The following is a 57671-nucleotide window of genomic DNA, read 5'->3' as shown; positions in this document are numbered from 1 at the left end:
CCGGGACCAGTTGCACACCGGCCCGCAGGATCTTGGTGATGTCCTTGTCCAGGACCAGCGCGCCGTCCAGCTTGCACAGCTCGCGCAGCCGGGTCGCCGAGAACTCCACGTCCAGCACGAAGCCGCCGGTGCACATCGACTCGACGGTCTTGTCGAAGCCGAGGACGATCAGACCGCCCGTGTTGCCGCGCAGGATGCGCTCCAGGCCGTCCCGCAGCGCGGTGCCGGGCGCCACGGCGCTCAGCGAGGCGCGCATCAGGCCCTCCGTGCCGCCGCTGTCGCCCGACCTCCGGGCGGGCGGCCCCCAACCGGACCTGCCACCAGACGACGATGCCCGGTCGTTGGCTGCCACTGCACTCCTCCGTCGCAAGGTCTGTCGGTGCCGCAGGCCGCCCGGCAGATGCCTTGGTCGCGCAGCTCACGGGCTGCGCGGGCCGACGGCACGACTTCATTGACAGGCGAGACCGGGGCAAAGTCTACCGGCGCCCAGGCCGGAGGCTGTCTGCAAAGTCACGCCGTCCGCCCGCGCGGCGGCCGTGTCACCGTGCGTCCGCCGCGCGCGCACGCCTGCTCAGCGGGGCAGACGGCGCGCCCGCCGCCCCGCGAGGAGCGTCGTCACCGGCGGCTATTCGGCCGCGGCCGTCTCGCGCGGCGGCTCCCGGCGCGGCCGCTTGGGCAGCACCCGCAGCGCCTCGCCGACGTCGGCCACCTCCAGCACCCGCATGCCCGCCGGGATCTTGCCCGGGTCGGCCGGGACCAGGGCGTGGGTGAAGCCGAGCCGGGCCGCCTCGGCCAGCCGGCGCTGCACCCCCGTCACCCGCCTGACCTCGCCCGCCAGGCCCACCTCGCCGATCGCGACCAGGTTCTTCGGCAGCGGGCTGTCGCTGGCGGCGCTGGCCAGCGCGAGCGCCACGGCGAGGTCGGCGGCCGGTTCGGTCAGCTTCACTCCGCCGACCGTGGCGCTGTAGATGTCGCGCTTGCCGAGGGCCGCGATGCGTCCGCGCTGCTCCAGGACGGCCAGCATCATCGAGACGCGGGAGGTCTCCAGGCCGGAGGTGGTGCGGCGGGGGGAGGGGATCTGCGTGTCGACGGTCAGCGCCTGCACCTCGGCGACCAGCGGACGGCGGCCCTCCAGGGTGACCGTCAGACACGTGCCGGGCACCGGCTCGTCGCGGCGGGTCAGGAAGAGGCCGGACGGGTCGGCGAGCCCGACGATGCCTTCGTCGTGCAGCTCGAAGCAGCCGACCTCGTCGGTGGTGCCGTAGCGGTTCTTCACACCGCGCACCAGGCGCAGCCGGGCGTGCCGGTCGCCTTCGAAGTTCAGTACGACGTCGACCAGGTGCTCCAGCAGGCGGGGGCCCGCGATGGCGCCGTCCTTGGTCACATGGCCCACCAGCAGGGTCGCCATGCCGCGCTCCTTGGACGCCCGGATCAGGGCGCCGGCGACCTCGCGGACCTGCGCCATGCCGCCGGGCGCGCCGTCGATCTCGGGCGAGGCCACGGTCTGGACGGAGTCCACGATCAGCAGCGACGGCTTGACCGAGTCCAGATGGCCCAGGACGGCGGACAGGTCGGTCTCGGCGGCGAGGTACAGGTGGTCGTCGATGGCGCCGATGCGGTCGGCGCGCAGCCGCACCTGGCTCGCGGACTCCTCACCCGTCACGTAGAGGGTGCGGTGGTCGGCATCGGCGGCCTTGGCCGCCACGTCCAGCAGCAGCGTGGACTTGCCGACGCCGGGCTCGCCGGCCAGCAGCACCACGGCGCCCGGCACCAGACCGCCGCCCAGTACGCGGTCCAGCTCGTCGACGCCGGTCGATCGGGCGGTGGCCTGGCGGCCGTCCACCTGGCCGATGGGCAGGGCCGCCGTCGTGACGCGTCCGGGCGCGGTCGTCCGGACGGCGGGCGCGCCGCCGAACTCCTCGACCGTGCCCCACGCCTGGCACTCCGGGCAGCGGCCGAGCCACTTCGCGGTGGTCCAGCCGCATTCGGTGCAGCGGTACGAGGGCCGCTCCTTGGCCGAGGATTTACGAGTCGCCATGGGGTTCACCGTAGTCGCGGGGTGTGACAGCGGCGGGCGCGCGGGCGTGCCGGGGCGGGTGCGCGGGGCCCGCGATCGGGGCAGGCAACCCCGCGACGCACGTGAAACTCGCTTCTGGTGTCCCCTTTTGAGGGAGAACGTCACCCGTATGGATTAAAAGTGTCCGTGCGGCGCGATAGGCCCTGCATCATCCGCCTACCGTCGCCGGGTGATGAGCAGCAGGTCCGATCACCCCATGCACGCCACCGGCGCACACCGGGCGCACGACGGCGCTCAGCGCCATGACCGGCCGCGGCTTCCCGAGCGGTACGAGCCCCACCTGGACGGGCTGTTCACCTACTGTCTGTCCGTCCTGTGCGAGCACGACGCGGCGACCGCCGTCCTCGGCGAGGTGCTCGCCGTCGCCGAACGGCACCACGGCCGGCGGCCGCCCGACCCCGGCCTGTACCGGTCCTGGCTGTACGCGCTGGCCCGGTGGGCCTGCCTGCGGCGGCTGACCGACCGCGTACCGGAGGGCGGCCCGGCCCCCTCCGCCACGGACACGACCCACGGCACCGGAGCGTCGTCCGCCCTGGGCGCCGCGCCCGCCGCCCCCGGCCCGTCCGGCGATGCCGCCGAAGCGGCCCGGCGGCGGCGCGAACTGGCCGGGCTGGCCTGGCCCGAAGCCGCCGGAACGACCCCCGAACAGCGCGAGGCGCTGGAGCTGTCCGTACGCCACCGCCTGTCCGGGGAGGAGGTCGCGGCGGTCCTCGGCGGCGACACCGACGCCACCCGCGGGCTCCTGGCCACCGCCGCCTGCGAGGTCGAGCGCACGCGTGCCGCGCTCACCGTCGTCGAGTTCGGCCGCTGCCCGGACGTCGCGCAGTTGGCGGCCGACACCCGGATGCTGCTCGGCGGCGCCCTGCGCCGGGAGCTGGTCCGGCACGTGGACGACTGCGCGGAGTGCCGCCGTACGGCCGAGCGGGCCACCGCGCACGGGCCCTGGCCGGGCACCGCGCCCCTCGACCACGGCGCGCTGCCGTTGGTCACCGCGCCGCGTACGGCCGTGCGGACCGCCATGGCGGCGGCGCGGGGATCGCGTTCGGGGCGTGCCGAAGGAGTGGCGGGCGCGGGCGTCTCCGTACGCTCCGGGCGCGCGGGGCGCACGGGTGGCGCAAACGGTTCTCCACGCTACGACCGGCGCGGATTCCCCGTCCGGCCCAAGGACCCGGCGGCCCGCCGGCGCCGGCTGCGCACCCGCGCCGTGACCACGACCGTCATCGCCACCGTCCTCGCGGCGCCGGTGCTCGCCCTGTGGACCGCCTACCGGAACGCGCCCCGGACCGGCGAGAGCGAGGGCCCGTCGGTGTCGGCCGGCGACCCGGGCAGCGGCCCGTACGACGGCCGTCCGTACGAGAACGCGGGCAGCGCGCGCACGCCCACCGCGCCGCACCTGCTGTCGACGAGCAACTGGCCGGCCGGCCCCGACGTCTCCGTGCAGGTCGTCGGCGCGGACGGCACGCTGCTGCGGCCCGGCGAACCGGACCGTTCCGGCACCGGCCCCGGACGGCTGACCGTCACCGCCGCACCGCGCGGCGGCGTCACGGCCGTCACCCTCACCGCGTCCGGCGGGGAGCCGGTGCACTGGTCGGCGCGTACGGGCGCGCCGTGGCTCCGGCTGAGCGCCACGGCAGGCGTGCTGCGGCCGGGGGAGTCCACCACGCTCCTGGTGTCCGTCGACCACGGCCGGGAACCGGACGGCTACTGGAACGCGCGGGTCACCCTGGCACCCGGGGGCACGACGGTGACGCTGGAGGGATGGGGCCAGGGGAACGGCGGCCACTGGCCGGGGCACCCGAGGCCGACGGGGCCCGGCCCCCGGCCCGAGCCGACGGCGCCGGCCACCCCGACGCGGGAGCCGACCGGCGAGCCGCCGACGCCCCCCACACCGACCCCGTCCCCGACGCCCACGCCCACCACCCAGGAACCGACACCGGGCCCGAGCCCGTCCCCCACCCCGCCTACGGGCTGACAGTCGGACGCGGTACGCCAACCCCGTCCGCGGGGCGGCAGCCGCAAGGGCGCGCAGCCCCTACTTCGGGTCCGCCGGGTGCGGCGCCATCGGCAGCGTCGCCGCCAGCCGCTCCTCGCACAGCTCCACGAGCCGGTCGTACCCCTCCTTGCCCATCAGCTCGGTCAGCTCGGGCCCGTAGGACACGTACACCGGCTCGCCCGCGCCGTGTGCGGACGTCGCCGACGTGCACCACCAGTGCAGGTCGTGGCCGCCGGGGCCCCAGCCGCGCCGGTCGTACTCGCCGATGGAGACCTCCAGGACGCGGGTGTCGTCGGGGCGGTCGATCCACTCGTACGTACGGCGGACCGGAAGCTGCCAGCAGACGTCCGGCTTGGTCTCCAGGGGCTCGCGGCCCTCGCGCAGCGCGAGGATGTGCAGCGAGCAGCCCGCGCCGGCCGGGAAGCCGGGGCGGTTCTGGAAGATGCACGAGCCCTTCCAGCGCCGGGTCTGGCGGTCGCCGTCCTCGTCCTCCTGGGTCCAGCCGGTGGAGGTGCCGACGTCGTGGAACTGCCACAGGTCCGGTGTGAGGCGCGCCACGTGCTCCGCGACCCGCTGCTCGTCCTCCTCGTCGGAGAAGTGCGCGCCGAGCGTGCAGCAGCCGTCGTCCGCGCGGCCCGCCTCGATGCCCTTGCAGCCGCTGCCGAAGATGCACGTCCAGCGGGAGGTGAGCCAGGTCAGGTCGCAGCGGAAGACCTGCTCGTCGTCGGCGGGGTCGGGGAAGGTGACCCAGGCGCGGGCGAAGTCCAGGCCGCCGACCTCGTCGGCCCGAGCCCCCTGCGCCTGCGCCGCCGCCCGCGCGGCGCGCTGCTTTTCCGCCTTCTTCAGGGCTTTTTCCTGCTTCGCCTTGTTCGTCTTAGCCACTACTCCAGCCTAAGGTGACCGGCCGCTGCCGAAGTCGCTCCGCGACCGGGGGCTCGCCGTCGGTTCCCGGCCGCCCGCAGTAGGTTCGACGGTATGAGACTCGGAGTCCTCGATGTGGGGTCGAACACGGTCCATCTGCTGGTGATGGACGCGCACCCGGGTGCGCGCCCGCTGCCCGCCTACTCGCACAAGGCGGAGCTGCGGCTGGCCGAACTCCTCGACGAGGACGGCGCGATCGGCGACGCGGGCGTGGACCGCCTCGTGGCGACGGTACGGGCGGCGGTCGAGGTCGCGGAGGACAAGGGCGTCGAGGACGTCCTGCCGTTCGCCACCTCCGCGGTCCGTGAGGCGTCCAACGGCGAGGAGGTGCTGCGCCGGGTCGCCCGGGAGACCGGCGTGGAGCTGCGGGTGCTGTCCGGCGAGGACGAGGCCCGGCTGACGTTCCTCGCGGCCCGCCGCTGGTTCGGCTGGTCGGCGGGCCGGCTGCTGGTGCTGGACATCGGCGGCGGCTCGCTGGAGATCGCGTACGGGCTGGACGAGGAGCCGGACGCGGCGGTGTCGCTGCCGCTGGGCGCGGGCCGGCTCACCGCGGCCGACCTGCCGGGCGATCCGCCGGAGGCGGAGGACATCCGGGCGCTGCGCAAGCGCGTACGGGCCGAAATAGCCCGGGTGGTGAGCGATTTCACGCGCTTCGGCACGCCGGACCACGTGGTCGGCACCTCCAAGACCTTCAAGCAACTGGCCCGTATCGCCGGTGCCGCCCGGTCAGCCGAGGGGCTCTACACCCAGCGTGAGCTGGACCGTAAGGCGCTGGAGGAGTGGGTGCCGCGGCTCGCGGGGATGACCGGCACGGAGCGCGCCGGGCTGCCCGGCGTGTCCGAGGGCCGCTCGCGGCAGTTGCTCGCCGGGGCGCTGGTGGCGGAGGCCGGGATGGACCTCTTCGGCGTCCGTACGCTGGAGATCTGCCCGTGGGCGCTGCGCGAGGGCGTGATCCTGCGCCACCTCGACCACCTGCCCGCGAGGTAGGGGCGCGGCCGACACCCGTCGGCGGCGGCCCGTACCCTGTCCCTCGTGACGGAGCCAGTGGTGCGCATCCCGGATGCGAAGGTCGCCCTGTCCACGGCCTCGGTGTATCCGGAGTCGACGGCGACGGCCTTCGAGATCGCCGCGCGCCTGGGCTACGACGGCGTCGAGGTCATGGTGTGGACCGACCCGGTCAGCCAGGACATCGAGGCGCTGCGGCGGCTCTCCGACTATCACGGGGTGCCGATCCTGGCCGTGCACGCACCGTGCCTGCTGATCACGCAGCGGGTGTGGTCCACGGACCCCTGGGTGAAGCTGCAGCGCGCACGGAACGCCGCGGAGAAGCTCGGGGCCTCGACGGTGGTCGTCCATCCGCCCTTCCGGTGGCAGCGCAACTACGCCCGCGAGTTCGTACGCGGAGTGTGGCGGATGGAGAGCGAGACGGACGTACGGTTCGCCGTCGAGAACATGTACCCGTGGCGCTACCGGGACCGCGAGATGCTGGCGTACGCGCCGGACTGGGACCCGACCAAGGACGACTACCGGCACTTCACCGTCGACCTCTCGCACACCGCCACCTCGCGCAGCGACGCCCTGGAGATGGTCGACCGGATGGGCGAGCGCCTCGCGCACATCCACCTCGCCGACGGCAACGGCTCCAACAAGGACGAGCACCTGGTGCCGGGCCGCGGCTCGCAGCCCTGCGCCGACCTGCTGGAGCGGCTCGCCGCCACCGGCTTCGACGGGCACGTCGTCGTGGAGGTCAACACCCGGCGCGCGATGTCCGCGGCCGAGCGGGAGGCGGACCTCGCGGAGGCGCTGGCCTTCACCCGGCTGCACCTGGCGTCGCCGACGTGGGTGCCGGGGTCGTGACGAGCGGCGGTACCGGTGCCGACGCCGGTACCGGGGGTACGGCCCCGGCCCGCAGGCGCGGCCGCCCGTCCCGTACGGACGCCGAGGACGGGCCCGGCGCCCGCGAGCGCATCCTGGCCGCGGCCCGCGCCGAGTTCGCCGCCCGCGGGTACGAGAAGACCTCGGTCCGCGGCATCGCCAAGGCGGCGGCCGTGGACCCGGCCCTGGTCCACCACTACTACGGCACCAAGGAGCAGGTCTTCGCGGCGGCCGTGGAGATGTCCTTCGCGCCCGCCCTGAACGCTCCCGAGGCCGTCCTCGAAGGCGGCCTGGACGGGGTGGGCGAGCGGCTGACCCGCTTCGTCTTCGGCGTCTGGGAGAACCCGGTCACCCGCGAGCCCCTGCTGGCGATCGTGCGCAGCGCCCTCACCAACGACGTCGCCGCCGCGGTGTTCCGCAAGCTCGTCGCCCGCCAGTTGCTGCGCCGGATCGCCGGCGAGCTGGCCGTCCCGGACGCGGACCTGCGGGCCGAGCTGGCGGCGGCGCAACTGGTCGGTACGGCCCTGCTGCGGTACGTGATCAAGCTGGAGCCGCTGGCGTCGGCGGACCCGGAGCAGATCGTCGCCCGGGTCGCGCCGGTGGTGCAGCAGCACCTGACCGGGCCCTGACCGGGGCGGACGCGCCCGCGGCCGGTGTCCGCCCAGCGGTCGCCCGTCTCACATGCCGGAGAAGCTGTCCAGATCTTGGAGCCGGGGCGTAGGCTCGACTGATTCACGTCCGTACGCGCACCGGGCGTACGGGAGATGTACACACACCCGAGGGAGTGGATCCACGTGCCCGAGCTGAGGTCCCGCACCGTCACCCATGGCCGCAACATGGCCGGCGCCCGCGCGCTCATGCAGGCGTCGGGCGTAGCGCGCGAGGACTTCGGCAAGCCCGTGATCGCCGTGGCCAACAGCTTCACCGAGTTCGTGCCGGGCCACACCCACCTCCAGCCGGTCGGCCGGATCGTCAGCGAGGCGATCAAGGAGGCCGGCGGCATCGCCCGCGAGTTCAACACCATCGCGGTGGACGACGGCATCGCCATGGGCCACGGCGGGATGCTGTACTCCCTGCCGTCCCGCGACCTGATCGCCGACTCCGTCGAGTACATGGTCGAGGCGCACTGCGCGGACGCGCTGATCTGCATCTCCAACTGCGACAAGATCACCCCGGGCATGCTGATGGCCGCGATGCGGCTGAACATCCCCACCGTCTTCGTCTCCGGCGGGCCCATGGAGGCCGGCCGCGCCACCCTCGTCGACGGCACGGTCCGCAAGCTGGACCTGATCAACGCGATCTCCGACGCGGTCGACGAGAACGTCTCGGACGAGGACATCCTCCGTATCGAGGACAACGCCTGCCCGACCTGCGGCTCCTGTTCCGGCATGTTCACCGCCAACTCGATGAACTGCCTGACCGAGGCCATCGGCCTGTCGCTGCCCGGCAACGGCTCGGTGCTGGCCACCCACACCGCCCGCAAGGCGCTGTACGAGAACGCCGGCCGTACGGTCGTGGAGATCACCAAGCGGTACTACGACCAGGACGACGCGACCGTCCTGCCGCGCAGCGTCGGCTCCCGCGCCTCCTTCGAGAACGCCATGGCCCTGGACATCGCCATGGGCGGCTCCACCAACACGATCCTGCACCTGCTGGCCGCCGCCCAGGAAGCCGGACTCGACTACGACCTGGAGGACATCAACGCCGTCTCGCGCCGGGTGCCCTGCCTGGCCAAGGTCGCGCCGAACGTCGCCCCCGGCGGCACGTACTACATGGAGGACGTGCACCGGGCCGGCGGCATCCCCGCCATCCTGGGCGAGCTGTACCGGGCCGGGCTGCTCAACGAGGACGTGCACACCGTGCACAGCTCCTCGATGGCCGACTGGCTCAAGACCTGGGACGTGCGCGGGGGTTCGCCGTCCCCGGAGGCCGTCGAGCTGTGGCACGCGGCCCCCGGCTGCAAGCGCTCCGCCACCGCCTTCTCCCAGTCCGAGCGCTGGGACACCCTCGACACGGACGCCGCGGGCGGCTGCATCCGCGACTTCGCCCACGCCTACTCCGCCGACGGCGGCCTGGCGGTCCTCAAGGGCAACCTCGCCGAGGACGGCTGCGTCGTGAAGACCGCCGGCGTCGACGAGTCGATCTGGACGTTCGAAGGCCCGGCCGTGGTCTGCGAGTCCCAGGAAGAGGCCGTCGAGAAGATCCTCGGCAAGCAGGTCAAGGAGGGCGACGTCGTCGTCATCCGCTACGAGGGCCCCAAGGGCGGCCCCGGCATGCAGGAGATGCTCTACCCGACGTCCTTCCTCAAGGGCCGCGGCCTGGGCAAGGCGTGCGCGCTGGTCACCGACGGCCGCTTCTCCGGCGGCACCTCCGGCCTGTCCATCGGCCACGCCTCGCCCGAGGCGGCCTCCGGCGGCACCATCGCCCTGGTCGAGGACGGCGACCGCATCCGTATCGACATCCCGAACCGCACCATCGAACTCCTGGTGCCGGAAGCCGAGCTGACGGCCCGCCGGGAGGCGCTGGGCGGCGTGTACGCGCCGAAGAAGCGCGAGCGCAAGGTCTCGCAGGCCCTCCGCGCGTACGCGGCGATGGCCACCAGCGCCGACAAGGGCGCGGTGCGGGACGTGACGAAGCTGGGCTGAGCCCCCGTAACGCCTCCTGAGGGCCCCGCCCGCCTCACCAGCGGGCGGGGTTCTCCGCGTTCGCGGCGAACACCGAGCCGTCCGGGGCCGCCGCGTAGATCCGGCCGCCCCTCGGGTCCGGCAGCGGCGCGGGCAGCTTCTCCAGGTAGCCGCTGCGGCCGGTGGCCAGCCGGGGCGGCGTCTGGCCGAGCAGCGCGCCGCGCCGGGTGTCCACGGCCAGCAGCCGGCCGTCGGCACCGGTGAAGTACAGCCGCTCGTCCTTCGGGTCGAGCACCGGCTCCGACCCCCGGCTCACCGAGGTCTCCACGCTCCACCGCCGGTCACCGACGGCCTGGAGTGTGCCGCCGGTGGTGGCGAGCACATACACCGTCTCGCCGCGCACCACGCCCGCCGCGTCGTCGACCGGCGCGTCCAGCGGGAGGCGCCGCACCCGGTGGGTCGCCGGGTCGTAGCGGACGACGGCCGACGTACGGGTGACGAGCAGCGGGTCGGCGGCGGTCAGGTAGAGCGAGCCGGACGCGCCCGTACCGGCCGGGGTGAGCGAGCCGGGCAGCCGGCGTTCCCAGCGCAGGGAGCCGTGCAGCGGGTCGATCGCGGTGACGACGGTGGAGGTGCCGTCGGCCGAGACGGTCGCCGCGTACGCCGTACGGCCGTCCCCGTACGCGGTGAACTGGCCCAGCGGCTGGGCCGGGAACCGGTGGTGCCAGCGCTCCCGGTGGGTGGCGCTGTCCAGGGCGGTGATCATGCCGTCCGGCGCGGTCAGCAGAATCGTCTCGCCCACGAAGCGGACCTCGGCGTCGTACCCGCTCAGATCCTTGCTCCAGCGCACCGCGCCCTGCCCCGCGGCCGACGGGTCCAGCGCCTCCAGCCGCTTGCCGTCCGGCGACCGTACGTAGAGCAGCCCGCCCGAGAACACCGGCGCACCGGGCGGAATGTCGCTCTTGCGGACCGGCCCGCCCGGCCGCCGCCACGTCACCGCGCCGTGCTCCCCGTCCACCCGCGCGGCCTTCAGCCCCCGCTCGACGCAGAACAGCGCGGAAGCGCCGTACGCACAGAACGGCATCTCGGCCGGGTGGCCGGCGGGCCGCCGCACGAGCTGGGTGTGCCACGGGCGGAAGGCCGGGGCGGCGCTGTCGGCGGTGCTGCCGGCGGTGTGCGTCTGCAGGGCCGGCGGGTCCTCGGCGCCCAGGAACCGTACGCCCGCGAAGACGCCCGCCCCGGTGAGCACGGCGGCCACGGCGGCCCAGGCGGCCCAGCGGCGGCGGCGCGGGGCGGGGGTGGATTCCGGGGGAGTGGCGTTCCCCTTCGGGGACTTGGCGGAATGCGTCGCCTTGCCCTCCGCGCGCCGCCCAGCTTCCGGTTCCGGTTCCGCTTCCGGACCCGCTCCGGCTGCCGCTCCCGCCACCGGTTCGGCTTCCGTCCGACGGGCCCGTACGTGCGTGTCCGCCGCGGCGTCAGCGGCCCGGGCATCAGCGCCCGCTCCGGCCCCGGCCGGCGCGGAGACGACGCGCGCGGGCTGCCGCTGCGCCGGAACCCGCGCCTCCTCGGGAACGGACCCGCCCGCCGGCACGCCGCCGTGAACCTCCACGGGCCCCTCGGTGTGCAGCATCCGCATCAGCACGTCCGGAGTCGGCCGGTCGGACGGCCGCTTCGCCAGACACGTACGGATCAGCGGCGCCAGGTCCTCCGGAACACCCGTCAGATCCGCCTCGTCGTGCACCACCTGGTACGCGACGATGTACGGGCTCTCCGAGTCGAACGGCCCCCGCCCGGTCGCCGCGTGCACCAGCACCGACCCCAGCGCGAACACGTCCGCCGCCGGCCCCACCTCGCGCGGTCGCTGGAACTGCTCGGGCGCCATGAACGGCGGCGTACCGATCAGCTTGCCGGTCTCGGTCCGCATCTCGCTGTCCGACGGACGCGAGATACCGAAGTCGATGACCTTGGGCCCGTCGGCGGCGAGCAGCACGTTGCCGGGCTTGAGGTCGCGGTGCACCACGCCCGCCCGGTGGATGTCGCGCAGCGCCTCGGCCAGCCCCGCGGCCAGCCTGCGGACCTCGTCGGGAGCGAGCGGACCGGTGCGTTTGACCTGGTCGCCGAGGGTCGGCCCGGGAATGTAGAGGGTGGCCATCCAGGGCCGGTCGGCGTCCGGGTCGGCGTCCACGACCGGCGCGGTGAACGCGCCGCTCACCCGCCGCGCCGCCGCCACCTCCTGCCGGAACCTGCCGCGGAACTCGGGGTCCTGGGCGAACTCGGCGTGCACCACCTTCACCGCCAGGCGCAGCCCCGACGACGACCGCGCCAGGTGCACCACACCCATCCCGCCCGCGCCCAGGCGTGCGTCCAGGCGGTACCGGCCCGCGTACAGCGGACGTTCCGCTTCCGGGTCCGCTCCGGAACCGCGCAGCGGCGGCATCTCCCCACCCCCGTGTCCATGGGCCGCGGTCGCGACGCACGGAGCCTAGTCGATGGTGCGTACGGGCCAGGTGAGGCTTGCTAGCGTGCGCGGTGAACCGGCGCCGCCGTGACCCGCGTACGGGCCGGCCGGACCGTTCGTCCACACGAAGACCGTCCAACGGGGGAGTCCGCATGACCAGCACACCGGAGAACACCGCCGGCACCGCCGCGAGCACCACGGCAGACCCGTCCGCGAGCACCGTCCCGGACGGGGCCGCGGTGGTCGCGGAGGCGGAGGCCGTCACCGAGGCCGAGGGCATCGCCGTCCAGGCGATGGCGGCGACCGCGGCCACCTACCCGGTCGCGCCGGGCTACCGCCTCAACGTCCGCAGCGGCCCCAGCAGCCGCAGCTCTCTCGTACGGCAGCTCCCGTACGGGGCGCGGGTCGCCATCCGCTGCCAGCGCAACGGCGAGCGGGTCAGCGGCCCGTACGGCACCAACGACATCTGGGACTGCATCGCCCCCGGCCAGTATGTCTCGGACACCTACGTCCGCACCGGCAGCGACGGTTTCGTGGCACCGCGCTGCGCGAACTGAACGGGCCGTACGGGGCCGGTACCGCGTCTCACCCGGCGGCCTGCCGAAGCTTCTCCGTCGCCTGGGCGGTGACCGACTCCACCAGCCCGCCGTCGTCACCGGTGACCCCGGGGAACGTGACGACGGTGACGCCGGTGCCGACCCGGATCACGATCTCGTCGAACCGGTTGCCGCCCACCCGCAGGCGCACGCCCACCGACTCGTCTCCGCGCCGCGGCGCGCTCAGCACCCCGTAGCTCACCGCGTACGGGCCCGCCGTCGCCGTCGCGCACGCCCGCCGCAACTGCCTGACCTGTTCGAGCTGCTGCCCGGCGCCCCGTACGTCCGGGTACGTCCTGACCTCGAACATCAGGGAGGGCCGGGCCATGCCGTTCTCCATCGTCCGGCTGACGACGGCGCTCGGCCGGACGGCGCGGAACGAGTCGGCGACCACCCGGTCGCACGCCGCGTCCCCCTTCAGGTCCTGCACGCCGTGGTCGTCCTTCTCCACCGCGGGTGACAGGTCCTCCTTCGCCACCGACCAGCCCACCGGCAGGTCGATGGTCGAGAGCATCGCCCGGGCCGTCTGCGCTCCGGTGAGGGGACGCGGTGCCGCGGGCGTCCCGGTGGCTGCGGGAGTGCCGGTGGTTGTCGGGCTCCCGGTGGCTGCGGGGTGGCCGCCGGCGGTCGCGGTACTGCCGCCCGAGGGCCCTGGCGCCGCGCCACCACACCCCGCGACGGCGACCACCAGCAGGGGCAGCGCCCCGATCACCGTGACCCGATGCCTCGCCGCGCCCCGTCGCCCGTATCGCCCGCGCATCCCGCACCTTCCCCCGATTGGCATGTACAGGCGGATGCTATCGCCGCTCCGCACCCGGCCCGCCGGGGATAATCGACCCCATGAGCGACGAGACACGGCCCGCCCCGGACCGGCCCGGCCCCGAGCCGGCCGAGATCCGCTTCTTCGGGACGACCTGGGTGCACCACGACGGTGGCTACGGCCTGCGCCGGGCCGGCGTCGCGATCGGCTCCCTGGCGCTCGCCGCGGCCGGCGCGGTGGTGCTGCGCTTCGCCTTCCAGGGCCTGGAGATCGCCCAGGTCGGCTCGCTCCTCAACGTCCTGATCGTGGCCTGCTTCGCGATCTGCAGCGCGGTCGCCTTCCGCCGCACCTGGGAACGCCTGACCCGCCCCGCCACCGACCCGGCCCCCGACCGCCCGGCCGACCGCTCCGCACAGAGCCTGCTGCTCATCGGTTTCATCGGCTCGCTGCTCGCCTACTTCTGCCGCAGCCTCGTCGAGGCACCGGGGGAAGGGGTACGGCGCGCCGAGTACGAGGCGGAACGCGAACGCTACGAACGCCGCCGGAACGCCCGCACGGGCAACCCGGCGGCGAAGAAGGCGCCGAAGGCGAAGAAGAAGCGCGGGTAACGACCGCCCGGCGATTCACGTCCGGGGCCGCGACCGCGACCGCCTCACTCCCCGGGCGTGCAGGCCGCGGCGATCGCCAGGCTGTCTTCGTAGACGTGGTGCCGTACGATCTCGCCGCCCTCGACGGTGAACCGCAGTGCGAACGGCGACCGGAAGGACTTGCCGGTGGCCCGCACCGTCCCCCAGAGCTGCCCGGTCAGCACGGCCTCCGGCCCCGAGATCACCAGCGCGTCGACCGACGCGCCGCCCGCGCCCGCGACGGTGTGCTTGCGCAGCTCGCGCCAGTGCGCCGCGACGTCGTCCCGCGTCGCGCGCGGCCGCAGCCACGGCACCGCCGGGTTGTCGGCACACATCCAGTCGACCCGCTCCCCGTAGTGCGCGGCGATGCGCTCGGGAGTGGCCGCAGGGTCCGCGACCGTGGCGAGATAGGTGTCGACGACTGCGGCGGTGTCAAGGGCTCCGGCGGTGTCAGGAGCTTCGGAGGCGTCAGGGGCTTCGGCGGTGGCGACGGTGGCGACGTGGGCATCAGTGCTGGTCATGCCGATGATGATGCGGGCCGCCCCGGCCACCGTCGATTACTTCCGAGGTAATGAGGCGGTGGGGCGGTGAGGTGATGCCGACCGGGCCGCCCCTCCCTCAGTACTCCCAGTCCGGCTTCCCGTCCCCGTACAGCCAGTCGTCGAACAGGTCGGTCAGATCGACCTTCGTACGGTCCTGGCAGAAGTCGATGAACTGCTGGGTGTCGGCGTTGCCGTGGCGGTGTTCGGCGGGCCAGTCCTTGAGGATCGCGAAGAAGTCCTGGTCGCCGACGGCCTTCCGGAGTTGCTGGAGGACCATGGCGCCGCGCTTGTAGACGGGCTGGCCGGTCACGTTCTCCGCGGTGCCCGGGTCGCCGGGCGGGAAGGCCCAGATGTTCTCGTCGTCCTCGTCGTCCTCGGCGGTCTTGTACAGCTCGTCGAACTGCTGCTGCGCGGTACGGCCGCCCTTGTCCTCCTCCCACAGCCACTCGGCGTACTGCGCGAATCCCTCGTTGAGCCAGATGTCCTTCCACGTCTTCGGCGTCACCGAGTCGCCGAACCACTGGTGCGCGGTCTCGTGCACGACCGTTCCCTCGTCCGGCGCCCCGGCGTAGACCGGCTTGGTCTGGGTCTCCAGCGCGCCCCAGTCGACCCGCTCGGGCGTGTGGTCCACGATCGCCCCGGCGGAGGAGAACGGATACGGGCCGAACCGTTTCACCGACCAGTCGAGGATCTCGTCCAGCTTGCCCAGCGGCCCGGCGCTCTCCTTGGCCTCCGCCGGGTCCACGGCCGTGTAGACGGGCAGTCCGCTCTTCGTGCGGGACTCCGCGACGGTGAACTTCCCGATCGTCGCGGTGGCGAGGTAGGAGGCCATCGGCTCGGCGCTGTGCCACTCGAAGGTGGTCCGGCCCTCGGCGCTCTTCCGGCCGCGCAGCTCGCCGTTGGCGACGGCGGTGTACCCGTCCGGCACGGTGATCTTGAAGTCGTACGCGGCCTTGTCGCCCGGGTGGTTGTTGCCGGGGAACCACGTCATGGACCCGGCCGGCTGCCCCGCGACGAACGCCCCGTCCTCCGTACGGACCCAGCCCTCGGTCGAGCCGTCCGCGTCCGTCATCTCCTCGGGCGCGCCGTCGTACTCGACCGTCGTACGGAACGTGGCGCCCTTCTTGACCGTCGCGGGCGGGCGGACCGTCAGCTTGTGGCCCTTGCGGGAGAACTCGGCGCTCTCGCCGTCCACCCGCACGCCGTGCACCTTCATCCCCTGGAGGTCCAGTTGGAAGGAGGCGAGGTCGGCCTGCGCGGTGGCGCTGATGTCGGCGGTGGCGTCCAGCGTGCCGCCGCGTACGTCGTAGTCGAGGGCGAGACCGTAGTGCCCGACCTGGTACCCGCCGTTGCCGAGGGCGGGGAAGAGCGGGTCGTGCACACTGCCCGCGCCCTGCGTGCCGTCCAGCCGCGTCGCGCTCGTGCAGGAGGACAGCAGCAGGGCGACGGAGAGCGCGGCGGTCGCACCGCAGGAGCGGAGAGGCCGGCGGATCACGGGGCTCCTAGGGTCGTAGGACGGTGGATCAAGCTCCCCGACCCTACGGCCCTTTGGCCCCGCAACGCCGCTCCCTTCCGTTTAATGGCGCTTATCGCCCCTTATGTCTTGAATGGAGGAGTGGGGGTGGAGGCAGGAGCAGGGGTGGCGGTGGCGGCGATCGGATCGAGTCCGGCCGGCCGCCGCCGCTCCGCCCAGTTGCCCAGCGCCGCCGCACAGGCGCGGTCGAGATGCCGCAGCCCGGAGAGGTCCAGGATCACGTCACGGTCGGGCGGCAACGCCTCCAACTGGTCCAGCAGCCTGGGCAGTCGCAGAAAGGTGGCGTTTCCCAGTGCGCGTACGCGAACGGGCCCGGCCCCGGACCCGCCGTCCTCCAGGTCCGACACCTCCAGATGCGCGTGCGAGGTCTCCCACGCGGACTTCGCGACCGCCATCAGCAACCCGATGAGCACCCCCTCGAACATGTTGGTGATCACGATCGCCACCGCCGTCCCCATAAGCACCACGGCTTCCCCCCGATGCTCACGCCACAACGGCACCATGTCCCGTACGGGAATGAGCTTGCCGCCCGCGTGCACGAGCACCCCCGCCAGCGCCGCCAGCGGCACGACATCCAGCGCCGCCGGGAACGCCGCCGCGAACAGCAGCAGCCACGCGCCGTGCAGCACCCGCGACGCCTTCGTACGGGCCCCCGCCCGCACATTCGCGGCGCTGCGCACGATCACCGCGGTCATCGGCAGCGCGCCGAGCAGCCCGCACACCGCGTTGCCCGCCCCCTGCGCCATCAGCTCCTTGTCGTAGTCCGTACGCGGTCCGTCGTGCAGCCGGTCCACAGCGGCCGCGCTGAACAGCGACTCGGCCGACGCGATCAGCGCGAACGCGAGCACGGTGCCGACCGCGCCGACCCCCGCCAACTGCCCGAAGTCCGCCCCGCCCGGCGGCTGGACGGCCGACAGCAACCCCGTGACCTCCACCCGGGCCACCGGCAGACCTAGGACGGCGACGGTGACGGTGGCCAGCGCCACGGCCGCGAGCGGCGCCGGCAGCACGCGCGCCGCGCGCTTCCACCGGGGCCACAGCACCAGTACGGCGATGCTGCCGACACCGACCGCCAAGGCCGTGAGCGCCTGGTCCGACCAGATCGTGTCGGACGCCAGCTCCGGCAGCCCGCCGAGATTGGCGAGCCCGGTACCCGGCGGCCGGGCGTCGGTGAGCGCGTACACCTGCCCGGCGATCAGGACGAGTCCGATGCCCGCCAGCATGCCCTGGACGACGGCCACGGAGATCGCCCGGAACCAGCGCCCCAGCCGCAGCGCCCCCATGGCCAGTTGCAGCACACCGGCCGCCAGCACCAGCGCACCGAGCGCGCTCAGCCCGAACTCCTGGACCGCCTCGTACACGAGGACGGTCAGTCCGGCGGCCGGCCCGCTGACCTGGAGACTGCTGCCCGGCAGCAAGCCGGTGAGCAGACCGCCGACGATGCCGGTGACGAGCCCGAGCTCGGCCGGGACGCCGGAGGCGACGGCCACGCCGACGCACAGCGGCACGGCGACCAGGAAGACGACGAGGGAAGCGGTGAAATCCGCGCGTATGTCCGATGTTTTGGAAAGGGACTTCTGCATGAGGGTGCCTCCAGGGCGTTGCGACGGACCGCACGGCGCGGATGTGCGCCGGGCGGGGAGAGTGGAGAGGACGGAGCGGTGAAATGTCCGGGCGTAGCCGGGCTCAGAGGCGTGCGTCAGGGCGCACGGGTGCAGGGATACGACTGCCGACGCCGTTCAACCGATTACCGATATCCGATTACCGAACACCGAGCGCTGAAGGCCGATCAGTGATCACCGAACACGGATTTTCGATCACCGATCGCCGAACGTCAGCCCTCGCTCAGCAACGGAACACGCGATAACTGATGGGCAACTGCCCCGAACGCGTCAGAGATGCGGCGTCACGACCGGTGACCGGGAGTGCCGGGTCCGGTCCGGTGGCCGGCGGGACCGTGGGGTCGTTCGCGCCCCTGCCCTGGTCGCCGGGGTGGAAGGCCGGTATGCCGGTCGCGGACCGCGCGGCGCGGCCGGTGGGGCAGCGTTCGCCCGCGGATTCCGCCGGGCCGCCGTCCTCGTACGTATATGCGTACGGTGCGGCCAGGCCGACGGTCTGCGTCCCCGCCCTGCCGCCGGCCCAGGCCCCGGCGCCGGCCGCCCGCCCGTACGCAATCCCCGAGCCGACCGGGAACGCCAGCAGTGCCGCCAAGAGGAACAGCAGCACGCGGCGCATGGCGTCGGCCCCCCTCCTCCGGCTGGCTGGACACTCACCTTCAGTGTGTCCAAAGCGGTGCGACTTCGATCGAGTCACTGTGTAACCGTCATGTAAACGCTGCGTTATCGAACAGGAATGGTCGATTCCGTGCACTCCGGCGGCCGCCGGGGTGCGCCTCGCCCCTTGACGCGCCGTGCCGTGGGCGCAATATTCACCGCATGATGAATTACGGTCGCGGCCGCCCTGCCCCGACCCCGACCACCCGGACCGCTCCCGCAGGGACCACCGCAGCCGGGACAGCCGCCGCCGTCCGGGCCCGCGCCCTCACGGTCGTACGCGGCCACCGCACCGTCCTGGACCACCTCGACTTCGACGTCCCGCCCGGCCGGGTCACCGGCCTCCTCGGCCCGTCCGGCTGCGGCAAGTCCACCCTGATGCGCGCCGTCGTCGGCACCCAGGCCAAGGTGACCGGCACCCTCGACGTCCTCGGCCACCCCGCCGGCCACGCCCGCCTGCGCCCCCGCATCGGCTACGTCACCCAGTCACCCGCGATCTACGACGACCTCACCGTCCGCCAGAATCTCGACTACTTCGCCGCGGTGCTGCGCCCCGGCCGCGCCGCCCGCGCCGAGCGCCGGGAAAGCGTGCGCCGCGCCGTCGAGGAGGTCGACCTCGCCCGGCACGCCGACGACCTGGCCGGCCACCTCTCCGGCGGGCAGCGCAGCCGCGTCTCCCTGGCCGTCGCCCTCCTCGGCGCCCCGGAACTCCTCGTTCTCGACGAACCGACCGTCGGCCTGGACCCCGTACTCCGCCGCGACCTGTGGCAGCTCTTCCACCGCCTCGCCGCCGACCGCGGCACCACCCTCCTCGTCTCCTCCCACGTCATGGACGAGGCCGAGCGCTGCCACCGGCTGCTCCTGATGCGCGAGGGCCGCATCCTCGCCGAGGACACCCCCGCCGCGCTGCGGACCCGTACGGGCACCGCCACCGTCGAAGAGGCCTTCCTCCACCTGGTGGACACAGCCCCGCCCGCCGACCGCCCCCACCCGCCGAGGGCCTCCCACCCACCGACCACATCCCGCCCGCCGAGGGCCTGCCGCCCGCCGACCGCACCGTGCCGGTCGAGGGCTTCCCGCCCGCCGACCACATCCCGCCCGCCGAGGGCCTGCCGCCCGCCGACCGCACCGTGCCGGTCGAGGGCTTCCCGCCCGCCGACCACATCCAGCCCGCCGACGACCTGCCGCCCACCGACCACACCCCGCCGGCCGAAGGCCTCCCACTCACCGAACGTCCCTCGGCCACCCCAGCGCCCCGCCCTCCGGAGCCCACCCCATCCGCCGCCCCGGAACCCCGCCGCCCGGAGCCCACCCCATGACCCGCACCCCGTCGCACTCCACGCGCACCCGCCCCCTCTCAGGGGCCCGGGTCCTGGCCACCGCCGCCCGGGTACTGCGCCAGCTCCGCCACGACCCGCGCACCATCGCCCTGATGCTGCTCGTCCCCTGCGTGATGATCGCGCTGCTCCGTTATGTCTTCGACGCGCACCCCCGCACGTTCGACAGCGTCGGCGCCTCGCTCCTCGGCATCTTCCCGATGATCACGATGTTCCTGGTGACCTCCATCGCCACCCTCCGCGAACGCACCTCGGGCACCCTCGAACGCCTCCTCGCCATGCCCCTGTCCAAGGCCGACCTCCTCGGCGGCTACGCCCTGGCCTTCGGCACCCTCGCCGTCGTCCAGTCCGCCCTCGCCACCGCCCTGTCCGTCTGGCTTCTGGGCCTGGACATCACCGGCTCGCCGTGGCTGCTCCTCCTGGTCGCCGTCCTGGACGCCCTCCTCGGCACCGCCCTCGGCCTCTTCGTCTCGGCCTTCGCCTCGACCGAGTTCCAGGCCGTCCAGTTCATGCCGGCCGTCCTGATGCCCCAGCTCCTGCTGTGCGGTCTCTTCGCCCCACGCGACACGATGCAGCCGGCCCTGGAAGCGGTCTCCGCCGTCCTCCCGATGTCCTACGCGGTCGACGCCATGACCGAAATCCTCACCCACCCCGCCCCCACCACCCTGTTCCTCCGCGACATCCTCCTCACCACCACCTTCACCCTCCTGACTCTCGCCCTCACCACCCCCACCCTCCCCCGCCAAACCCCCTGACCCGCCCCCAACCAGCCGCACGCACCCCCTCCCACACCTCCAACCAGCCCCACACGCCCCCTCCGCCCTACCCCTCTATCCGCCCCACACCTCTGCCTGCCCCACTCCGCCCCACCTCCCTACCCACCCCATCCCGCCCACCCTCTCGGCGCGACCTCCCACGCCGCCCACGCGCCCCGCCCCAGCGACACCGCGCCCCACCCGCCTAGCTACGCCCTCCCCACACCCAAACCGCACCCGCCCAAGCACGCCCCGCCCCCAGAGCCACATCACGCCTGCCTGCCACACCCCTCCCTCAGCAAAACCAAACCCACCCCGCCTCGCCCACCCCCACCCCGCACCGGTCCAACCCAATCCATCCCGCCCGTCTCCGGCCCCTCGCCTCACCCAACCCTTCCCGCCCCGCCCGATCCACCCCGTCCGCCTCCCGTCTCAGCCAAATCCAGCCCTTCCACCCCGCCCCGACCTCAGCCAATTTCCGCCCGTCTGATCACACCCCGCCACATTCACCCCTCCCCTTCCTGTCCCGGCTCCATCCAAATCCAGCCCAACGCCACTCCACCCACACGCGGCCCAGAACACCGCCGCCCCCGGCCTTCGCCCATTTCGACCGGTCCGGCTCGGCCCCGCCCCCGTCCACTCCGGCTCGGCCCCGCCTCGTCCATCCCGGCCCATTCGGCTTCGCCCCACCCCGCCCAATCCGGCCCGTCCAATCTCGCCCCACCCAGCCGCCTCAGGCACGTCCGTCTCTGCCCCGGCCCCGGCCAATTCCGACCCGTCCGTTTCGGCCCCGGCCCCGGCCAAATCCAGCCGGTCCGTCTCCGCCCCCACCCCGCCCCAATCCAACCGGTCCGTCTCGGCCCCGGCACCGGCCCCAGCCCAATCCGGCCGGTCCGTTTCCGCCTCCACCCCAGCCAAATCCAGCCCGTCCGGCGTTTGAGGACGAGCCCGCCGGGCGATCACGGTGTCCAACAAGAGCACCACCCGCACCCACCCCCACCGCCCGCAACGTGGACACCCCCACCCCCCACTTCCGCACGATGCGAGGATGACCAGGGCAGGGCATCGCAGCCCCCGCACACCGCCCGGCCGCCAAGGCCAAGACCAAGGCCGAGGCCGAGCTCGAAGCCAGGGCCAGGGCGGACCCCACCCCGTACCCCCATCAGCCCCACCGGCGAGGTGAACCGCAACATGACCCAGAAGGTCGCCGTACTCGGCACCGGAAAAATCGGCGAAGCCCTCCTCAGCGGCATGATCCGAGGCGGCTGGGCCCCCGCCGACCTCATGGTCACCGCCCGCCGCCCCGAACGCGCCGACCAGCTCCGCACCCGCTACGGCGTCACTCCCGTCACCAACGCGGAGGCCGCCAAGTCCGCGGACACGCTGATCCTGACCGTCAAGCCGCAGGACATGGGCACCCTCCTCACGGAGCTGGCCCCGCACACCCCCGCCGACCGTCTGGTCATCAGCGGCGCCGCCGGCATCCCCACCGCCTTCTTCGAAGAGCGGCTGCCCGCCGCCACCCCCGTCGTACGGGTCATGACGAACACCCCCGCCCTGGTCGACGAGGCGATGTCCGTCATCTCGGCCGGCACCCACGCCACCGCCGCCCACCTCACCCGCGCCGAGGACATCTTCGCCACGGTCGGCAAGACGCTGCGCGTCCCGGAGTCCCAGCAGGACGCCGCGACCGCCCTTTCCGGCTCGGGCCCGGCGTACTTCTACTTCCTCGTCGAGGCGATGACCGACGCCGGCATTCTGCTCGGTCTGCCGCGCGACAAGGCGCACGACCTGATCGTGCAGGCGGCGATCGGCGCGGCGACCATGCTCAGGGACAGCGGCGAGCACCCGGTCACCCTCCGCGAGAACGTGACCTCGCCCGCCGGCACCACCATCAACGCCATCCGCGAACTGGAGAACCACGGCGTGCGCGCGGCCTTGATCGCCGCCCTCGAAGCGGCCCGCGACCGCAGCCGCGAACTCGCCTCGGGCAACGGCTGACCCCCCGCCCCCGATACCTCCGCCCCCGGGCCCGGAACCCCGGGGGCCGTGGCCACCACCGCAAACAACACCCTCCCCCCCCAACACCCGCGCCGGTGGCCACCCCACCCCCCTCTCACACCGCCGGCATCAACCCCACCGCCCGATACGCCGCATCCACCCGCGGCCGCGCGATGGCTCGGGCCCGCTCGGCCCCGTCCCGCAGGACGGAGTCCACGTACTCCGGGTCCTTCACCAGCTCCGCGTGCCGCTCCCGCACCGGCCGCAGCAGTTCCACCACCGCCTCCGCCGTGTCCTTCTTCAGCGCGCCGTACGAGTCGTACTCACCCGCCAGCTCCGCGGGCTCACCCGCCCCGCACGCGGCCAGGATGTCCAGCAGGTTGGCCACCCCGGGCCGCTCGGCCCGGTCGTACACGACGTCCGACCCGGTGTCCGTGACGGCCCGCATCACCTTCTTGCGCACCACGTCCGGCTCGTCGAGCAGATAGACGATGCCCGAGGTGCGGGCATGCGACTTCCCCATCTTCGACGTCGGCTCCTGGAGATCCATCACCCGCGCGGCCACCTTCGGCACCGTGGCCTTCGGCACCACGAACGTCTGCCCGTACCGCTGGTTGAACCGCACCGCCAGGTCCCGCGTCAGCTCCACGTGCTGCGCCTGGTCCTCACCCACCGGCACTTCGCCGGTCCCGTACGCGAGGATGTCGGCGGCCATCAGAGCCGGATACGTCAGCAGCGACAGCCGCACACTCCCGCCCCGGACCCGCTCCCGCTCGGCCTTCTCCTTGTACTGGATCATGCGCCGCATCTCGCCGTCGGACGCCGTGCACTCCATCAGGTACGCCAGCCGCGTGTGCTCGTCGACATGGCTCTGCACGAACACCGTGCAGAGCCGCGGATCGAGCCCCACCGCCAGCAGCAGCGTGGCAGCCTGCCGACTGAGCCTTCGCACCCGCGCCGGATCGTGTTCCACGGTCAGCGCGTGCAGGTCCACCACGCAGAACAGCGCGTCCGCCCGGTGCTGGTCCTCGTCCGCCCACCCGCGCAGCGCGCCGAGGTAGTTCCCCAGGGTCAGATGCCCCGTCGGCTTCACACCACTGAAGATCCGTGTCCGCGTCATCTCTCTCGTCTCCCGAACTACTGGTCCCGGGACCGCCGCGCCCACCGGCCGGCTGCGAGGAGATACGCGAAACGGCCGCCGGGTCCGGCGGCCGTTGTCTGCATGCACTGGGGGGTGGCCGCCGTCAGGCGGGCCACCACTGCTGTACGAGTGCACGCGTCGTCATGGGGACCACGGTACGCCCGGATCCGTCTCCTGGCACGGGTTTGAAGCGCCCCAACCCCTCGTGTAGTGTTCTCCGAGTTGCCACGGAGCCGACAGGTCTCCACGGCAGCCCCTCACGCCAGATGGCGGCACAACCACTACTGCACGACTCCCACACGGGAAGAATTTCGCATGCCGAAATTCCGACCAGTGACTCGATTATGCGTCACCGGGAAAAGGCACTAAAGTAGTGATCACGCCGGAAGGCGCGAACAACCCCCTCCGACGGGGAATCGGATTCACATTCGAACCGACCAGCTTCCTTCACCGGAAGCCCGGAACGAAAAGCGGATCTGATAGAGTCGGAAAGACCGAAAAGCGAAAGCCGGACGGTCACCCCGCTCCAACAGGGGCCGGAAACGGAAAGCGGAAACGCCGAACGGATCTGGTAAGGTTGGAACCGCGAAGAAGCCGAAAGGCCGAAACGCACCGGCGGAAATCAGGACCGCGAGGATCTGATAGAGTCGGAAACGCAAGACCGAAGGGAAGCGCCCGGAGAGCCTGGTGAAACAGGCACAAAGGAAGCGTCCGTTCCTTGAGAACTCAACAGCGTGCCAAAAGTCAACGCCAGATATGTTGATACCCCGTCCACCGGCAGCAGCCGGAGGATGAGGTTCCTTTGAAAAGCCCACCAGCATCCACGCGGTGCGGGTGGCACACACAGCGAGGACGCTGTGAACGGGAAGCCTATTCCGCTTCCTGTTCCGCTCTCGTGTGTGTTACCGGGATAACCCGGAAACATTCACGGAGAGTTTGATCCTGGCTCAGGACGAACGCTGGCGGCGTGCTTAACACATGCAAGTCGAACGATGAACCTCCTTCGGGAGGGGATTAGTGGCGAACGGGTGAGTAACACGTGGGCAATCTGCCCTGCACTCTGGGACAAGCCCTGGAAACGGGGTCTAATACCGGATACGACACGGGATCGCATGATCTCCGTGTGGAAAGCTCCGGCGGTGCAGGATGAGCCCGCGGCCTATCAGCTTGTTGGTGGGGTAATGGCCTACCAAGGCGACGACGGGTAGCCGGCCTGAGAGGGCGACCGGCCACACTGGGACTGAGACACGGCCCAGACTCCTACGGGAGGCAGCAGTGGGGAATATTGCACAATGGGCGAAAGCCTGATGCAGCGACGCCGCGTGAGGGATGACGGCCTTCGGGTTGTAAACCTCTTTCAGCAGGGAAGAAGCGCAAGTGACGGTACCTGCAGAAGAAGCGCCGGCTAACTACGTGCCAGCAGCCGCGGTAATACGTAGGGCGCAAGCGTTGTCCGGAATTATTGGGCGTAAAGAGCTCGTAGGCGGCTTGTCACGTCGGATGTGAAAGCCCGGGGCTTAACCCCGGGTCTGCATTCGATACGGGCAGGCTAGAGTTCGGTAGGGGAGATCGGAATTCCTGGTGTAGCGGTGAAATGCGCAGATATCAGGAGGAACACCGGTGGCGAAGGCGGATCTCTGGGCCGATACTGACGCTGAGGAGCGAAAGCGTGGGGAGCGAACAGGATTAGATACCCTGGTAGTCCACGCCGTAAACGTTGGGAACTAGGTGTGGGCGACATTCCACGTCGTCCGTGCCGCAGCTAACGCATTAAGTTCCCCGCCTGGGGAGTACGGCCGCAAGGCTAAAACTCAAAGGAATTGACGGGGGCCCGCACAAGCGGCGGAGCATGTGGCTTAATTCGACGCAACGCGAAGAACCTTACCAAGGCTTGACATACACCGGAAAACCCTGGAGACAGGGTCCCCCTTGTGGTCGGTGTACAGGTGGTGCATGGCTGTCGTCAGCTCGTGTCGTGAGATGTTGGGTTAAGTCCCGCAACGAGCGCAACCCTTGTTCTGTGTTGCCAGCATGCCCTTCGGGGTGATGGGGACTCACAGGAGACTGCCGGGGTCAACTCGGAGGAAGGTGGGGACGACGTCAAGTCATCATGCCCCTTATGTCTTGGGCTGCACACGTGCTACAATGGCCGGTACAATGAGCTGCGATACCGCGAGGTGGAGCGAATCTCAAAAAGCCGGTCTCAGTTCGGATTGGGGTCTGCAACTCGACCCCATGAAGTCGGAGTCGCTAGTAATCGCAGATCAGCATTGCTGCGGTGAATACGTTCCCGGGCCTTGTACACACCGCCCGTCACGTCACGAAAGTCGGTAACACCCGAAGCCGGTGGCCCAACCCCTTGTGGGAGGGAATCGTCGAAGGTGGGACTGGCGATTGGGACGAAGTCGTAACAAGGTAGCCGTACCGGAAGGTGCGGCTGGATCACCTCCTTTCTAAGGAGCTTCTAGGCAGCCGCAAGGTTGTCCAGAGCCACTACGCAGGCGAATGTTCTGCGGTGGTTTGCTCATGGGTGGAACGTTGACTACTCGGCACACTTGACTCACTGGTTACTAGTACTGCTTCGGCGTGGAACGTGTCAGGGGGGCGAGGGTGTCGGGCACGCTGTTGGGTGTCTGAGGGCACGGACTGAGAGTCTGTACCTTCAAACGCCGGCCCCAGTGAACCGGTCCGTCAGGGCTGGGTGGTGGGTGGCTGGTCGTTGCTTGAGAACTGCACAGTGGACGCGAGCATCTGTGGCCAAGTTTTTAAGGGCGCACGGTGGATGCCTTGGCACCAGGAACCGATGAAGGACGTGGGAGGCCACGATAGGCCCCGGGGAGCTGTCAACCGAGCTTTGATCCGGGGGTGTCCGAATGGGGAAACCCGGCAGTCGTCATGGGCTGTCACCCATACCTGAACACATAGGGTATGTGGAGGGAACGCGGGGAAGTGAAACATCTCAGTACCCGCAGGAAGAGAAAACAACCGTGATTCCGGGAGTAGTGGCGAGCGAAACTGGATGAGGCCAAACCGTATTGGTGTGATACCCGGCAGGGGTTGCCAGTGCGGGGTTGTGGGATCTCTTTTCTGCAGTCTGCCGGCTGTGGGACGAGTCAGAAACCGTTGATGTAGGCGAAGGACATGCGAAAGGTCCGGCGTAGAGGGTAAGACCCCCGTAGCTGAAACATCAGCGGCTCGTTTAAGAGACACCCAAGTAGCACGGGGCCCGTGAAATCCCGTGTGAATCTGGCGGGACCACCCGCTAAGCCTAAATATTCCCTGGTGACCGATAGCGGATAGTACCGTGAGGGAATGGTGAAAAGTACCGCGGGAGCGGAGTGAAATAGTACCTGAAACCGTGTGCCTACAAGCCGTGGGAGCGTCGCTATGCAGCTTGCTGCATAGTCGTGACTGCGTGCCTTTTGAAGAATGAGCCTGCGAGTTTGCGGTATGTTGCGAGGTTAACCCGTGTGGGGAAGCCGTAGCGAAAGCGAGTCCGAAGAGGGCGTTGAGTAGCGTGCCCAAGACCCGAAGCGGAGTGATCTAGCCATGGGCAGGTTGAAGCGGAGGTAAGACTTCGTGGAGGACCGAACCCACCAGGGTTGAAAACCTGGGGGATGACCTGTGGTTAGGGGTGAAAGGCCAATCAAACTCCGTGATAGCTGGTTCTCCCCGAAATGCATTTAGGTGCAGCGTCGTGTGTTTCTTGCCGGAGGTAGAGCACTGGATAGGCGATGGGCCCTACCGGGTTACTGACCTTAGCCAAACTCCGAATGCCGGTAAGTGAGAGCGCGGCAGTGAGACTGTGGGGGATAAGCTCCATGGTCGAGAGGGAAACAGCCCAGAGCATCGACTAAGGCCCCTAAGCGTGTGCTAAGTGGGAAAGGATGTGGAGTCGCAGAGACAACCAGGAGGTTGGCTTAGAAGCAGCCATCCTTGAAAGAGTGCGTAATAGCTCACTGGTCAAGTGATTCCGCGCCGACAATGTAGCGGGGCTCAAGCACACCGCCGAAGTCGTGTCATTGCAGCATGAGACCTAACGGTTGCTGTGATGGGTAGGGGAGCGTCGTGTGCCGGGTGAAGCAGCACCGGAAGGTAGTTGTGGACGGTTCACGAGTGAGAATGCAGGCATGAGTAGCGATACACACGTGGGAAACGTGTGCGCCGATTGACTAAGGGTTCCTGGGTCAAGCTGATCTGCCCAGGGTAAGTCGGGACCTAAGGCGAGGCCGACAGGCGTAGTCGATGGACAACCGGTTGATATTCCGGTACCCGCTTTGAAGCGCCAAACATCGAATCAGGCGATGCTAAGTCCGTGAAGCCGCCCTGAGCTCTTCGGAGCGTAGGGGAGTGGTGGAGCCGATGATCCAGACTTGTAGTAGGTGAGTGATGGGGTGACGCAGGAAGGTAGTCCAGCCCGGGCGGTGGTTGTCCCGGGGTAAGGGTGTAGCCCGTCATCTAGGCAAATCCGGATGACATGGAGGGTGAGACCTGATGCCGAGCCGATTGTGGTGAAGTGGATGATCCTATGCTGTCGAGAAAAGCCTCTAGCGAGTTTCATGGCGGCCCGTACCCTAAACCGACTCAGGTGGTCAGGTAGAGAATACCGAGGCGTTCGGGTGAACTATGGTTAAGGAACTCGGCAAAATGCCCCCGTAACTTCGGGAGAAGGGGGGCCATTGCTGGTGATGAGTCTTGCACTCTGAGCTGGTGGTGGCCGCAGAGACCAGCGAGAAGCGACTGTTTACTAAAAACACAGGTCCGTGCGAAGCCGTAAGGCGATGTATACGGACTGACGCCTGCCCGGTGCTGGAACGTTAAGGGGACCGGTTAGCTCTGTTTCGACAGGGCGAAGCTGAGAACTTAAGCGCCAGTAAACGGCGGTGGTAACTATAACCATCCTAAGGTAGCGAAATTCCTTGTCGGGTAAGTTCCGACCTGCACGAATGGCGTAACGACTTCTCGACTGTCTCAACCATAGGCCCGGTGAAATTGCACTACGAGTAAAGATGCTCGTTTCGCACAGCAGGACGGAAAGACCCCGGGACCTTTACTATAGCTTGATATTGGTGTTCGGTTCGGCTTGTGTAGGATAGGTGGGAGACTGTGAACTCGTCACGCCAGTGGCGGGGGAGTCGTTGTTGAAATACCACTCTGGTCGTGCTGGATGTCTAACCTGGGTCCGTGATCCGGATCAGGGACAGTGTCTGGTGGGTAGTTTAACTGGGGCGGTTGCCTCCTAAAGAGTAACGGAGGCGCCCAAAGGTTCCCTCAGCCTGGTTGGCAATCAGGTGTTGAGTGTAAGTGCACAAGGGAGCTTGACTGTGAGACTGACGGGTCGAGCAGGTACGAAAGTAGGGACTAGTGATCCGGCGGTGGCTTGTGGAAGCGCCGTCGCTCAACGGATAAAAGGTACCCCGGGGATAACAGGCTGATCTTCCCCAAGAGTCCATATCGACGGGATGGTTTGGCACCTCGATGTCGGCTCGTCGCATCCTGGGGCTGGAGTCGGTCCCAAGGGTTGGGCTGTTCGCCCATTAAAGCGGTACGCGAGCTGGGTTTAGAACGTCGTGAGACAGTTCGGTCCCTATCCGCTGTGCGCGTAGGAGTCTTGAGAAGGGCTGTCCCTAGTACGAGAGGACCGGGACGGACGAACCTCTGGTGTGCCAGTTGTCCTGCCAAGGGCATGGCTGGTTGGCTACGTTCGGAAAGGATAACCGCTGAAAGCATCTAAGCGGGAAGCCTGCTTCGAGATGAGGGCTCCCTCCTCCTTGAGAGGGTAAGGCTCCCAGTAGACGACTGGGTTGATAGGCCAGATATGGAAGCCTGGTAACGGGTGGAGTTGACTGGTACTAATAGGCCGAGGGCTTGTCCTCAGTTGCTCGCGTCCACTGTGTTAGTTCTGAAGTAACGAACTCGCCTTGCCGGCAGGGTTGTTATCTTCATAGTGTTTCGGTGGTCATAGCGTTAGGGAAACGCCCGGTTACATTTCGAACCCGGAAGCTAAGCCTTTCAGCGCCGATGGTACTGCAGGGGGGACCCTGTGGGAGAGTAGGACGCCGCCGAACAATTTTTCAGCTCTGGTCCCTGAACCTCTGGTTCAGGGACCAGAGCTTTTTTGCGTTCCCGGACAATATGCGTCAGCCGGCCTTCCTTCTCCAGAAGACCGCGGTGGTGAGGGAGAAGAGCAGCAGGTTGGCGACGCTCAGGGCAGCTCCTTGGAGGGCCGTACCCACGGCACCGGGCCAGAGCTTGGTGACGAGAGTGCCGATGAGGGTGCAGACCAGCGGGTTCGCGACGCACATCCAGCGGGGGAAGGCCGTACCGCCGCGGAGGACGAGGACGGCCAGCCAGACGGAGCCGACGGCCCAGAGGATCAGAAGTACCGCGTACGGGATGAAGAGCACCGTGGCGAGGTCGCCCGGAAGAGTGGTCAGTGCGGCGGAGTCGGCGCCGGACTCGTGCACCGCCTTCGCGGCCTGGCCCCAGTAGAAGAACGACCCGTGGGCGAAGGGCGCGAGCGCGTAGCCGGCCGTCAGGAGGAGGAAAGGCGGCAGGGCGAGCCGGCGGGGTTGTGGGACAAGAGCGTGGCGGAAGTGGCGGCAGGCGTAGAGGTAGAGCGGCCCGGTGAGGACGCCGAGCAAGGCTCCCCAGGCCAGTCGGGTGGTGGAGGCGGGCAGCATCGCGGCCAGGGAGTCGCGGGCCATGCCGTCGTAGGAATGCAGGATCGGGTACTGGTCCGGCGATCCCATGGGCTTGCCGAGCAGGAGGATGTCGCCGACGAGCCAGGCCACGGAGGTCAGGATTCCGGCGATGCCGGCCAGGCGGAGGGCGCGAAGGGTGTGGGGATGGAGGGCGAGGGGCGCGGGTGCGGACGTGGACGTGGGCGCCGGGTCAGAGCTGGAGTTGGAGTCGGAGAGGGGCATGGCTTGGGGCATGGTGATGCCTCCGTGGACAGCGTAATAGTTAGGTGAGGCTAGCCTAACTAGCAAGTGCGGGGTGGGGCGGGAGAATTACCTGTGGCCAGAGGGGCGGGCGGCTGGGATGCTGGGCCGATGGGGTATCTGATCAGGCCGGTCAAGGCGGACGAGTGGAAGCGGCTCAGGGAACTCCGGCTGGCGGCGCTCTCCGATCCGGTGGCGCGCATCGCCTTCAACGAGCCCTTCGAGAAGGTCGCGGCGTACCCGGACGAGGTGTGGCAGCGGCGGGCGGCGCGGAGCGACGAGGACCGGGACCCGCTGACGTTCATCGGCGAGGCGCCGGACGGCAGTTGGGGCGGGATGGTCGTCGTGCTGGTCGAGCAGGAGGGCGCGGACGAGCGGGGCGGCGAGGCGCCGTGGGCGCACATCGTCGGGGTCTACGTACGTCCGGAGCACCGAGGTACGGGGTTGGTGCGTGACCTGTTCGCGGCGGCCGTGGAGTGGGCGTGGACCCGGTCCGGGCCGGCGGTGGAGCGGGTGCGGCTCTGGGTGCACCAGGAGAACGATCGCGCGGCGGCCCTCTACCGGTCACTGGGCTTCGTCGAGACCGGCCGGACGATGGCCGATCCCAAGGACGAGGCCGCTGTCGAGTACGAGATGGCGCTGGAGCGCGCGTAGCCGGCCGCCGGTCAGCAGGTCGGCCGCCGGTCAGGCCGGGAGCGGGGTGTGCGGCCAGCGGGCGCGGGCCTGTTCCTGGGAGCGCATCGTGGCCAGCGTCAACAGCCCTTGGGCGCGGCCGGTTTCGAGGAGGCTGGGGAGGGCGGGGAACGGCGCCAGCGCCGCGATGTCGTCCAGGACGAGGGTGAGTGGTGGGTCGAGCCGACCGGCGGATGACCGTTCGGCCATGCGGCGGCCGCGCTCGACCACGTTGGAGAGGAGTGCGACGAGCAGCGGCATCGCACCCGGAGTGGTTCGCGGATCCTCGATGGATTCCCCTACCACGTAGAGCGTTCCCCCTTCGTCGATGAAAGATTCGAGAAGGAGGGCATCGGTTCGCGCCGGATTGCAGGCGTCCCGGATGTGGATGGAGGCCAGCGACGCGAGGGTGCGGGAGACCAACTCCTGCGCCATCTCGCGGCGTTCCGCGTGTGCGGTCAGTACGGACTCCAGCTCGCCCGCCTGGCCCGCCGACGCCTTCTGGTTCGTGCGCAGGATGCGTACGGGCTCGTGCGCGGCGCCCTTGGTGTGGGCCCAGCGGTGCAGTTGGCGGAAGGGCCGTCCGTCCACGGCGGCGGCGTGCAGCCAGCAGCGCAGCAGGGTCGTCGCGGCGTCGGCCACCGCGGAGTCGAGGGTGCTGGGCGGGCGTACGGGGGCTACGAGCGCGGTCGCGCGGGCCGCGGCGGTGGCGATGTCCTCGCAGCCGGACGTCGGCGACCAGCGCACCCGGGCCGGGGTGTCCAGGAGGTGCTGCGGGTCGTAGGTCAGCAGCGGGCCCAGTTTGGCGCGGCCGTCCTTGGTGTCGGCCCAGAGGGCGGGGTCGGTGGTGGCCACGACGAGGGGGCCTTCGGCGGCTGCGACGGCGGCTGCCGCGAGGGCGCCGGCCTGGCGGCGGTCGGTGCCGTAGTGGACGGCCGGGGTGGGGGTAACTGGGGTGTCTGCCGGGGCCGGGCCCGGGGCCGGGACCGGTGCGGGGATCGGGACGGCCGTTACGGGCGCTCCCGAAGCCGTCGGCGCTCCCGTAGCCGTCGGCGCTGCGGATGCCGAGGCCGGTGGTGCGGCAGTCTCCGCGGCCGGTAGTGGCGTTGCGGGGGCCGTGAGGGACGGTGCTGCGGTGGGCGTAGGCGCCGGGGGAGGGGCGGCCGTGTGCCGGCCGTCCGTTGATGCCGGTCCGCTCTGCGCGGCGGCTTCGGCGGCCCCGGCGGCCCCGGTAGCTTCGCCCACCCCAGCGGCTCCACCCGCCCCAGCAGCCCCTTCCCACCCAGCCGTCTTCCCCGCCGCGCGCCGATTGGCCCGCACAGCCCGGTAGCGGGCGATCGTCCCCAGGGCGAAGACCGTCAGGACGACCAGGATCAGCAGCTCGCTGATGAGGATGCCCCAGAACAGCCCGTACCCGGAGAGCTGTGCGGCCGGGGTGCCGGGCCAGGCGGCGGCCAGGTCGTGCGGGGCCCCTATGAGGCTGCGCAGGGCAAGCGGCGTACTGGTGAAGGTCACGCCGTCCGGCCAGGCGCCGTGTGTGAAGAGTCCGGCCAGGCCGGTCGCCGTCCAGGCCAGGACGGTGAGGCCGAGGAGGAAGGCGAGGACGCCGATCAGGAGGGAGTCGGGGACACCGCGCCCCCGCCCGCCACCCGGGCCACCCGGGCCCCCTGCGCCTCCCGGGCCACCCTGCGGGCCCGCACCACCGTGCCCGTACCCGCGCCCGCGTCCATCCCCGTATCCCCGCGTCACGCCACCGTCTCGCTCGACTCGTCCCGGAACTGCCGCTGCATCGCCAGCGCTTCGGCCCGTGCCTCGGCCTCCGCGTCCGCCGCCCGCCCGATCGCGAGCGCTTCCTCCGTCATCGTCGCGGAGCTTTCGGTCATCGCCCGGTCGGTGTAGACCAGCGGCCGTTCCGCCTCGGTGATCAGGTGTTTGACGACCTGGACGTTGCCGTTGACGTCCCACACCGCGATGCCGGGGGTGAGCGTCGGGATGATCTCGACGGCCCAGCGGGGCAGGCCCAGGACAGCGCCGGTGGCCCGGGCCTCGTCGGTCTTCTGGGCGTAGATCGTGCGGGTGGAGGCCATCTTCAGGATCGCGGCGGCTTCCTTGGCGGCGGCGCCGTCCACCACGTCGCTGAGGTGGTGGACGACGGCGACGAAGGACAGGCCGAGGCGGCGGCCGAACTTCAGCAGCCGCTGGAAGAGCTGGGCGACGAAGGGGGAGTTGATGATGTGCCAGGCTTCCTCGACCAGGAAGATCCGTTTCTTCCGGTCGGGCCGGATCCAGGTGTGCTCCAGCCAGACGCCGACGATCGCCATCAGGATCGGCATCGCGATCGAGTTGCGGTCGATGTGCGAGAGGTCGAAGACGATCAGCGGCGCGTCGAGGTCGATGCCGGCGGTGGTGGGGCCGTCGAACATGCCGCGCAGGTCGCCGTCGACCAGCCGGTCGAGCACCAGCGCCACGTCCAGGCCCCAGGCCCGTACGTCGTCTATGTCGACGTTCATGGCGTCCGCCGACTCCTCCTCGGGGTGGCGAAGCTGCTCGACGATGTCGGTCAGTACGGGCTGCCGGTTGGTGATCGTCTCGTTGACGTACGCATGGGCCACCTTGAGCGCGAAGCCGGCGCGCTCGTCCAGGCCGCGGCCCATGGCGACCTCGATGATCGTGCGGAGCAGGGCGAGCTGGCCGGTGGTGGTGATCGACGGGTCGAGGGGGTTGAGGCGGATGCCGCCGTTGAGGGCGGCGGTGGGGTCCAGGCGGATGGGGGTGATGCCGAGCTGTTCGGCGATCAGGTTCCACTCGCCGACGCCGTCCTCGCCCTGTGCGTCCAGGACGACGACCTGCCGGTCGCGGAAGCGCAACTGGCGCAGGACGTACGTCTTCTCCAGCGCCGACTTGCCGTTGCCGGACTCGCCGAGGACGAGCCAGTGCGGGGCCGGGAGCTGCTGGCCGTAGAGCTGGAAGGGGTCGTAGATGTAGCCCTTGCCGCTGTAGACCTCGCGGCCGATGATCACGCCGGAGTCGCCCAGGCCCGGTGCGGCGGTCGGCAGGTAGACGGCCTGGGCCTGGCCGGTGGAGGTCCGTACGGGAAGCCGTGTCGTCTCCACCTTCCCGAACAGGAAGCTGGTGAACGCCTCGGTGAGCGCTGCGAGCGGATCGAGCATGGCCATGACGTACGCGCCTCCCAGCGGCTTAGCGGCGGATCCCGGTCGCGAACGGCAGCGTGTTCACAAAGGCGCGGTGGTGTTCCCGGTCGCACCACTCCAGTTTGAGGTAACTCTTGCCCGCCGAGGCGCGGATGGTGCGCTTGTCGCGGGCCAGCGCCTCCGGGGAGCGGGAGGAGACGGTGATGTAGCCGACCAGGTTGACGCCCGCGGCGCCCGAGGCCAGGTCCTCGCCGCGCTGGTCGACGCGGCCGTGGTGGGCCACGTCGCGCGGGTCGACCACCCGGTTCATCTTGGCGGCCCGGCTGGCCTCCGCGTCGTCGTTGGTCTTCTCCGTCAGCATCCGCTCGATCGCGATCTCGGTGGGCTCCAGGTCCATGCAGACCGCCACCGTACGGATGACATCGGGAGTGTGCACCAGCAACGGTGCCAGGAAGTTGACGCCGACCGGGGTAAGCGGCCACTCCTTGACCCAGGCCGTGGCGTGGCACCACGGCGCGCGGGTGGCCGACTCGCGGGTCTTGGCCTGGAGGTACGTCGGCTCCATCGCGTCCAGCTCGGCCGGCCAGGCGTTGCGCTGGCTCATCGCCTGGATGTGGTCGATGGGGTGGTCCGGGTCGTACATGGAGTGGACCAGGGACGACAGCCGGCTCTGCCCGAGCGGCTGGCGTACGCGGATGTCGGCCTCGGCCAGCCGCGCGCAGATGTCGGTCAGTTCGCGCGCCATGACGACGGCCAGGCCCGCGTCCCGGTCCAGCTTCTTGCGGATCAGGCCGCCGTTGTGCAGGTGCGCGGCGCGCGCCATGGTGTGCGCCTCGGCGGCCAGTTCGCGGGTGTAGTGCATGCAGGCGACCAGGTAGGCGCGGTGCTGCTCGGAGGAGGTGGAGACCATGGACTGGAGCTGGTCGTACGACTCCTGGAGCCAGGCGGGGGAGTCGGGGTTGCCGCGCTGGGCGACGTCCTTGGCGTGCGCGTCGGGGTCGGCGGGGAGCGTACGGGCCAGCATCTGGAGGCGGGTGACGAAGCCGTCCCCGTTGGCGACGTGCTTGAGCAGCGTGCCGAACCGCTCGACGAGGGCCTCCTGGTCCTCGCTGTCGCGCAGGCCGACGCCCGGGCCCTCGATCTCGATGGCGGCCGTGACGGTGCGGCGGTCGGCGTGCAGCAGCACGGCGATCTCGTCCGGGCCGAACGGGGCGGTCAGCCAGTTGATACGGCCGATGCCGGGCGGCGGGCCGATCTCCACCTCGCGGCCGTCCAGGCGGGTCCCGGCCTCGGCGGTGCCGGAGCGGTACGTCGTGCCCCGGCGGACCGTACGGCGGTAGCTGCGGTTGATCTCGAACCACTTGTAGAACGTACGGCCGCGGTACGGGAAGTAGACCGCGGCGATCGCCAGCAGCGGGAAACCGGTCAGGGTCGCGATCCGCAGCGACAGCACCGGCACCAGCAGGCCGCACACCATGCCGAGGAACGCGCCCGCGATGATCAGGGCGATCTCGCCGGTCTCGCGGTTCTTGCCGACGATCGCGTTCGGGCGGGCGCGGCCGATCAGGTACGTGCGGCGGGGCGCGATCGGGTGGGACTGGGTCGTCAACGCCCGTCACCTCCTGAAGACTTGCCGGAGCGGGCGTTGCCGGTGGAGCCGGAACCGGAACCGGGGGACGGACGGGAGCGGGGGGCGGGCGAGGCGGGGGCCGGGACGCGGCCACCGGAGCCGCCGCGGCTGCCGTGGGCGGACACGCCGCCGGAGACCGCGTCGGCGGGCCGGGCCTGGCCGCCGCCGCCCTGGTCCTGGCCGCCCCCGCCGGACCTGCGGGAACTGTGCGTCTTGATGCCCTGGGACACCAGCGCGGCGGGCGAGGAGATCACGGCGGCGGCCTGCGAGCCCTCGGTGGCCTGCTTCTTGTTCGTACGGGCCGAGACCATCTCGTCGCCGAAACCGGGCACGAAACGGTAGATCACGGCGCTGGCGAAGATGGCCAGCAGGATGATCGCGAGGCCGGAGACCACGGCCGAGATGGCGTTCGGGCCGTCGCCGGTGGTGAGCGCGCCGGCGATGCCCAGGACGATGACGATGACGGGTTTCACCATGATCACGGCAATCATGATGCCCGCCCAGCGCCGGACATGTCCCCACATGTTCTTGTCGACCAGGCCCGCGTAGACGACCGTGCCGAGCAGCGCGCCCACGTACAGCAGGGCTGCCCGGATCACGAGCTCCAGCCAGAGCACGCCGGCCGCCAGCACCGAGACCAGCGAGACCACGATCAGCATGATCGGACCGCCGCCGATGTCCGTGTCCTTCTTCAGCGCCCCCGCGAACGCCCCGAAGAAGGTGTCGGTCTGCGCGCCCGTCCCCTTCGCGATGATCTCGGTGACGCCGTCCGTCGCGGAGACCACGGTGTACAGGATCAGCGGCGTGAACGCGGAGGCGAGTACGGTCAGCCACAGGAACCCGATCGCCTCGCTGATCGCCTCCGTCAGCCGCACGCCGCGTACGGCGCGCTTGGCGACGGCCAGCAGCCACAGCACCAGCGTCAGCACGGTCGAGGCGGCGAAGACGACGGCGTACTGCTTCAGGAAGGCCGCGTTGGTGAAGTCGACCTGCGAGGTCGCCTTCACGGCGTCGGACAGCTTGTTGACGATCCAGGCGGCGGCGTCGGCACAGCCCTTGGCGAGGGAGGTGAGGGGGTCGAGGGGGTTGTTGTCGGTGAGGCCGCCGGGGGATTTGGGGGTGGTGTTGGCTTTGTCGCCTTCTTGGCAGTAATCCCTGGCGAGGCCGCGGATGAGGTCGCAGGCGTCGTTGCTCGGCGAGGGGCTCGCCGAGGGGCTGCCGCTGCCCGTAGGCGTCGCGGTGGGCGTGGGGGTGGGACTCGGCTCCGCGAAGGCGCGGGACGCCAGGAGGAGGACAGCCGTCTGGACGCCCGTCACCAATGCGGCGAGGGAGAGAGCGCGACGACGATGGTTAGCGGGCATACGTGAACCCTCCGAAGCCTTGCACAGCCTTGGACATCTCCTCGGCCGACGACGCGGTCTGGTCCCGGCCGACCGGAGCCGGGCCGTCCTTCTGCGTGAAGTCGGTGATCTTCCAGTCCCCGTCGATCCACTTCAGGTCGAAGGTGTTCGTGTACCAGCCCTCCGCGACCGGGTTCTTGGAATCGGCCCCGGCGATCCCGAAGAGGGCCGAATACCAGACCGAGACCTTGGCCGCGGTGCCCGAGAACTTCTCGACCTTGGTGCCGACCGGGTTGGCCCGGGAGACGAACGTCGAGCCGTCGGGAGCCCGGCCGTCGGGCTTGAGCCCGATCCGGCCGAGGAACTTCGGGTTGCCGTACGCCTGGTCGAGGGCGCTCTCGCGGGCTGCCGCCACGTCCGGCGCGTACACCGTGGTGACTATCGTCCGCCGCCGGTCCTTCGCGTACATGCCGTCGCTGTTGAGCGCCACCGCGTAATTCGCCGCCGCCGACTGCGCCCCCTGCTCCGTCTTCGCGAAGCCCGACGCGATGCCGCCGTTCTTGCCCTCCACCGGCTTGGTGCCGGTCGGCGCGGTGGAGCGGGCGTCCGCCTCCTTCGCGCCGCCGTCGCCCGCGCTCTGCCCGTCCCCGCCCCGGTTCGCGAAGGCGATGGCGGCGATCAGGAGGACCACCACGCCGACGATCGTGATCAGGTTCCGGCTGGAGGAGCCCGTACGGGTGCGGCGGCCGCCCCCGTACGGGTCGCCGCCGCCGTCGGGGAGTCTGGTGCGGGTCTGGCCGCCCGTATCCGGGCCGCCCGGCTCGCCACCGCCGTATCCACCGCCATCGCTGAGACTCATCGTGCCTGTGCCCCCTCAACCGACCTGGCCGTCACTGCTGTCCTTTTGCCGCCCGTATATGACCGTAGCCGCGCGGGCAGCGGCTCGGGCGCAGTGGTACGAGTAGATCTCACCGTGACGGAACCTCAGGTGTCGGGCGGAAGAGGCGAATGGGGGACTTTGCGGCATGTGCGGCCACCCCGTGGGCCGCGGCCGCCGCTTGGTCCCCGCCAAGCCCTTGTGTCCCCGCCCGGTACGCGGCCCAATCGGACCGTTGCGCGCCGGAGTGGCGCAAAGCGGAACGGTTCGGGGCGGAATGAGCGGGCATCGGCGGGTGCTCTCGGCGGTGGGGTGTGGCCGGTGGTGGGGGAGATGAGCAGGGGCTGTGGTGCGGGCGGCCGGCGGGGCGTACGGAAGGAGGCGGTCCGTGGTGCGCTGCGCCGGGGGCGTGCGGGGGCGTGGGCGAGGGGAGCCGGGGTGGTGGGAGGGGGCGGTGACGCTACGGGGGCGGTTGTGGCCGACCCGGAAGGCCCTTCGGTCTGCCGGTGCGCCGTGCGGCCCGGCGACTCATCGGCCTGTACGGGGTCGGCCGGGCCGCCCCGGAGTACCGCCGCGGCCGCCCCGGCTACACGGCCATTCCGTACACGATCGTGAAGAGCGTGCCGAGCGACCCGATGATGAAGACACCGGTCAGGCCGGCCACGATGAGGCCCTTGCCCTGTTCGGCGCTGAACGTGTCGCGCAGCGCGGTGGCGCCGATGCGCTGTTTGGCCGCGCCCCAGATCGCGATGCCGAGGCAGAGCAGAATCGCTACTGCCATGACCACCTCGACCATGACGCGCGCTTCGTTGCCCAGTGTCCCGAACGGGCCCCAGTCCGGGGCGATTCCGCCAATGATGGTGGTGATGTCGCCCTTTTCGGCCGCCAAGTGCATGAATGAACTCACCGCCCCTTATGGGTTGTTGCGTACCCGCGCCATACGGTACGGGCCAGCATCTATCTTCGCTGACAAAACCGCCACCAGATGTCGACTTGGCGGCTTTCTTTGACGGATCCCGTGGGGATTACGTGCGTACGGGGGCGCGCTTCGCCTGGGGACCTGCCGGTGTCACCGTGTGTACCACGGTCGATCACACCGGGCAATGTTCGAATGCCGCGCCGGAACGGGCGCCGCTCAGAGCCCCACGAAGTGGTCGAACTCGCCCGCCTTCACACCCAGGACGAAGGCGTCCCACTTGACGCGCGTGGTGACCACGACGTTGTCCGGCTCGGTGTTCGTCCGCAGGTAGACGTTGCCGTCGGCCCCGAAGGCGACCTCGATGTACTCGGGCGCGCTCTCGTCGTCCGTGGCTTTCTGCCAGGTGAGGTTCTCGGGGGGAGTGGGGGTGGTCGGCATCGGTTCCTCCGTCGGGCCCGCAGTGGGCGGTGGCCTCGTGCACTCACTCGTACGCGGAGGACTTTACGGCCCGTCAGGGTCGGTCAGGGGACGGGCACGTGCCGCTCCGGGCGTCCGCTGCCCGCCTTGACGTCCCGGAGGAACGCGGCCCAGGTGTGGGCACTCACACGGGCGACCACCCCTGGCCGGTCGCTCTCCCGGTAGAGCACCGGCCCGTTCGCGCTCGCGGCCACCTCTACGCAGTCGTCGTTGCCGTGGGTGCTGTACGACGACTTCTGCCATGTGCGCGCGATTCGGTGCATCGGTCGCTCCGGGCTAGTGGGTGTTGACGCTGTCGTACGAGCCGGCCTTCACGCAGTCGAGGAAAGCGGACCAGGTGTGCGGCCTGGCGCGGGCGATTTCCCCTGGTCGGTCGCTCTCCCGGTAGAGGATCGGTCCGTTCGGGTTCGCGGCCACCTCCACGCAGTCGTCCTGGGGGTGCGCACTGTACGAAGACTTGCGCCAGACGAGCTGCGACATGGTGGTTCCTTACAACGTGTACACAAGGTGGTGGATCAGAGTCAGGGAGTCCCGGCCCTCATGAGACTCGGGCTTTGTCTCCGGGTCAACACGCGGCAGAGCGAGTTCGGACAGCTTGGTGAAGATCCCGGAGTACTTGTCGACGTACTGCTTGTCGTGGAGCAGGACCGGGCCGAGCGGCTGCTCCAGCCGAACCGTGTCGAGTTCCGGCGCCGCCCCGCTGAACAGGGAGAACAGGCGGCTGTACGCGGCGAAGCCGCCTGCGGTGAAGGGAAACACCTGGATGGTCACGTGCGGCAGGCGCGCGACCTCGATCAGCCGGCGCAATTGCCTGCGCATGATGTCCGCGCTGCCGATCAGCGTGCGCAGCGCGCCTTCGTGGATCACCGCGTGGTACGGCGTCCCGGTCCCCGGCCCGATGATGTGCTGGCGGGCGATACGGAAGTCGACGTAGCGGTCGATCGCCTCGTTCCGGTCGGTTCCCTCCGCCATGACGCACATCGCGCGGGCGTAATCGGCGGTCTGCAGCATGCCCGGCACGACGGAGGGTTCGTGCATACGGATGGCGGTGGAGCGTGCTTCCAGTTCCGCCAGATCCAAGGCGCGCCTGTCCATCACGTCCCGGTACGCGTCCCACCACCCCTTCCCCCGGTCCTGCGCCATCGCCATCAGCGCCTCGAACAGAGGGCCCTCCGGGCAGCCGTAGGAGCGCAGGAGGTGGTAGAGGCCGTTGCGCGGGACGTCGACGCGGCCGCTTTCGATGTGGCTCATGCGCTGGCGGTCGGCGTCGATCAGGGCGGCGGCCCGGTCGCCGGAGAGGCCCGCGGCGAGGCGGAGTTTGCGCAGCTCGGCGCCGAGGCGGCGTTGGCGCTCGGTGGGCTGGCTTCTGGGGGCCATGGGTTCCTCCTCGGGGTCCGGGCGCAGTTTGGCGCGATCTCGCGGCGGCGGGCCACGGTTGGGGCGGGCTGCCACTCGTCCGAGGGAGATTCCGGGGTCTCGGTTGCAACTACCTCAACCTCGTCCTTAGCTTCGACGGCACAGGCCCACCCCCGTGCGCCCCGCGCGGCCCGGGCCCGGTGACCCCAGGAGGCCACGTCATGTGTCCCAGCACCGAGGCCGCGTGCCGGCCGCTCACGGCCGGTGACTTCTCGCTCGTCTTTCCGCCGGATCCGGGGTGGGTGCGTACGGCCAGGGACGCGGTGCGTACGGCGGTGCGGACCGCCGGGCGGGGCGGGCTGGCCGACACCGCGCTGCTGCTGACGTCCGAGGTGGTGACGAACGCGGTCAATGCCTGCCGCAGCGGTGGCTGTTCGGAGCCGGTGACGCTGTACGGGGAGTGGCCGGGGCCGGGCATGTTGCGGGTGCTGGTGCACGACGGGGCGCCGGGGCTGCCGGAGCGGCGGTGGTGCGGGCACGGTGCGACGGGCGGGCGCGGGCTGTACCTGGTGGGGGCCTGTGCCGACGACTGGGGGGTGTGCCGGCACGGGCCGGGCGGCGGGAAGTCGGTCTGGTTCGAGTTGGGGGAGTGAAGGGGCGGGAGCGGGGCAGGGCCGCGCGCCCGGGGCGGACTGCCGGGAGCGCGGGAAGCGGCCCGTACAGCCGGGTGTGGTGAGGTACATGACGAAAACGGCGGTGAAACGCGCCCGTTTGGGGGAGGGTTGAGGGGTGCGCAAATACTGGGTGGCCGGTGGGGTCGGGGTCGGGCTGGTGCTCTGCTTCCTCGCGCTGCTCGTGGTGGGCACGTACACGGCCGCCGCGGGCCTGGCGGGCGGCGCGGGCCGGGCGGTGGGGCTGGCGAAGGGCGCGGTGCCGGCGTCGTACCAGCCGCTGGTGCAGAAGTGGGGCAATCTGTGTCCCGCCATCAACCCGGCGCTGCTGGCCGCCCAGCTCTACCAGGAGAGCGGCTGGAACCCGAGGGCGCAGAGCCCGGCGGCGGCGCAGGGTATCGCCCAGTTCATCCCCGGTACCTGGGCTTCGCACGGCATCGACGGCAACGGGGACGGCCGGCGGGACGTGTGGGACCCGGCGGACGCGATCCCGTCGGCGGCGTCGTACGACTGCGAGCTGGCGAAGTACGTGAAGGACGTGCCCGGCGACCCGGCGCACAACATGCTGGCGGCGTACAACGCGGGCGCCTACCGGGTGATCAAGGCCGGCGGGGTGCCGGCGATCAGCGAGACGCAGAACTACGTGAAGATCATCACGACCCTCGCCAAGAGTTTCGAGGCACCGGTGGGGCGGGTCCCGGCGTCCCGGCAGGCGGCCGCCGCGATCACCTTCGCGCAGGAGCAGCTCGGCAAGCCGTACCTGTGGGGCGGGAACGGTACGCCGGACCAGGACGGGCGGTTCGACTGCTCGGGGCTGACGAAGGCGGCATACCACTCGGTGGACATCGAGCTGCCCCGGGTGGCGAACGACCAGTGGAACGCCGGGCCGCACCCGAAGCGGGACGAGCTGCTCCCCGGGGACCTGGTGTTCTTCGCACACGATCTGAACGATCCGCGGTCCATCCACCACGTGGGGATCTATGTGGGCGGCGGCTACATGATCAATGCTCCGTACACGGGCGCGGTGATCCGGTTCGACAAGATCGACACACCGGACTACATCGGTGCGACCCGTGTCACCGAAGATGGCGCGAAAGCGCTGCCCCGGCCGAACGCTGCGTGAACATGGGGCCCTGAACTGCGGACATCAGTCTCTCTTCGATAACGTCCTGGTGATCATCCGGTGGAAGCTGGAACGGCTCGGCTGCCCATCGCGTTTCCTGGGCATGGAGACATGGCGAGGCCGTGGAAATCCGGCCACGCCCGACGACCACGGGGGTTGGCAGCACTCACACGGCGCTCGCGCGCGCGAAAGGTAAGGGGCCGCGGCAGATGGCTGGACTCGCAATGGACGGGTCGAACCCCGATGTGGACGTGCTCGACGGCATCAACAGCCTCGCGAAGGACGCGCCGGAGTGGCTCAACCGCGCCACGAAGTTCGTGGGGGAGTACGGCCTCATCGCCGCGCTCGCCGTGCTGTGCCTGATCGCCTGGTGGGGTGCGCGCCGGCGGCCGGACGCGCCGGGCGCGGTGGCGGGCCTGGTCTGGGCGCCGCTGGCCGCCGGGGTGGCGCTGCTGGCCAACATTCCGATCCGGGCGGTGGTGGAGCGGCCCCGGCCGTTCCGGGTCCACGCCGGACTGGAAGTACTCATTCCCGGCAAGACGGATTTTTCGTTCGTGAGTGACCACGCGACGCTGACCATGGCGGTCGGCGTGGGGCTGTTCATCGCGCACCGCGTGTACGGGCTGATCGGCATCGGCCTGGCGCTGCTGGAGGGCTTCTGCCGGGTCTACATGGGAGTGCACTACCCGACGGACGTCATCGGCGGCTTCGCGCTCGGTACGGCGGTGGCGCTGCTGCTGGCGCCGGTGGCGCAGGCGATGCTGATCCCGGTGGCGACGGCCGTGGGGCGCTCGCCCGCCTGGTGGCTCGTCCGGGCCGGCGGCCCGGCGCCCCGCGCGGTCGCCGAGCCGGTGACGGCCGTACCGCCGGTGGCGCGCGAGGAGCGGGACGAGGACCTGGCGGCGTAGCCGGGGACGACGCGGAACGGACGCCGAAGAACGGACGCCGAGGGAGGACCGGGGCCGACAGCCCGGTCCTCCCTCGGCGTATGGGGGGCGGAGGTGCCGTCACCCCCGCCGACGGGGCGGACGCGCCGTCACAGGGCCTGCGGGAACGTCCTGAACAGCCCGTTCGGGTCGTACTGCCGCTTCAGCTCGGTGAGGCGGCCGACCGCCGGGCCGTAGTACGCCTTCTTCCAGTCGGTCAGGGCCGCGTCCGTGTAGTTCTGGTAGGCGGCGCCCGAGGCGTAGCGCCGCATCGCGCCGTGGATGCCGTCCAGCCAGGAGCTCTGCGCGGCGCCGGTGCCGCCCGCCTTCCAGGACGCGAGGTACTGCGCGAGGAAGCGCGAGCGGCGGTGCACGAAGGCGGTGTCGGTGGGGCGGACCCGGTTGATCGCGCCGCCCAGCGCGGTCAGCGACGCGTTGCCGCCGACGCCCTTGCGGCTCGCGGCCTCGATCTGGCCGAGCAGGGCGCGGATGCCGGCCGCGTCCAGCGAGCGGTCGTAGAAGTCGGAGCGGGCCGCGTACGTCTCGCGGGCGAGCTTGCCGGTGGCGCTGCGGCCGGGGAGGGCGCCCGGCAGGTGGCACTGCTCGGTGGACTTGGTGGAGCAGCCCGCGTAGGACTCCATCGCGTCGAGGTACGAGGTGGGCGTCAGACGTACGGACTTCGCGGGCCCGGGGCCGCCCGCGCGGTCGGCCAGCTTGTCGACGGCGTTCTGGAGGTCGCCGTAGGAGCCGAGGGAGAAGGCGGCGACGGAGACGGTCGGGGTGCCGCCGGGGTGCGCGTCCAGGTGCAGGGACGACCAGATCTCGTCGGGCTGGGTGGGGCCCCACTCCTGCCAGGAGCGCAGCAGGGCGGTGGCCTTGGCCCAGGGCCAGGTCATGTAGGCCATGACCGAGCGGGGGGCCACGTGGGTGCGGAAGCGCAGTTCGGTGACCACGCCGAAGTTGCCGTTCCCGGCGCCGCGCAGCGCCCAGAAGAGGTCGCTGTTGCGCTTGGCGTCGCACTCGACGGTCTTGCCGTCGGCGGTGACGACGGTGGCGCCGACGAGGCTGTCGCAGGTCAGGCCGTAGGCGCGGGACGCGACGCCGTGGCCGCCGCCGAGGGTCAGGCCGGATATGCCGACGGACGGGCAGGAGCCGCCGGGGATCGTGACGTTGTGCTTGCCGAGGCCCTCGTAGACCTCGATGAGCTTGGCGCCGGCGCCGATGCGGGTGATGCCGCCGGAGGGCGCGGAGACCGAGTTCAGCGCGGAGACGTCGATGATCAGCTTGCCGTTGCCGCTGGACCAACCGGCATACGAGTGACCCCCGTTGCGTATCGCGACGGGGGCGTTGTAGCGGCGGGCGAAGGACAGGCACTCGGCTATGTCGGCCGGGTGGCGGACGTAGGCGACGGCCGCGGGCTTCAGGTTGTCATAACGGGTGTTGTAGAGGCGGCGGGCGGCGTCGTACGAGGCTTCGCCGGCGCGTATCAGCTTGCCGTCGAGGCTTTTGCGCAGTGCGTCCCACGATGCCTTGGCGGCCGGGGGCCGGCCCGCCTGCGAGCTGGTGTTGAGGCCGACGCCGCCGGACGCGGCGCCGCCGGGGGCGTTCGCGTGGCCGGTTTCGGTGCTGCAGGCGGTGGTAAAGCCGGCGGTCGCCGCCGCGAGTCCGCCGCCGGCTGCCAGTATCGTGCGCCGCTTCATTGTGAACTGCCCCTTTTGGAACCCTCTGCGGGTCCGCGCGCCGTGGATGCTTCCCCCTACCCAGATGAGGCGGGGGCCCGGGGAGGTTCCAGGGGCGTGCTGACGGGGCTTCACGGGCGGTCACGAGTGGAAGGGCCCGCCGGCCGGACGGGCCGTCGTTCACCCCGCCCGGTGGTGCTGTTCCGCGTCCGTCCGTGCCTGGGAGCGGGCCCGGCGCGCCGGGCCGTGCCAGCCGCAACTGCAGCGGGCCAGGCAGAACGAACCTCGTTCGGTGGTGGTGGTCCGGTGGTCGGGCGCCCCGGAGGGCGGCGCTGTCGGCTCCTGCGCTGCTCGGTCCTGCACGGCGCCACGCTACGCGCCCGGGGTGTACGGGCGTGACGAAGCGGGCTGAACAGTCGTTGAACGGAACGGGTCGTGGTGGTCCGGACAACCGGAACATCCCGGTCCGCTACTTCACGAGCAGAGCGGCCGAGGGGGCTCGTACGCGATGGTGGTGCAGGACAGGCGAGGCGGTGCCGTCGCGGCCGCCGTGTGCGGGGTGGGCCTGGTGGCCGGGCTGCTCACCACGGGCTGCTCCCCCAACGGGGCGGCGGCCGACGACCACGCCTCGGCCGGCCGCTCCGCAGACGGCCCGGTGGGCGGGTCCGCGGCCGGTCCGCCCTTCACCGACCGTGCCCGCCCACCGGGCAGCCGTCCGTCCGCCGGGCCGCGGGATGCCGCCGGCCCGGCGGACGCCGGTGCCCCGTCCGGCCGTACGGACTACGCCGCGGCCCTGCGCGCCGGCGCCGACGCGCTGGTCCGGGCCGGCACCTCCCGGGTGCGCACGGAGCTGGAGACGGTCAGCGGCGGCACCCGGGTCGCCATCCGGGGGACCGGCGGCCACGACTACCGCAAGCGGACCGGGAAGCTGAACGTACGGCTTCCGGACACCGGCGACGGGAGCGGCGCGCAGCGCACGATCACTGAGATCCTCACGCCGTCCGCGCTGTACATGAAGAACCGCGGGGCGGGCGTGCCGGCCGACAAGTGGGTGCGGGTGGACACCGCCTCGCTGGCCGACGGCAACCTCGTCACCGGCGGCGCGACCGATCCGATGGCCGCCGCCGAGCTGCTGCGGGGGGTGCGGGAGGTGACGTACGAGGGGCGGGAGCGGCTGGACGGCATCCCGGTGCGGCACTTCAGCGGGACGACGGACATCGGGTCGGCGGCGCGCGCGGCGTCCCCGGCGGTCCGGCCCGCGCTGACCGCGGCGGAGAAAGGCTTCACCACCGACGTGGTGGCCTTCGACGCGTTTCTGGACGACGCCGGGCGGCTGCGCAAGGTGCGCCAGCGCTTCCGCTTCGCCAACGGCACGAGGGGCGGGACGTCGGTGACCTCCACCACCACGCTGTACGGCTTCGGGGCGCCGGTTCCGGTCCGGCTGCCCGACCGGGACGACATCTACACGGGCAAGGTCGCCGCCGCAGGCGGCTGAGCGCGGCCGCCACGGGCGGCTGAGGGCGGCCGTCACGGGCACCGGCGCGGTCGTCGCGGGCGGCCGGGCGGTGCGGTCGGCGGATCCGGACCAGAGGGCCGGACAGCGCCTCCGGGGCACATGTCCACGGCTTGTGCGAACTGGCGGAAATGGTCCATCCGTGCCATGCGCGGAGCGTGCGCCCGTACCTACTCTGGGCGGTAACCACCAGAAGAGTGGGGAGGCGCTCGAAGGAGGAGGTGTTGTACGTGGCCGGACACCGCAACTCGACGGTTCAGGACCACGTAGCCCTCGTCGAGATCGACCTGACTGGTGAGTTGATGATCGCGGCGGCCGCCGCGAGCGAGGATCGGCTCAGCTCGGACCGTATCGACGAGGTGCTGGACGTGGACGCGGACCGCGCGCGAACGGGTCACGGACCCGGAAACCCCAGGTGACAGGGCGGCGGCGCCGGGCGTGACGGTGCGGGGCACCGGCGTCCGGCGGCGGCCGCGGTCAGGTGCGCAGCATCCGCTCGATGGCCTTGGTGGCTTCCTTGACCTTCTCGTCGATGGCCTCGGGGCCCTTGACGGCGGCGTCGGCGACGCAGTGCCGCAGGTGCTCCTCCAGGAGCTGGAGGCCGAAGGACTGCAGGCCCTTGGTGCTCGCCGACACCTGGGTGAGTATGTCGATGCAGTACACATCTTCTTCCAGCATCCGCTGGAGGCCGCGGATCTGGCCCTCGATCCGGCGCAGCCTCTTGAGGTGTGCGTCCTTCTGCTGCGCGTAACCGTGGATGCCCAGATCGTGAGCGGTGACGGCGTCGGGACCGGTGCCGAGGGCGGTTTTCGGCCCGTCGGTGTGGCAGGCCGCGGCGGCTGCGGTGGTGCCGTCGGTGTCGGCGTCCGTGGTCGTCATGGCCATCTCCCGTGGTACGTAGGCATTCCATATACCCCTAGTGGGTATATGGTACAGAAATTCGCAGGCGCGGGCGGTACCCCGTGCAGAGCATGGTGCCCGATGGGCGACACTGAAGGAATGCCGGTTAGCAGTGGCTGGATGATGCGCCTAGCATCAACTCGACCGAATCCGATGCACCCCGAGGATTTCACGTGCGCTTTCGTCTGACCCCCAGGGAGACGAGCTTCTACGACATGTTCGCGGCGTCCGCGGACAACATCGTCACAGGCTCCAAACTCCTGATGGAACTGCTCGGGGCGGACGCCTCCGCGCGGACAGAGATCGCCGAGAGGATGCGGGCGGCGGAGCACGCGGGGGACGACGCGACCCACGCGATCTTCCACCAGCTGAACTCCTCGTTCATCACGCCGTTCGACCGCGAGGACATCTACAACCTCGCCTCGAAGCTCGACGACATCATGGACTTCATGGAGGAGGCCGTCGATCTCGTCGTCCTCTACAGCATCGAGGAGCTGCCCAAGGGCGTCGAGCAGCAGATCGAGGTGCTGGCGCGGGCGGCGGAGCTGACCGCCGAGGCGATGCCGAACCTGCGGACGATGTCCAACCTCACCGAGTACTGGATCGAGGTCAACCGTCTGGAGAACCAGGCCGACCAGATCCACCGCAAGTTGCTCGCGCACCTGTTCAACGGCAAGTACGACGCCATCGAGGTGCTCAAGCTCAAGCAGATCGTGGACATCCTGGAAGAGGCGGCCGACGCCTTCGAGCATGTCGCCAATACGGTCGAGACGATCGCCGTCAAGGAGTCCTGACCTCCGGTGGACACCTTCGCGCTCATCGTGACCATCGGGGTCGCGCTCGGATTTACGTACACGAACGGCTTCCACGACTCCGCGAACGCCATCGCGACCTCGGTCTCCACCCGGGCCCTGACCCCGCGGGCGGCGCTCGCGATGGCCGCGGTGATGAACCTCGCCGGCGCCTTCCTGGGCAGCGGGGTCGCCAAGACGGTCAGTGAAGGGCTGATCTCCACGCCCGAAGGCTCCAAGGGGATGGGCATCCTCTTCGCCGCCCTGGTCGGCGCGGTGGTCTGGAACCTGGTGACCTGGTACTTCGGGCTGCCGTCCTCGTCCTCGCACGCGCTCTTCGGCGGCATGGTGGGCGCGGCGCTCGCGGGCGGTACGACCGTCTACTGGTCGGGCGTCATAGAGAAGGTCGTCGTCCCGATGTTCCTCTCGCCCGTGATCGGCCTGGTCCTCGGCTATCTGGTGATGGTCGTGATCATGTGGCTGTTCCGGAAGTCCAACCCGCACAAGGCGAAGCGGGGCTTCCGCATCGCGCAGACGGTCTCGGCGGCCGGCATGGCGCTCGGACACGGCCTCCAGGACGCCCAGAAGACCATGGGCATCGTGGTGATGGCGCTGGTCATCGCGGATGTGCAGACCGCGGGCGACGCCATTCCGGTCTGGGTGAAGATCGCCTGTGCGCTGACCCTGTCGCTGGGCACGTACGCGGGCGGCTGGCGCATCATGCGGACGCTCGGCCGGCGGATCATCGAGCTGGACCCGCCGCAGGGCTTCGCGGCCGAGACGACCGCGGCGTCCGTCATGTACACCGCCTCGTTCATGTTCCACGCGCCGATCTCCACCACCCACGTGATCACCTCGGCGATCATGGGTGTGGGGTCGACCAAGGGCACCCGCGCGGTGCGCTGGGGCGTCGCCAAGAACATCGTCATGGGCTGGTTCATCACCATGCCGGCCGGCGCCGCGGTGGCCGCCCTGAGCTACTGGGCCGTCCACCTCGTCTTCGCGTGACGGTGCGCGGCCGCTGAGCCGCACGTTCTTGTGGGCCCGCCCTCCGGTTCCGGAGGGCGGGCCCTCGTCCTTGCGGTGGCACCGCCATGCAGCACCGCGGGACGTACGGGGCGGGCCCGGGTCCGGGCTCCGCGCGGGGCCCGGACGGGCGCTCAGCCGAAGCGGCCGGAGATGTAGTCCTCGGTGGCCTGGACCGACGGGTTGGAGAAGATCCGCTCGGTGTCGTCGATCTCGACCAGCTTGCCGGGCTGTCCGACCGCGGCCAGGTTGAAGAAGGCCGTACGGTCCGAGACGCGTGCCGCCTGCTGCATGTTGTGCGTCACGATGACGATCGTGAACCGTTCCTTCAGCTCACCGATCAGGTCCTCGATGGCGAGGGTGGAGATCGGGTCGAGGGCCGAGCACGGCTCGTCCATCAGCAGCACCTGCGGCTCGACTGCGATGGCGCGGGCGATGCACAGCCGCTGCTGCTGGCCGCCGGACAGGCCGGAGCCGGGCTTGTTCAGCCGGTCCTTGACCTCGTTCCAGAGGTTGGCGCCCTTGAGGGACTTCTCGACGACGTCGTTCAGGTCGGACTTCTTCTTCACCGTGCCGTTCAGGCGCAGGCCGGCCGCGACGTTGTCGAAGATCGACATGGTGGGGAACGGGTTCGGGCGCTGGAAGACCATGCCGACGGTACGGCGTACCGCCACCGGGTCCACCCCGCTGCCGTACAGGTTCTCGTCGTCCAGCATCACCTTGCCCTCGACGCGGCCGCCGGGGGTGACCTCGTGCATCCGGTTCAGGGTGCGCAGGAACGTCGACTTGCCGCAGCCCGAGGGGCCGATGAAGGCGGTCACCGAGCGGGGCTCGACGGTCATGGAGATGTCGTCGATGGCCCGGTGGCTGCCGTAGTAGGCGGAGAGGCCGCTGACGTCGATTCGCTTGGCCATGGGGATCACTGCTTCTTTCGTGGGAGCCCACGCCGTTAAGGCTGTGAGTGGGGGTCCCCCCACGCCGTTCAGGCTGTGGGGGTCAGCGGCCGGTCTTGGGGGCCTTCCAGCGGGCGATGCCGCGGGCCACCAGGTTGAGGATCATGACGAAGGCGATCAGGACGAGCGCCGCGGCCCACGCACGGTCGTACGAGGCGTCGGAGCCCTGCTGCCACTGCTGGAACACGTACAGCGGCAGCGACTGCTGGGCGCCTTCGAAGGGGTTGTTGTTGATCGTCTTCGCGCCCCAGACCAGCAGCAGGACCGGCGCGGTCTCACCGGTGATACGGGCGACGGCCAGCATCACGCCGGTGGTGATGCCGCCGATCGAGGTCGGCAGGACCACCTTGAGGATGGTGCGCCACTTCGGCACGCCGAGGGCCAGGGACGCCTCGCGCAGCTCGTTGGGCACCAGCTTGAGCATCTCCTCGGTGGAGCGCACGACCACCGGCATCATCAGGATCGCCAGGGCCATCGCGCCGGCGAAGCCGGACGGGCCGAAGCCGAGGATCAGGATCCACACCGAGAGGATGAACAGGCCGGCGACGATCGAGGGGATGCCGGTCATCACGTCGACGAAGAAGGTGACGGCCTTGGCCAGCTTGCCGCGCCCGTACTCGACCAGGTAGATCGCGGTGAGCAGGCCGACCGGCGCGGCGATCAGGGCGGCCAGGCCGACCTGCTGGAGGGTGCCGATGATCGCGTGGTAGATGCCGCCGCCGGGCAGCGCGTCGGGCAGGGTGCCCATCGAGTGGCTCAGGAAGTAGCCGTCGAGGACCTTGATGCCGCGCGCGACCGTCTCCCAGATGAGGGAGGCCAGCGGCACCACGGCGAGCAGGAAGCAGATCCAGACCAGGCTGGTGGCCAGGCGGTCCTTGGCCTGCCGGGCGCCTTCGACGGCGGTGGCGGTCGCGAACGTACCGAGGATGAACAGCAGGGCGGCGATCAGGCCCCACTGGATGCGGCTCTCCAGGCCGGCGGCCAGGCCGATGCCGCAGCCCACCGCGACCGCGGCCGCGGCGAGGCCGGCGGGGGCCCAGCGGGGCAGCCGGGGCTGCTTGAGCGAGACCGGGAGCGGGGCGCTGTCGGAGACGCGCCGCGGCGGGGTGACCGTGTTGCTCATGCGTTGGCCCCCGAGTACTCCTTGCGGCGCGCGATGATCATGCGGGCCGCGCCGTTGACGAGCAGCGTGATGACGAAGAGGACGAGGCCGGAGGCGATCAGGGCGTCCTGCCCGAACTCGTCGGCCTCGCTGAACTTGCTGGCGATGTTCTGCGCGAAGGTGCCGCCGCCCGGGTTCAGCAGGCTGAGGTTGATCAGGAAGCTGGGGGACAGCACGGTGGCCACGGCCATCGTCTCGCCGAGCGCGCGGCCCAGGCCCAGCATCGAGGCGCTGATGATGCCGGAGCGGCCGAACGGCAGCACCGACATGCGGATGACCTCCCAGCGGGTCGCGCCGAGCGCGAGGGCGGCCTCCTCGTGCATCTTCGGCGCCTGGAGGAAGACCTCGCGGCTGACGCTGGTGACGATCGGCAGGATCATGATCGCCAGCAGGATGCCGACGGTGAACAGCGCGCGGGGCGCCTCGTCGGCGTAGGAGAAGATCCCGGTCCAGCCGAAGTAGTCGTCCAGCCAACTGAAGAGGCCGGTCAGGTGCGGAACGAGGAAGAGGGCGCCCCACAGGCCGTAGATGATGCTGGGCACGGCGGCGAGCAGGTCGATGACGTACCCGAGCGGGGAGGCCAGCCTGCGCGGCGCGTAGTGCGAGATGAACAGCGCGATGCCGACCGCGACCGGGACCGCGATGACCATCGCGATCACCGAGCTGACGACGGTGCCGAAGGCGAGGACCGCGATGCCGAACTCCGGCTCGGGGCCGGAGGTGTTCCACTCGAAGTAGGTCAGGAAGTTCGCGTGGTCACCGGAGATGGCGATCACCGAGCGGACGGTGAGGAAGGCCGCGATGGCGGCCATGATCACCAGGAGGGCGATGCCCGAGCCGCGGGACAGGCCGAGGAAGATCCGGTCGCCGGGGCGGACCGCCTTGCCGGACACCGGGGAGGCGGCGGGCTGCGCGGGTGGTGGCGGTGGTGCGCTGGATATCGAGGGTGCTGAGTTCATGGGTTTCTCCGGTCTGCGGAGCCCGGCGGGGGCTCCTGGCGCGGCGGTGCACCGGACGGGCGGCGGCCTGCGGGGCGCGGGCCGCCGCCCGGTGGGTCAGGCGAGCGAGGCGACGGCCGAGCGGACCTTGTCGGCGATCTCGGCCGGCAGCGGCGCGTAGCCCAGCTCCTTGAGGGCGTTCTGGCCGTCCTTGCCGGCGATGTAGGTCAGGAAGGACTTGGTGGCGGGCAGCGTCTCCGCCTTGTTGCCCTTGTCGCAGGCGATCTCGTACGTGACCAGGGTGATCGGGTAGGCGCCCTCGGCCTTGGTGGTGTAGTTGAGCTTCAGGGCCAGGTCGCTGCCCTTGCCGACCTGCTTGGCCTCGGCGATGGCCTTGGAGGCGTTGTCGACGGTGGCCTCGACCGGGTCCTTGGCGCCGGTGTTCAGCTTGACCGTGTTGATCTTGCTGGCCGTGGCGTACGACAGCTCGAAGTAGGAGATCGCGCCGCTGGTCTGCTTGACCTGTGAGGAGACACCCGCCGAGCCGGACGCGGCCTGGCCGCCCTTGCCCTCCCAGGTCTTGGCGGGCTCGTGCTTCCAGGCGTCGGGCGCGGCGCCCTTGAGGTACTTGGTGAAGTTGTCCGTGGTGCCGGAGTCGTCCGAGCGGTGGAACGCCTGGATCTTGAGGTCCGGCAGCTTGGCGTCCGGGTTGAGCTTCTTGATCGCCTCGTCGTTCCACTTGGTGATCTCCGAGTCGAAGATCTTGGCGAGGGTCGGCGCGTCCAGGACGAGGCTGTCCACGCCCGGCACGTTGTAGCCGACCGCGATCGGGCCGCCGACCATCGGCAGGTTGATCGCCTGCCCGCCCTGGCAGACCTTCTTGGACTTCTCCACCTCTTCGGGCTTGAGCGCCGAGTCGGAGCCCGCGAAGGCGGTCTGGCCCTGGAGGAAGGTGGTGATGCCCGCGCCGGAGCCGGTGGGCTGGTAGTTGATGCTGGTGTCCTTGCAGGCGCCCGAGTACGCCTGCACCCAGGCGTCCATGGCGTTCTTCTGCGCGGACGAGCCGGAGGCGAGCAGCTTGCCCTTGCCCTCGCACTTGATGTTGCCGGTCTTCGCCGCGGAAGCCGCCCCGCCGCCACCACTGGTGTCGTCGGAGCCGCACGCCGACAGGGTCAGGGCACCGGTGACGGCGAGAGCGCCGACGGCGAGGGCGCGAACCCGGTTCTTGCGCTGCAGCAGCTTCACTGTCGTGAGTTCCTTCCTGGGGCGCGCCGCTTCTTGTTCGGCGTGCGGGGTGCAGACGTGGGTGGTCACCGGCGGGGCGACCGGGTGGTCACCCGGGTGGTGACCGCGAGGTCACTGTGCGGCGGCCGCAGCGGTCGGGCAAGGGTCGCCGGAGCGGGTGGTCGGACGGTTCAGCAATGCCGTGCGGCGTTCGCTCCGCGGGAGGGGCGCGCCGTTCGGTACGGCCGAAATTAGGCAGATCAGGTGAAGCCGCCGATGGAGGAGAGTGAACGCCGGGTGAACCTCGGCCGTCGGATGGGGGCGGCGCCCGGACGGCGCGGAAACCTCGGCAGCGCTCTGTCGGATTACCCGCCGGTATGGCAGCATCCGCGCCTGTAGAGGTGCACGAATCGGTGCGGATCGACCGGAGGTGGCTGGTGGGGTGGCAGGGGGCAGGGCGGGGCAATCCCGAGGCGTACGGCAAACGGGACGTACGGGACCGGGCGGGTACGGCGGACGGGCCGCGGCGGGCGGGGGCGCGGAGCGCGGCGGGGGTACGGAGCCGGGCGGGCGCGGGGCGCCGGCCGGGCGTGCGGGGGCTGCGCGGTGCCGTGGTGGCCGCCACGGCGGTGGTCCTCGGCGTGACCGGAATCCTCGGCGGGACGGCCCCGGCCGCGTACGCCGACCCCGGTCCCACGGTGTCCGAAAAGCGCCTCGAAGAGGTGCGCAAGGAGCTGGAGGGCCTCTACCGCAAGGCGGAACAGGCCACCGAGGCGTACAACGCGGCGAAGGAGCAGGTCGCCCTCCAGCAGAAGGAGATCGTCAAGCTGGCGCAGACGATCGACCGGACGCAGAAGCAGATGGACGACCTCAAGCGCCAGGCGGGCGCGCTGGCCAGTGCGCAGTACCGGGGCGGCGGCATTCCCCCCGAGGCTCGCCTCATGCTCAACAAGGACCCGGAGCGCTTCCTCGACAACGCCACCCTGGTCCGCAAGGGCCAGCACGCCGCGAAGGACCTGAGCGACGAACTGGCGCGGACGAAGAACGCGTTGGAGGGCTACGCGCAGGACGCCACCGACCGCTGGGAGCGGCTGGAGGAGAACCGCAGGAAGACGGAGACCGCGCAGCTCGACGTCCGCAAGAAGATCGAGGCCGCGCAGCACCTGGAGTCGCAGTTGGCCGCGGAGGAGAAGGAGCGGCTGAAGAAGCTGGAGGACGCGCGGGCGCTCCAGGAGCAGCAGAAGTGGCTGGATTCCGGCGTACTGAAGGACATCGGCGCGCACGCCTCGGAGGCCGGCAAGAAGGCGGTGGCGTACGCGACTTCACAGATCGGCAAGGACTACGTGTGGGGCGCCGAGGGCCCGGACACCTTCGACTGCTCGGGGCTGACGATGCGGGCCTGGGAGGCGGGCGGTCGGCCGATCCCGCGCACCTCGCAGGAGCAGTGGCGGCAACTGCCGAGGATCGCCCTGAAGGACATGCGCCCCGGCGACCTGATCATCTATTACCCCGACGCGAGCCATGTCGGCATGTACATCGGGGACGGCGCGATGGTGCACGCGCCGCGGCCGGGACGGCAGGTCACGGTCACCGGGGCCGGGTCGATGCCGATTCTCGGGGTGGTGCGGCCGGACAAGTAGGGGCGCGGGGCGCCGTACGCGGGGAGTCCCCGCCCCCGTACGCAGCGTGACGGGTACGTGCGTTTCGTCACGGAGCGCCGACGGCCAACCTGACGCCGTCGAGGTGATGTTCGTCATTCCGCGCCCCTCCCTGCCCAGGTCACCGGGTGTGTGGGGGACGGCATATGACAAGTGCCGGGTGGCGTCGGCCATTCCGTAAGCCTCCGCGCTACCGCTATGGTCGCCTCTCGGTGCCCGGTGGCGCACCGCCCGGACCGACCGCCGGGCGGCGGCGGAACCGGGCACAGTGGCGCGCCGTTCGGCGGGCCGCTGCGCACCCTCGGGGGGAGGGAAGGAAGCAGAGCATGTCCGTACCCATTCCGCGCCAGCGGACGGCCGTGCTGCCGGAGGAGGCAGCGCCGGCGGGCGACGCGCGCGACGGCGCGGCGCACCCGGCCGGCCCGTCGACGGCGCCGGATGCCGGGCTGACGCTGCTGCTGATAGGCGACGACCCCACCAGCGCCGTACCCGAGATGCGGGACGGGGAAGGCCGCCGGGCCCGCGTCCGTACGGCCCGCAACCTCACCGAGGCGGAGCGGCTGCTCACCGACGACGTGCACTGCATCCTGCTCGACCTGACGCCCGCGGGCGCCCGGGCCCGCACCGACCGCCCGGACCGCGCGGACCGGGACGGGCATCCGGCGGAGGAGGGCGGCGGCCACGACGAGCTGGGCGCCCTGCGTGAGGTGCTGCGGATGGCCCCCTCGCACGCCGTCCTCGCGCTGACCTCCGAGGCCGACGCCGAGCGGGCCGCCGAGGCCGTACGCGTCGGCGCGCAGGACTACCTCTTCCACGACGAACTCGACGGCGCCGCCCTCAGCCGGGCGGTGCGCTACGCCGTCGAGCGCAAACGCGCCGACCTCGCGCAGCGCCAGCTCACCGAGTCACGGATGCTGGCCCAGGAGAACCGCCGGCTGGAGCGCGGCCTGCTGCCCACCCCGCTCCTGGACGGCTCCGACCTGCGCTTCGCGGCCCGCTACCGCCCCGGCCGCAGCCGCGCGCTGCTCGGCGGCGACTTCTACGACACCGTACGGACGCCCGACGGCACCGTGCACGCGATGATCGGCGACGTCTGCGGCCACGGCCCCGACGAGGCCGCGCTCGGCGTCGAACTGCGCATCGCCTGGCGCGCGTTGACCTTCGCCGGGCTCTGTGGCGACGCCCTGCTGTCCACCCTCCAGAAGGTCCTGGAGCACGAGCGCGCCGACGACGAGATCTTCGCGACGCTGTGCCTGGTGGACATCGCGCCGGACGGACGGCACGCCGGGGTGAGCCTGGCCGGCCACCCCGCACCGCTGCTCGCCCGGTCCGGTGGCGCGCCGCGGCTGCTCCCGTACGAGGAGGGCGGCCCGGCCCTGGGCCTGCTGCCGCGCGCCCGCTGGCCGCGCCGCCAGGTCGTGCTGGGCGGCTCCTGGAGCCTGATGATGTACACCGACGGCCTGATCGAAGGCCGCGTCGGCAACGGCAACCAGCGCCTCGGCCAGGAGGGCATGACGGAACTGGTGGGGCGTCGGATGGCCGCCGGGCTGCGGGGCGAGGAACTGCTCGACGCGGCGCTCACGGAGGTGCGGGACCTCAACGGCGGGGAACTGACGGACGACGTGGCGGTCCTGCTGCTGGACCGGGGCCGCGTACAGAACTGAGGCGCACGCGCGACGGGCGCACGGCCGCCCGCCGTCCCGTACGGCCTTCTTACTGCCCGCAGCTCTCCCGTACGGCCCCCTTACAGCCCTCCTACCGCCCGCCGTTGAACGGCCCGTACGGCCCGTCCGAACTCGACCCGCCGCGGCGCGGGCCCCGGCCGCCGGAGATCCCCTTGATCGCGGGCCGCACGTCGACCGTGTAGACGATCACGGCGATCAGGCCGATGATCGGCAGGAACGACATCAGCGGCAGCAGGAACAGCAGTGCCGTGGCGATCACCAGGAAGATCAGCCACATGCCCTTGGTCTGCTTGTCGGCCGCCCGGTAGGCGTCCTCGCGCCGTACGGCCGCGTCGACGAGCATCGCGGCGGCGTACACGGCCAGTACTAGCTGCACCCAGCTCAGCACGTTCTGGAACCCGTAGATCAGCACTGCCCTCACCCGTTCGACTCTGGTCCGTCGTCGGCCCACCGTACCCGGAGAACGGGCCGGGCACGCGTGGCGTGCCCGGCCCGCCTTCCCGGATCGCCTACTTGCCGTTCTCGCCCGGCGCGGCGGTCTT

Annotated in this window: 50 protein-coding genes, 3 rRNA genes and 1 pseudogene (2 of these 54 cut by a window edge); 24 read left to right on the top strand and 30 right to left on the bottom strand. The window is 70.7% G+C overall.

What is annotated here, in order from left to right:
* Together disA and radA are read right to left on the bottom strand one after the other, a co-directional pair.
* Positions 1–352: the start of a DNA integrity scanning diadenylate cyclase DisA gene (gene disA / locus EJG53_RS17900; RefSeq protein WP_031005685.1), read on the bottom strand. The gene continues 803 nt to the left of window position 1, outside the view; 352 of the gene's 1155 nt are visible here — the first part of the coding sequence; its start codon is at positions 350–352; its stop codon lies beyond the left edge, outside the window.
* A gap of 273 nt (positions 353–625) precedes the next feature.
* A complete protein-coding gene (radA, locus tag EJG53_RS17895; RefSeq protein WP_125045702.1) occupies positions 626–2038 on the bottom strand; it encodes a DNA repair protein RadA in 1413 nt (470 codons plus the stop codon).
* Positions 2039–2249: 211 nt separating this feature from the next.
* On the opposite strand from radA, the gene EJG53_RS17890 reads away from it, so the two are divergent.
* Positions 2250–4049, top strand: a complete 1800-nt coding sequence (locus EJG53_RS17890) for a BACON domain-containing protein (protein WP_125045701.1) — start codon at positions 2250–2252, stop codon at positions 4047–4049.
* 60 nt (positions 4050–4109) lie between these two features.
* Here the strand turns inward: EJG53_RS17890 and EJG53_RS17885 are convergent, their stop codons facing one another.
* Positions 4110–4952 (bottom strand): hypothetical protein, encoded by an 843-nt coding sequence (locus tag EJG53_RS17885; protein WP_031005690.1) that lies wholly within the window; start codon positions 4950–4952, stop codon positions 4110–4112.
* A 93-nt stretch (positions 4953–5045) separates the two neighbouring features.
* Between EJG53_RS17885 and EJG53_RS17880 the strand changes: the two genes are divergently transcribed.
* From EJG53_RS17880 to ilvD, 4 genes are all read left to right on the top strand, one after another.
* Positions 5046–5978 (top strand): Ppx/GppA family phosphatase, encoded by a 933-nt coding sequence (locus EJG53_RS17880; protein WP_125045700.1) that lies wholly within the window; start codon positions 5046–5048, stop codon positions 5976–5978.
* Positions 5979–6035: 57 nt separating this feature from the next.
* Complete coding sequence (locus tag EJG53_RS17875; protein ID WP_125049424.1) at positions 6036–6848, top strand: sugar phosphate isomerase/epimerase family protein; 813 nt, start codon at positions 6036–6038, stop codon at positions 6846–6848.
* Positions 6845–7495: a TetR/AcrR family transcriptional regulator gene (locus tag EJG53_RS17870; protein WP_125045699.1), complete on the top strand. Its 651-nt coding sequence runs from the start codon at positions 6845–6847 to the stop codon at positions 7493–7495. The genes EJG53_RS17875 and EJG53_RS17870 overlap by 4 nt, the downstream gene beginning before the upstream one ends.
* 165 nt (positions 7496–7660) lie before the next feature.
* Positions 7661–9511, top strand: coding sequence for a dihydroxy-acid dehydratase (gene ilvD / locus EJG53_RS17865; RefSeq protein ID WP_125045698.1), 1851 nt, complete (start codon positions 7661–7663; stop codon positions 9509–9511).
* Positions 9512–9545: 34 nt separating this feature from the next.
* Here the strand turns inward: ilvD and EJG53_RS17860 are convergent, their stop codons facing one another.
* The gene (locus EJG53_RS17860) at positions 9546–11927 is read right to left on the bottom strand and encodes a protein kinase domain-containing protein (RefSeq protein WP_125045697.1); all 2382 of its coding nucleotides are present in this window, start codon (positions 11925–11927) and stop codon (positions 9546–9548) included.
* A 173-nt stretch (positions 11928–12100) separates the two neighbouring features.
* On the opposite strand from EJG53_RS17860, the gene EJG53_RS17855 reads away from it, so the two are divergent.
* Positions 12101–12505 (top strand): SH3 domain-containing protein, encoded by a 405-nt coding sequence (locus EJG53_RS17855; RefSeq protein ID WP_125045696.1) that lies wholly within the window; start codon positions 12101–12103, stop codon positions 12503–12505.
* Between the two features lie 28 nt (positions 12506–12533).
* Here EJG53_RS17855 and EJG53_RS17850 read toward each other — a convergent pair whose 3' ends face one another.
* Positions 12534–13058, bottom strand: coding sequence for a hypothetical protein (locus tag EJG53_RS17850; RefSeq protein WP_125045695.1), 525 nt, complete (start codon positions 13056–13058; stop codon positions 12534–12536).
* A 326-nt stretch (positions 13059–13384) separates the two neighbouring features.
* On the opposite strand from EJG53_RS17850, the gene EJG53_RS17845 reads away from it, so the two are divergent.
* On the top strand, positions 13385–13912 hold the full coding sequence (locus EJG53_RS17845) for a hypothetical protein (protein WP_125045694.1): 528 nt from the start codon (positions 13385–13387) through the stop codon (positions 13910–13912).
* Positions 13913–13956: 44 nt separating this feature from the next.
* Here the strand turns inward: EJG53_RS17845 and EJG53_RS17840 are convergent, their stop codons facing one another.
* The 4 genes from EJG53_RS17840 to EJG53_RS17825 all read right to left on the bottom strand — a co-directional run bounded on the left by EJG53_RS17840 (position 13957) and on the right by EJG53_RS17825 (position 18241).
* Entirely contained in the window at positions 13957–14451 is a 495-nt protein-coding gene (locus EJG53_RS17840) for a nuclear transport factor 2 family protein (protein WP_244955192.1), read from the bottom strand.
* A 97-nt stretch (positions 14452–14548) separates the two neighbouring features.
* On the bottom strand, positions 14549–15967 hold the full coding sequence (locus EJG53_RS17835; RefSeq protein WP_125045693.1) for a M1 family metallopeptidase: 1419 nt from the start codon (positions 15965–15967) through the stop codon (positions 14549–14551).
* 101 nt (positions 15968–16068) lie between these two features.
* Complete coding sequence (locus EJG53_RS17830) at positions 16069–17589, bottom strand: SulP family inorganic anion transporter (RefSeq protein WP_125045692.1); 1521 nt, start codon at positions 17587–17589, stop codon at positions 16069–16071.
* Positions 17590–17851: 262 nt separating this feature from the next.
* A complete protein-coding gene (locus EJG53_RS17825) occupies positions 17852–18241 on the bottom strand; it encodes a hypothetical protein (protein WP_125045691.1) in 390 nt (129 codons plus the stop codon).
* A gap of 200 nt (positions 18242–18441) precedes the next feature.
* Between EJG53_RS17825 and EJG53_RS17820 the strand changes: the two are divergent.
* The 4 genes and pseudogenes from EJG53_RS17820 to proC all read left to right on the top strand — a co-directional run.
* A pseudogene (locus EJG53_RS17820) lies at positions 18442–19305 on the top strand (ABC transporter ATP-binding protein); the annotation flags it as partial.
* Positions 19306–19337: 32 nt separating this feature from the next.
* A complete protein-coding gene (locus EJG53_RS17815) occupies positions 19338–19598 on the top strand; it encodes a hypothetical protein (RefSeq protein WP_125045690.1) in 261 nt (86 codons plus the stop codon).
* Complete coding sequence (locus EJG53_RS17810) at positions 19595–20371, top strand: ABC transporter permease (RefSeq protein WP_125045689.1); 777 nt, start codon at positions 19595–19597, stop codon at positions 20369–20371. Before EJG53_RS17815 ends, EJG53_RS17810 begins: the two co-directional genes overlap by 4 nt.
* A 1191-nt stretch (positions 20372–21562) precedes the next feature.
* Positions 21563–22372, top strand: a complete 810-nt coding sequence (proC, locus tag EJG53_RS17805; protein WP_125045688.1) for a pyrroline-5-carboxylate reductase — start codon at positions 21563–21565, stop codon at positions 22370–22372.
* 115 nt (positions 22373–22487) lie between these two features.
* Here proC and trpS read toward each other — a convergent pair whose 3' ends face one another.
* Complete coding sequence (gene trpS / locus EJG53_RS17800; protein WP_125045687.1) at positions 22488–23492, bottom strand: tryptophan--tRNA ligase; 1005 nt, start codon at positions 23490–23492, stop codon at positions 22488–22490.
* Between the two features lie 945 nt (positions 23493–24437).
* On the opposite strand from trpS, the gene EJG53_RS17795 reads away from it, so the two are divergent.
* The 3 genes from EJG53_RS17795 (at position 24438) to rrf (ending at position 29581) form a co-directional block, all read left to right on the top strand.
* A 16S ribosomal RNA gene (locus EJG53_RS17795) occupies positions 24438–25966 on the top strand.
* A 302-nt stretch (positions 25967–26268) separates the two neighbouring features.
* A 23S ribosomal RNA gene (locus EJG53_RS17790) occupies positions 26269–29389 on the top strand.
* A 75-nt stretch (positions 29390–29464) separates the two neighbouring features.
* Positions 29465–29581, top strand: a 5S ribosomal RNA gene (rrf, locus tag EJG53_RS17785).
* The 16S, 23S and 5S rRNA genes sit together here, the layout of an rRNA operon.
* A gap of 72 nt (positions 29582–29653) precedes the next feature.
* Here rrf and EJG53_RS17780 read toward each other — a convergent pair.
* Positions 29654–30451, bottom strand: coding sequence for a DUF6796 family protein (locus EJG53_RS17780; RefSeq protein ID WP_125045686.1), 798 nt, complete (start codon positions 30449–30451; stop codon positions 29654–29656).
* Positions 30452–30568: 117 nt separating this feature from the next.
* Here EJG53_RS17780 and EJG53_RS17775 point away from each other — a divergent pair, with 117 nt between their 5' ends.
* Positions 30569–31111 (top strand): GNAT family N-acetyltransferase, encoded by a 543-nt coding sequence (locus EJG53_RS17775; protein ID WP_125045685.1) that lies wholly within the window; start codon positions 30569–30571, stop codon positions 31109–31111.
* A gap of 30 nt (positions 31112–31141) precedes the next feature.
* Here the strand turns inward: EJG53_RS17775 and EJG53_RS17770 are convergent, their stop codons facing one another.
* From EJG53_RS17770 to EJG53_RS17725, 10 genes are all read right to left on the bottom strand, one after another.
* On the bottom strand, positions 31142–32878 hold the full coding sequence (locus tag EJG53_RS17770) for a type IV secretory system conjugative DNA transfer family protein (protein ID WP_371858699.1): 1737 nt from the start codon (positions 32876–32878) through the stop codon (positions 31142–31144).
* Complete coding sequence (locus EJG53_RS17765; protein WP_031013048.1) at positions 32875–34305, bottom strand: ATP-binding protein; 1431 nt, start codon at positions 34303–34305, stop codon at positions 32875–32877. Before EJG53_RS17765 ends, EJG53_RS17770 begins: the two co-directional genes overlap by 4 nt.
* Positions 34306–34327: 22 nt before the next feature.
* A complete protein-coding gene (locus EJG53_RS17760) occupies positions 34328–35890 on the bottom strand; it encodes an SCO6880 family protein (protein ID WP_125045684.1) in 1563 nt (520 codons plus the stop codon).
* On the bottom strand, positions 35887–37272 hold the full coding sequence (locus EJG53_RS17755) for a hypothetical protein (protein ID WP_125045683.1): 1386 nt from the start codon (positions 37270–37272) through the stop codon (positions 35887–35889). Before EJG53_RS17755 ends, EJG53_RS17760 begins: the two co-directional genes overlap by 4 nt.
* Positions 37262–38110, bottom strand: coding sequence for a hypothetical protein (locus EJG53_RS17750; protein WP_031013041.1), 849 nt, complete (start codon positions 38108–38110; stop codon positions 37262–37264). Before EJG53_RS17750 ends, EJG53_RS17755 begins: the two co-directional genes overlap by 11 nt.
* 604 nt (positions 38111–38714) lie before the next feature.
* Complete coding sequence (locus EJG53_RS17745; RefSeq protein ID WP_125049422.1) at positions 38715–39023, bottom strand: hypothetical protein; 309 nt, start codon at positions 39021–39023, stop codon at positions 38715–38717.
* A 240-nt stretch (positions 39024–39263) separates the two neighbouring features.
* Positions 39264–39485, bottom strand: a complete 222-nt coding sequence (locus EJG53_RS17740) for a DUF397 domain-containing protein (protein ID WP_125045682.1) — start codon at positions 39483–39485, stop codon at positions 39264–39266.
* A gap of 83 nt (positions 39486–39568) precedes the next feature.
* Entirely contained in the window at positions 39569–39787 is a 219-nt protein-coding gene (locus tag EJG53_RS17735; protein WP_125045681.1) for a DUF397 domain-containing protein, read from the bottom strand.
* Between the two features lie 13 nt (positions 39788–39800).
* Positions 39801–40004: a DUF397 domain-containing protein gene (locus EJG53_RS17730; RefSeq protein ID WP_125045680.1), complete on the bottom strand. Its 204-nt coding sequence runs from the start codon at positions 40002–40004 to the stop codon at positions 39801–39803.
* 9 nt (positions 40005–40013) lie between these two features.
* Complete coding sequence (locus EJG53_RS17725) at positions 40014–40901, bottom strand: helix-turn-helix domain-containing protein (protein WP_125045679.1); 888 nt, start codon at positions 40899–40901, stop codon at positions 40014–40016.
* Positions 40902–41101: 200 nt separating this feature from the next.
* Between EJG53_RS17725 and EJG53_RS17720 the strand changes: the two genes are divergently transcribed.
* The 3 genes from EJG53_RS17720 (at position 41102) to EJG53_RS17710 (ending at position 43582) form a co-directional block, all read left to right on the top strand.
* Positions 41102–41533, top strand: coding sequence for an ATP-binding protein (locus EJG53_RS17720; protein WP_125045678.1), 432 nt, complete (start codon positions 41102–41104; stop codon positions 41531–41533).
* Between the two features lie 136 nt (positions 41534–41669).
* Positions 41670–42674: a bifunctional lytic transglycosylase/C40 family peptidase gene (locus EJG53_RS17715; protein ID WP_031005020.1), complete on the top strand. Its 1005-nt coding sequence runs from the start codon at positions 41670–41672 to the stop codon at positions 42672–42674.
* A gap of 209 nt (positions 42675–42883) precedes the next feature.
* Positions 42884–43582, top strand: coding sequence for a phosphatase PAP2 family protein (locus tag EJG53_RS17710; RefSeq protein ID WP_125045677.1), 699 nt, complete (start codon positions 42884–42886; stop codon positions 43580–43582).
* Positions 43583–43710: 128 nt separating this feature from the next.
* On the opposite strand, the gene EJG53_RS17705 is transcribed toward EJG53_RS17710, so the two are convergent.
* Both EJG53_RS17705 and EJG53_RS17700 read right to left on the bottom strand, forming a co-directional pair.
* Entirely contained in the window at positions 43711–45300 is a 1590-nt protein-coding gene (locus tag EJG53_RS17705; protein ID WP_125045676.1) for an FAD-binding oxidoreductase, read from the bottom strand.
* A gap of 159 nt (positions 45301–45459) precedes the next feature.
* The gene (locus tag EJG53_RS17700; protein WP_125045675.1) at positions 45460–45642 is read right to left on the bottom strand and encodes a hypothetical protein; all 183 of its coding nucleotides are present in this window, start codon (positions 45640–45642) and stop codon (positions 45460–45462) included.
* Positions 45643–45787: 145 nt separating this feature from the next.
* Between EJG53_RS17700 and EJG53_RS17695 the strand changes: the two genes are divergently transcribed.
* Both EJG53_RS17695 and EJG53_RS17690 read left to right on the top strand, forming a co-directional pair.
* Positions 45788–46774, top strand: a complete 987-nt coding sequence (locus tag EJG53_RS17695; protein ID WP_125045674.1) for an SCO4651 family lipoprotein — start codon at positions 45788–45790, stop codon at positions 46772–46774.
* Positions 46775–47016: 242 nt separating this feature from the next.
* Positions 47017–47211: a hypothetical protein gene (locus tag EJG53_RS17690; RefSeq protein ID WP_125045673.1), complete on the top strand. Its 195-nt coding sequence runs from the start codon at positions 47017–47019 to the stop codon at positions 47209–47211.
* 58 nt (positions 47212–47269) lie between these two features.
* On the opposite strand, the gene EJG53_RS17685 is transcribed toward EJG53_RS17690, so the two are convergent.
* A complete protein-coding gene (locus tag EJG53_RS17685) occupies positions 47270–47671 on the bottom strand; it encodes a metal-sensitive transcriptional regulator (RefSeq protein ID WP_125045672.1) in 402 nt (133 codons plus the stop codon).
* Between the two features lie 194 nt (positions 47672–47865).
* On the opposite strand from EJG53_RS17685, the gene EJG53_RS17680 reads away from it, so the two are divergent.
* Positions 47866–48486, top strand: coding sequence for a DUF47 domain-containing protein (locus EJG53_RS17680; protein ID WP_003983068.1), 621 nt, complete (start codon positions 47866–47868; stop codon positions 48484–48486).
* A gap of 6 nt (positions 48487–48492) precedes the next feature.
* Positions 48493–49491 (top strand): inorganic phosphate transporter, encoded by a 999-nt coding sequence (locus tag EJG53_RS17675; RefSeq protein ID WP_031005008.1) that lies wholly within the window; start codon positions 48493–48495, stop codon positions 49489–49491.
* A gap of 152 nt (positions 49492–49643) precedes the next feature.
* Here the strand turns inward: EJG53_RS17675 and pstB are convergent, their stop codons facing one another.
* From pstB to pstS, 4 genes are all read right to left on the bottom strand, one after another.
* Positions 49644–50423, bottom strand: coding sequence for a phosphate ABC transporter ATP-binding protein PstB (gene pstB / locus EJG53_RS17670; RefSeq protein WP_031005006.1), 780 nt, complete (start codon positions 50421–50423; stop codon positions 49644–49646).
* Positions 50424–50505: 82 nt separating this feature from the next.
* Positions 50506–51585 carry a phosphate ABC transporter permease PstA gene (pstA, locus tag EJG53_RS17665; RefSeq protein ID WP_125045671.1) on the bottom strand — a complete coding sequence of 360 codons (1080 nt, stop codon included), beginning with the start codon at positions 51583–51585 and terminating at the stop codon, positions 50506–50508.
* On the bottom strand, positions 51582–52583 hold the full coding sequence (gene pstC, locus EJG53_RS17660; protein ID WP_125045670.1) for a phosphate ABC transporter permease subunit PstC: 1002 nt from the start codon (positions 52581–52583) through the stop codon (positions 51582–51584). The genes pstA and pstC overlap by 4 nt, the downstream gene beginning before the upstream one ends.
* 96 nt (positions 52584–52679) lie before the next feature.
* Complete coding sequence (gene pstS / locus EJG53_RS17655) at positions 52680–53807, bottom strand: phosphate ABC transporter substrate-binding protein PstS (protein ID WP_125045669.1); 1128 nt, start codon at positions 53805–53807, stop codon at positions 52680–52682.
* A gap of 593 nt (positions 53808–54400) precedes the next feature.
* On the opposite strand from pstS, the gene EJG53_RS17650 reads away from it, so the two are divergent.
* Together EJG53_RS17650 and EJG53_RS17645 are read left to right on the top strand one after the other, a co-directional pair.
* Positions 54401–55426 carry a C40 family peptidase gene (locus tag EJG53_RS17650; protein ID WP_125049421.1) on the top strand — a complete coding sequence of 342 codons (1026 nt, stop codon included), beginning with the start codon at positions 54401–54403 and terminating at the stop codon, positions 55424–55426.
* Between the two features lie 164 nt (positions 55427–55590).
* On the top strand, positions 55591–57108 hold the full coding sequence (locus EJG53_RS17645; RefSeq protein ID WP_371858698.1) for a PP2C family protein-serine/threonine phosphatase: 1518 nt from the start codon (positions 55591–55593) through the stop codon (positions 57106–57108).
* A 91-nt stretch (positions 57109–57199) separates the two neighbouring features.
* Here EJG53_RS17645 and EJG53_RS17640 read toward each other — a convergent pair whose 3' ends face one another.
* Complete coding sequence (locus tag EJG53_RS17640) at positions 57200–57541, bottom strand: DUF2516 family protein (protein ID WP_031004998.1); 342 nt, start codon at positions 57539–57541, stop codon at positions 57200–57202.
* A gap of 97 nt (positions 57542–57638) precedes the next feature.
* Positions 57639–57671, bottom strand: partial view of a hypothetical protein gene (locus tag EJG53_RS17635; protein WP_125045666.1) — the 3' portion only. Its footprint extends 561 nt past the window's final position; only the last 33 of its 594 coding nucleotides appear in the window; its start codon lies off the right edge, out of view; its stop codon occupies positions 57639–57641.

The sequence above is a fragment of the Streptomyces chrestomyceticus JCM 4735 genome (genome assembly GCF_003865135.1).
Classification (GTDB): domain Bacteria; phylum Actinomycetota; class Actinomycetes; order Streptomycetales; family Streptomycetaceae; genus Streptomyces; species Streptomyces chrestomyceticus.
Note: the sequence above shows the minus strand (reverse complement) of the source record. Positions and strands in the feature narration are given on the sequence as shown.

Coding starts and splice junctions, on each gene's coding strand:
- EJG53_RS17850 (WP_125045695.1), bottom strand. CDS start 13,058: ATGCTCTCGACCATCGACCTGCCGGTGGGCTGGTCGGTGGCGAAGGAG.
- EJG53_RS17830 (WP_125045692.1), bottom strand. CDS start 17,589: ATGCAGAAGTCCCTTTCCAAAACATCGGACATACGCGCGGATTTCACC.
- EJG53_RS17730 (WP_125045680.1), bottom strand. CDS start 40,004: ATGTCGCAGCTCGTCTGGCGCAAGTCTTCGTACAGTGCGCACCCCCAG.
- EJG53_RS17855 (WP_125045696.1), top strand. CDS start 12,101: ATGACCAGCACACCGGAGAACACCGCCGGCACCGCCGCGAGCACCACG.
- EJG53_RS17860 (WP_125045697.1), bottom strand. CDS start 11,927: ATGCCGCCGCTGCGCGGTTCCGGAGCGGACCCGGAAGCGGAACGTCCG.
- EJG53_RS17880 (WP_125045700.1), top strand. CDS start 5,046: ATGAGACTCGGAGTCCTCGATGTGGGGTCGAACACGGTCCATCTGCTG.
- EJG53_RS17645 (WP_371858698.1), top strand. CDS start 55,591: ATGACAAGTGCCGGGTGGCGTCGGCCATTCCGTAAGCCTCCGCGCTAC.
- EJG53_RS17750 (WP_031013041.1), bottom strand. CDS start 38,110: ATGAGTCTCAGCGATGGCGGTGGATACGGCGGTGGCGAGCCGGGCGGC.
- radA (WP_125045702.1), bottom strand. CDS start 2,038: ATGGCGACTCGTAAATCCTCGGCCAAGGAGCGGCCCTCGTACCGCTGC.
- EJG53_RS17735 (WP_125045681.1), bottom strand. CDS start 39,787: ATGCACCGAATCGCGCGCACATGGCAGAAGTCGTCGTACAGCACCCAC.
- EJG53_RS17755 (WP_125045683.1), bottom strand. CDS start 37,272: ATGCCCGCTAACCATCGTCGTCGCGCTCTCTCCCTCGCCGCATTGGTG.
- pstB (WP_031005006.1), bottom strand. CDS start 50,423: ATGGCCAAGCGAATCGACGTCAGCGGCCTCTCCGCCTACTACGGCAGC.
- EJG53_RS17745 (WP_125049422.1), bottom strand. CDS start 39,023: ATGCACTTGGCGGCCGAAAAGGGCGACATCACCACCATCATTGGCGGA.
- EJG53_RS17810 (WP_125045689.1), top strand. CDS start 19,595: ATGACCCGCACCCCGTCGCACTCCACGCGCACCCGCCCCCTCTCAGGG.
- EJG53_RS17840 (WP_244955192.1), bottom strand. CDS start 14,451: ATGACCAGCACTGATGCCCACGTCGCCACCGTCGCCACCGCCGAAGCC.
- EJG53_RS17765 (WP_031013048.1), bottom strand. CDS start 34,305: ATGGCCATGCTCGATCCGCTCGCAGCGCTCACCGAGGCGTTCACCAGC.
- EJG53_RS17725 (WP_125045679.1), bottom strand. CDS start 40,901: ATGGCCCCCAGAAGCCAGCCCACCGAGCGCCAACGCCGCCTCGGCGCC.
- EJG53_RS17825 (WP_125045691.1), bottom strand. CDS start 18,241: ATGCGCCGCGTGCTGCTGTTCCTCTTGGCGGCACTGCTGGCGTTCCCG.
- EJG53_RS17775 (WP_125045685.1), top strand. CDS start 30,569: ATGGGGTATCTGATCAGGCCGGTCAAGGCGGACGAGTGGAAGCGGCTC.
- EJG53_RS17705 (WP_125045676.1), bottom strand. CDS start 45,300: ATGAAGCGGCGCACGATACTGGCAGCCGGCGGCGGACTCGCGGCGGCG.
- EJG53_RS17845 (WP_125045694.1), top strand. CDS start 13,385: ATGAGCGACGAGACACGGCCCGCCCCGGACCGGCCCGGCCCCGAGCCG.
- pstC (WP_125045670.1), bottom strand. CDS start 52,583: ATGAACTCAGCACCCTCGATATCCAGCGCACCACCGCCACCACCCGCG.
- EJG53_RS17685 (WP_125045672.1), bottom strand. CDS start 47,671: ATGACGACCACGGACGCCGACACCGACGGCACCACCGCAGCCGCCGCG.
- proC (WP_125045688.1), top strand. CDS start 21,563: ATGACCCAGAAGGTCGCCGTACTCGGCACCGGAAAAATCGGCGAAGCC.
- EJG53_RS17695 (WP_125045674.1), top strand. CDS start 45,788: ATGGTGGTGCAGGACAGGCGAGGCGGTGCCGTCGCGGCCGCCGTGTGC.
- EJG53_RS17710 (WP_125045677.1), top strand. CDS start 42,884: ATGGCTGGACTCGCAATGGACGGGTCGAACCCCGATGTGGACGTGCTC.
- EJG53_RS17720 (WP_125045678.1), top strand. CDS start 41,102: ATGTGTCCCAGCACCGAGGCCGCGTGCCGGCCGCTCACGGCCGGTGAC.
- pstA (WP_125045671.1), bottom strand. CDS start 51,585: ATGAGCAACACGGTCACCCCGCCGCGGCGCGTCTCCGACAGCGCCCCG.
- EJG53_RS17780 (WP_125045686.1), bottom strand. CDS start 30,451: ATGCCCCAAGCCATGCCCCTCTCCGACTCCAACTCCAGCTCTGACCCG.
- trpS (WP_125045687.1), bottom strand. CDS start 23,492: ATGACGCGGACACGGATCTTCAGTGGTGTGAAGCCGACGGGGCATCTG.
- EJG53_RS17890 (WP_125045701.1), top strand. CDS start 2,250: ATGAGCAGCAGGTCCGATCACCCCATGCACGCCACCGGCGCACACCGG.
- EJG53_RS17740 (WP_125045682.1), bottom strand. CDS start 39,485: ATGCCGACCACCCCCACTCCCCCCGAGAACCTCACCTGGCAGAAAGCC.